Genomic DNA, 46297 nt, shown 5'->3' with positions numbered 1-46297 from the left:
CCATGCCCGTCAACGTCCTGATGCCCGCCCTCTCGCCGACCATGGAGAAGGGCAACCTCGCCAAGTGGCTCAAGAAGGAGGGCGACGCGATCAAGTCCGGCGACGTGCTCGCCGAGATCGAGACCGACAAGGCGACCATGGAGGTCGAGGCGATCGACGAGGGCGTGCTCGCCCGGATCGTCGTGCCCGAGGGCACCGCCGACGTGCCGGTCAACGACCTGATCGCGGTGATCGCCGTGGACGGCGAGGATCCGGCCGGGGTCCAGGCGGGCGGCGCGGCGCCGGCGCCGGCCCAGGCGCCGAAGGCCGACGCGTCGTCGGCGAACGAGAACACCACGCCCGGCGGCGGCCACATGTCCTACGAGCGGGTCAACGAGGCCCCCGACGGGGCGCGGCCCGCTTCCGAGCCCAGTAGCGCCAAGTCCGAGGGCGCCGCCCATCCGCCGAGCGGGGCGGGCGAGCGCGTCTTCGCCTCGCCGCTGGCCCGCCGCATCGCGAAGCAGGAGGGCATCGACCTCTCGGCCGTGCAGGGGTCGGGCCCGCGCGGCCGGGTGATCGAGCGCGACGTCCGCGCCGCCAAGGAGGCCGGCACCGGCAAGGCCGCGCCCGCCCCCAAGGCGGCCCCGAAGGCGCCCGAGGCGGCACCGCCGGCGCAAGCCGCCGCGCCCGCCCCCGCGGCCAGGGCCGCCGGCCTCACCACCGATCAGGTCCGCGGCTTCTACGCCAAGGACAGCTACGAGGAGGTGCCGCTCGACGGCATGCGCAAGACCATCGCCAAGCGCCTCACCGAGGCGATGCAGGTTGCGCCGCACTTCTACCTGACCGTGGATTGCGAGATCGACGCGCTGATGGCGCTTCGCGAGCAGCTCAACCGGAGCGCCGGCAAGGACAAGGACGGCAAGCCGCTGTTCAAGCTCTCGGTCAACGACTTCGTCATCAAGGCGATGGGCCTCGCCCTGACCCGGGTGCCGATGGCCAACGCCGTCTGGGCCGAGGACCGGGTGCTGCGCTTCAGGAACGCCGAGGTCGGCGTCGCCGTGGCGATCGACGGCGGCCTGTTCACCCCGGTCATCCGCCGGGCCGACGAGAAGACGCTGTCCACCATCTCCAACGAGATGAAGGACTTCGCGGCCCGTGCGCGCGCCAAGAAGCTGAAGCCGGAGGAGTACCAGGGCGGCGTCACCTCGGTGTCGAACCTCGGCATGTTCGGGATCAAGCACTTCACCGCGGTGATCAACCCGCCGCAATCCTCGATCCTGGCGGTCGGCGCCGGCGAGAAGCGGGTCGTGGTCAAGGACGGCGCGCCCGCCGTCGCCCAGGTGATGACCGCGACCCTCTCCTGCGACCACCGCGTGCTCGACGGCGCGCTCGGCGCCGAGCTGATCGCGGCCTTCAAGGGCCTGATCGAGAGCCCGATGGCGATGCTGGTCTGACGACGGGCCGGTCGCGCGGCGCGGCGAGACCGCGTCGTGCCGAGCCGAGCCGCCGGCCGCTTTCGCGATAAGTGCCGGAGCGGTCGGCGCGCAACACCTTCTGAATACATTATCTCTCGGCGTTGAGCCGGATTCGCCGCTCTGCTAGCACCGCCTCCAACGGCCCGCGGATCAACCCGGGCCATCGGAGGAATGCGCCCGTGGAACCCGTCCAAACCTGGAACCAGGTCTACGATCCGTTCGGCAACCCGTGGCTGTCGACGCTGGCCGCCTCCGTGCCGGTGATCGCGCTGCTCGCCATGATCGCCAGCGGCCGGGTCAAGGCCCACATCGCGGCCGTGCTCGCCCTGGTGCTGGCCTTCGCCCTCGCCGTCGGCGCCTTCGGCATGCCGCTCGGCCTCGCGACCCGCGCCTCGCTGCTCGGGATGGTGACCGGGTTCTTCCCGATCGGCTGGATCATCCTCAACGTCATCTTCCTCTACCGGCTGACGGTGGAGAAGGGGTGGTTCGCCATCCTCCAGCAATCGGTGGCCGGCATCACCACCGACCGGCGGCTGCAGCTGCTGCTCGTCGCCTTCGCCTTCGGCGCGTTCTTCGAGGGCGCGGGCGGGTTCGGCACGCCGGTGGCGGTCACCGGCGCGATCCTGATCGGGCTCGGCTTCTCGCCGCTGGCGGCCTCCGGCCTGTCGCTCATCGCCAACACCGCGCCGGTGGCCTTCGGCGCGCTCGGCGCGCCGATCCAGGGCCTCGCCTCGGTGACGGGCTACGACCCCTACGTGCTCGGCGCGATGATCGGCCGGCAGCTGCCGGTGTTCTCGCTGATCGTGCCGTTCTGGCTGATCTGGGTGTTCGCGGGCTTCCGCGGCATGGTCCAGGTCTGGCCGGCGATCCTGATCTGCGGCGGCGCCTTCGCCGCGGCCCAGTTCGGCATCTCGAACTACGTCAACCCGTGGATCGTCGACATCGGCGCCTCGATCGCGGCGATGGGCGCCCTGGTGCTGTTCCTGAAGGTCTGGAAGCCGGCCACGATCTGGACCTCGCCGGCGCTGCGCGGCAACGACCCGTCGATCGGCTACGGCGCGCCGCGGCCGGTGGCGCTCGGCGCGGGGGTTCCCTCCGACCTGCCCCGCGCCCCGGCCGCCACCGGCCGCACCGCCACCTCCTCCGAGATCGCGCTGGCCTGGCTGCCGTGGATCATCCTGTCGGTGATCGTGGCGATCTGGGGCACCGGCTGGTTCAAGGCCATCGTCAACCCGATCTTCACTTGGAAATACGAGGTGCCGGGCCTGCACAACGTGATCATGAAGGTGCCGCCGGTGGTGGCCAAGGCCCATCCCGAGGGCGCCGTCTTCCTGTTCACCTACATGTCCTACACCGGCACCGGCGTGCTGATCGCGGCACTGATCTCGGGCCTGATCATGCGGTTCTCGCCCGTCCGCCTCGTCACCGCCTACGTCGAGACGATCTGGGTGCTGCGCTACTCGCTGATCACCATCGCGGCGATGCTCGCGCTCGGCGTGCTCACCCGCTACGCCGGCGTCGACGCGACGCTGGGCCTGGCGTTCGCCGGAACCGGCATCCTTTACCCGTTCTTCGGCACGCTGCTCGGCTGGCTCGGCGTCGCGCTGACCGGCTCCGACACGGCCTCCAACGTGCTCTTCGGCGGCCTGCAGAAGATCACCTCGGAGCAGCTCGGCCTGTCGGGCGTGCTGATGGCCTCGGCCAACTCGTCGGGCGGCGTGATGGGCAAGATGATCGACGCCCAGTCGATCGTCGTCGCCTCCACCGCCACCGGCTATTTCGGCCAGGAGGGCAAGATCCTGCGCTTCGTGTTCTGGCACTCGATCGCGCTCGCCTGCCTGGTGGGCGGGCTGGTGATGCTCCAGGCCTACGTGCATCCCTTCACCGCGATGGTGATCCACGTTCCGTAGCCTCGCGCCCGAGATCGCCGGCGACACCAAAAAAGCCCGCCCCCTGCGGAGGGGGCGGGCTTTTCCTTTGGCGCAGTCTGGCGACGGGGGAGGGCGGCCTCAGGCCGCCCGCACGCCGGCCAGGAAGTGGTCGACCGCGCCGCGCAGGTCGCCGGCCTGGCTCGACAGCGCGCTCGCCGCGGCGAGCACCTGGGCCGAGCCGGAGCTCGCCGTCCCGGCCGCCTCGCTGACGCCCCCGATATGCTCCGACACCGCGCGGGTGCCCTGCGAGGTCTGGGCGGTGGTGCGGGCGATCTCGCCGGTCGCGGCCCCCTGCTCCTCGACCGCGGCGGCGATGTCGCCGCCGATCTGGGCCAAGCGCCGGATCACGTCGGTGATCCCGCTGATCGCCTGGACCGAGGCGTCGGTGGAGGCGCTGATCTCGACGACCTTGGCCGTGATCTCCTCGGTCGCCCGCGCGGTCTGGCCGGCCAGCGACTTCACCTCCTGCGCCACCACCGCGAAGCCGCGTCCCGCCTCGCCCGCGCGGGCTGCCTCGATGGTGGCGTTGAGGGCGAGCAGGTTGGTCTGGTCGGCGATCTGCGAGATCAGCCCGACGATCTGGGCGATGCTGCCGGCCGCCGTGGCGAGCCGCCGGACCTCGCCGGCCATGCCCTCGGCGTCTCGCTCGGCCGCCGCCGCGAGGTCGGCCGAGGCCGTGACCTGGGTGCCGATCTCGGCGACCGAGGCCGAGAGCTCCTCGGTCGCCGCCGCCACCGTGTCGGCCGAGAGCGCCGCCTCGTGCGACGCGCGGGCGACCTGAAGGCTCAGCGACGAGGCGTCCCCAGCCGCCCGCGTCATGCCGTGGGCCGCCGCCTCGAGCTGGATCGCCGCCGCCGAGACCGCCTCGACGATGCCGCCGACCCGGTCCTCGAACCCGTCGGCGAGCTCGAGCGCCGCCGCGCGCCGGGCCAGCTCGGCGTCGGCCGACATCCGCTCCTGCGCCGCGCGGCTGCGGCGGCGCTCGGCGACGTTGTCGCGGAACTCGATCGCCGCGGCGGCGATGGCGCGGACCTCGATCGGGCCGCCCTGGGGAATCGCCACGTCGTCGTCGCCGCGGCCGATGGCGGTGAGCGCCCGCGACATCCGGATCAGCGGCCGGGCCACCGCGGTGCCGAGGCCGAAGGCGAGGGCGCCCGACAGCAGGAAGATCGCGAGCGCCGCCCCCGACCAGATCACGAGCGCCCGTTCGGCCGTCGCGCGAACGCCGCCGGCCTCCGCGGCGAGGTCGGCGGTGAGGTGGTCCTCGACCGCCTTGAGGCCGTCGATGCGCTGGGTCGCGAGTCGAAACCAGAGCGGGGCGTCGCGGAAGGCCAGGGCTTCGCCGGGCATGGTCTCGAGGGCGACCTTGCGCAGGCGCGCCACCTCCCGCGCCGGGGCGGTGGCCTCCGCGGCATCGAGCAGGGCTCCTTGCGCCGGCTCCGCCCGGGACCGGAACAGGCCCTCGTAGGTGGCCTGGTCGGCTTGGAGGGTGGCGAGGCGGCGAATCCCGGCGAGGTCGAGGCTGCCGGTGGCGAAGGCGGCGGAGGCGGCGGCACGCTCCTGGCCGGCATATTCCTTCATCGTCAGGAAGGCGGCGTAGGAGGCGGCGTGGTTGGCGATCCCGACGGGGCCGATCACGCCCGACAGGGCGCGGACCAGCCCGAGGCCTTCGCCGATCAGACCGGTATAGACGGCGGCCGCCTGGGGCGCCGTCGGCTTCAGCGCGTCGACGGCGTTGCGCTGCGCGTCCAGGCCGTCGAGCGCCTGCGCGAAGGCGTTGGCCTTGCGGGTGAAGGCGGGGCCGTAGGCCGCCGCGCCGGCCGTGACGGCGGCGGCGAGGCCCTGGCGCGCGGCGTCGGTGCGGGCGCGCTGCGCGACCAGCTCCGCCTTGAACTGCGACCCCTTCGAGGCGAGGAACAGGCTGGAGGCGCCGCGCTCGCGCTGGCCCTCGTGCGCGAAGGCGCTGATCCGCGAGGCGAGGCCGACAAGGTCCTCGACCTGGACCATCTCGGCGCGCTGCGCCATCCGGTCGGAGATCGCGACACCGGCCACCGCGGCGAAGGCGAGGCAGGGCGCCAGCGCCACCGCCACGATGCGTCCCCGCAAGGACATCGGAACACCGGTCTTCATTCGCCCACGCATCCCAAGTCTTCGCACCGCGTCGATACGGACGACTGCGCTACAACCGGTAAAGACGCCGTTGCCATCACAGGTCGATGCGCTGTTCGATCGTCGCGGGCGCGATCTTCAACGGCGGGAGCCCGTCGGCAGCGTATTCGCGGACCCGGACACCAGGACATCGGCGGGCGATGCGGACGCGTCGTCGGGGCGACCCCCGGGCACGACTTCCGGACCTGCGCGAAGATCCGCGATCCCGCCGACGGATCGGGACGCGGCGGCATGCATTCCGGACGCCCGATCAAGACGCCGCGCCCGGCGCCGCCCTATCACGAGGCGCCGAGAGCGCGCGCGGCGGGTCGGCCGCGACGACGCCGGGCGTACCCTTGGGAGGCCATCATGATCCGTACCATCCTCGCCGCGAGCCTGCTGATCGCCGGCCTCGCCGCCGCCCGGGCCCAGACCGGCGACATGTCCTGCGCCGACTATCTCAAGGCCGACGCGCAGGCGCAGGCCTCGATGAGCGCCGCCGACAAGGCGATGATCGCCGCCGACCCGCAGGCGGCCGCGATGGACGCGAAGATGCGCGCCTACTGCAAGGCCAACCCGAAGGCCTCCTCGTCCGAGGCGGCGATGAAGGCGATGCAGTAATCCCGCCGGAGCCGCGCGCCCGGCACGGGCGCGCGGTGATCCTGGTCGTCGGCCGCCCCCCGAACGGGGCCGGCGCAGCGAAAAGATGCGGGCGGCCGCAGGGCCGGACGCGTCGCGGAACAAGGGCCGAGTTGCCCACGTACGCGTTTCGTTCTAGCAGACACGCGAGCATGCCGGGCCTGCGTCCCGCCCGCCGCACCTTGCCGAAGGCTTCGGACGGACGACATGACCCGGCGCGGCGGTCGCTTTCGCGATCGCCGGATCCCGCCCGTGTCGACGCCTCGAAAGACCGCCCCCGCCATGGCCAAAGCCGTCGCCGCCAAGACGCCTGCTGGCAACAAGACGCCTGCTGCCGATAAGACGCCTGCTGCCAAGACGCCCGCCGCGAAAGCGCCGCCCGCCAGGAAGCCCGCGAAGGCGAGCCCGGCCGCGCGGGCGGTCGAGGCCGAGGCCGGTGTCGACGCGAAGCTCGAGCGCCTGTTCGACCGGGAGACGCCGGCGGAGCGCGACCGGCGGGTGATCTCGGTGCGCGGCGCCCGCGAGCACAACCTGAAGAACGTCGACCTGACGATCCCGCGCGACAAGCTCGTGGTGTTCACCGGGCTCTCGGGCTCCGGCAAGTCGTCGCTCGCCTTCGACACGATCTACGCCGAGGGCCAGCGCCGCTACGTCGAGTCGCTCTCGGCCTATGCGCGCCAGTTCCTGGAGATGATGTCCAAGCCCGACGTCGACCAGATCGACGGGCTCTCGCCGGCGATCTCGATCGAGCAGAAGACCACCTCGAAGAACCCGCGCTCCACGGTGGGGACCGTCACTGAGATCTACGACTACATGCGCCTGCTCTGGGCCCGCGTCGGCATCCCGTACTCGCCGGCCACCGGCCTGCCGATCGAGAGCCAGACCGTGCAGCAGATGGTCGACCGCGTCCTGGCGCTGCCCGAGAAGAGCCGGCTCTACCTGCTCGCGCCCGTGGTCCGCGGCCGCAAGGGCGAGTACCGCAAGGAGATCGCCGAGTTCCAGAAGAAGGGCTTCCAGCGCCTGCGGATCGACGGCGAGTACTACCCGATCGACGACGTGCCGAAGCTCGACAAGAAGCTCAAGCACGACATCGACGTGGTGGTGGACCGGATCGTGGTGCGGGCTGACATCGCGAGCCGGCTCGCCGATTCCTTCGAGACGGCGCTCGAGCTCGCCGACGGCATCGCCGACATCGAGTTCGCCGACGTGCCGGAGGGCGAGACCCGGGAGAAGATCACCCTCTCGTCGCGCTTCGCCTGCCCGGTCTCGGGGTTCACCATCGCGGAGATCGAGCCCAGGCTGTTCTCGTTCAACAACCCGTTCGGCGCCTGCCCGACCTGCGGCGGCATTGGCCACGAGATGCGGATCGACGCCGAGCTGGTGATCTCCGACGAGGCCCTGAGCCTCAAGCGCGGCGCCATCGGCCCGTGGGCGAAGTCGACCTCGCCCTATTACGGGCAGACGCTCGACGCGCTCGCCCGGCATTACAGCTTCAAGACCGACCTGGCCTGGTCGCGGCTTCCCGAGGCGGCGCGCGCGATCATCCTCTACGGCTCCGGCAAGCAGTCGATCCGCTTCGACTACGATGACGGCATGCGCAAGTACGCCGTCAACAAGCCGTTCGAGGGCGTGATCCCCAACCTCGAGCGCCGCTACAAGGAGACCGAGAGCGACGCCGCGCGCGACGAGATCTCGCGCTTCATGAGCGAGACCCCGTGCGCCGCCTGCGGCGGCAAGCGGCTGAAGATCGAGGCGCTCGCCGTCAAGGTCGCGATGGAGGATATCGGCGCGGTCACCGCGCTCTCGGTCAGCGAGGCGCACCGCTGGTTCTCGGCGCTGCCGAAGAAGCTGACGCAGAAGCAGAACGAGATCGCGGTGCGGATCCTGAAGGAGATCCGCGACCGGCTGTCGTTCCTGGTCGACGTCGGCCTCGAATACCTGACGCTGGCCCGCGGCTCGGGGACCTTGTCCGGCGGCGAGAGCCAGCGCATCCGCCTCGCCTCGCAGATCGGCTCGGGGCTCACCGGCGTGCTCTACGTGCTGGACGAGCCGTCGATCGGCCTGCACCAGCGCGACAACGAGCGCCTGCTCGGCACGCTGAAGCGCCTGCGCGACCTCGGAAACTCGGTGATCGTGGTCGAGCACGACGAGGACGCGATCCTCCAGGCCGACTACGTGGTCGACGTCGGGCCGGGCGCCGGCATCCACGGCGGCCGGATCATCGCGCAGGGCACGCCCGAGGAGGTGCTGGCCCATCCCGACTCGCTGACCGCCAAGTACCTGACCGGCGAGAAGTCGGTGCGGACCCCGACCGCGCGGCGGAAGGGGCGCAAGGGCAAGCTCGGGGTGTTCGGCGCCCGCGGCAACAACCTCAAGAACGTCGACATCGAGATCCCGCTCGGCACCTTCACCTGCGTCACCGGCGTCTCGGGTGGCGGCAAGTCCACGCTGATCATCGACACGCTCTACAAGGCGGTGGCCAAGCGCCTGAACGGCGCGCTGGAGCATCCGGCGCCCTTCGACCGGCTCGAAGGGCTGGAGCACCTCGACAAGGTCATCGACATCGACCAGTCGCCGATCGGGCGGACCCCGCGCTCGAACCCGGCGACCTATACCGGCGCCTTCACCCCGATCCGCGACTGGTTCGCCGGCCTGCCCGAGGCCAAGGCCCGCGGCTACCAGCCGGGACGGTTCTCGTTCAACGTCCGGGGCGGCCGCTGCGAGGCGTGCTCGGGCGACGGCGTCATCAAGATCGAGATGCACTTCCTGCCCGACGTCTACGTCACCTGCGACGTGTGCAAGGGCAAGCGCTACGACCGCGAGACGCTGGAGGTGAAGTACCGCGCCAAGTCCATCGCCGACGTGCTCGACATGACCGTCGAGGAGGCCGCCGACCTGTTCAAGGCGGTGCCGACGATCCGCGAGAAGATGGAGACGCTCAAGCGCGTCGGGCTCGACTACGTCAGCGTCGGGCAGCAGGCGACGACGCTGTCGGGCGGCGAGGCGCAGCGGGTCAAGCTCTCGAAGGAGCTGTCGAAGCGCTCGACCGGCCGCACCCTCTACATCCTCGACGAGCCGACCACCGGCCTGCACTTCCACGACGTCGCCAAGCTGATGGAGGTGCTCCACGAGCTCGTCGACCAGGGCAACACGGTGGTGGTGATCGAGCACAACCTCGAGGTCATCAAGACCGCCGACTGGGTGATCGACATGGGCCCGGAGGGCGGCGACGGCGGCGGCGTGGTCGTCGCCCAGGGGACGCCTGAGCAGATCGCCGCGTCGACGGCGAGCCATACCGGGCGCTTCCTGCGCGACGTGCTCGCCCGCCGCCCCGCGGCGAAGCCGGCCGCTTCGCGGGCGGCGGTGGCGCGGCCGGCCGCGGAGTAGGCGCGCCGCGCCCTTCCGCCTCCCGGCGATGGGGACATCCGCTCGGCAAGATCTGCCGAGCGGTCGCGCCGCGTCGGCGTCCGATTCGGCCTGTCTCGCGGCCGATCCGCCCGTCCGGGCACGGCCCGACCGTCCGATCGGGACTTTCGGAGCCCGCCGGCGCGGGCCGGGACGTCCCCCCGGGATGGCGATCGGTCCCGCCGGGCTTGCCGAATCCTCCCGCTACGCTTCCCCCGACAAGAGCCTGAAACGGATGCGCTATTCTGCCGAATCCGGCTTCTTCGAATGCAATTTCTGCGACCGTCGCTCGGCCGCCGCACCGCAGCAAGGTTGAGGCATTTGGGCAACGGTTCGGCTCTCGCTGTCCAGATACGAGGCATTCCACTGTCTTTCCCAAGCGCTCTGTAGAATAGTTATCAGCGTTGAGACACGGGCCGGCTTCGTAGGGGGCGCTTGGCACATCTCGCACGGGAGCCGCGCAGACGGCAGACCGGCAAGGTAGTGCAGAGGCGGCGGGACGAAGTTCGGAAATCCTTGGGAAGGAACGAGAAAATGATGAAGACCTGGCTTGCCGCAGGTGCGGTCGCCCTCACCGTCGGCATGAACACCAGCGTTCAGGCGACGCCGTCCACGCAGCCCGGCGAGCAGGTCGGCCTCGCCTACGGCCCGCTGCCGGAAGGCGTCTACGCGATCAACACGTTCAGCACCGGCCGCGGCGACGCGCGCAACAGCCCGGACGTCGGCGTCAACGTGCCGATCCTGGTCTGGTCGACCGGCTTCAAGGTCCTCGGCGCGAGCATCATGCCGGTGATCGCGGTCCCGTCGGTGTTCGTGGGCACGAACAACGCGGCCGGCGTCCCGAACCAGGACCAGAGCTACTTCTACAACCCCTTCATCGGCAACATCTTCGCCTGGGATCTCGGCAACAAGATCAGCACCGCCTACCTCGTCGGCGCCTACATCGGCGTCGGCGACCGCGGCTCGCTCTGCAACGGCACGCTGACCGCCGGCTGCACCCCGGTGCTGCCGCAGAACGCCTCCACCTCGATCCGCAACACCGGCGCGATCTCGTACACCGGCGACGGCTACAACCTGACCGCGGCCCTGACGCACATCTTCTACGTCGACGACGCGGCCCGCTTCGGCGGTCAGTTTGCCGCGCTGGGCCCGATCGTGAACGCCGACGGCCTCTACCTCGACCTGACGGCGACCAAGACCTTCGGCAAGTTCGAGATCGGCGCCGTGGCCTACGGCTTCACCGACCTTCCGATCAACCGGAACCGAGGCGCAGCCTTTGCGGCCTATCAGCGTCAGGGCACGTTCGCGGCCGGTGGCCTCGTCGGTTACGACTTCGGCGCGTTCAAGGCTCAGGTGTTCGTGACGCGTACGGTCGCCGATCGCGGCGTCGGCGCCTTCGCCGACGAGACCCGCGGCTGGTTCCGCATCATTGCGCCGCTCTACACGGCGCAGGCCGCCGCCGCCGCGCCGGTGCCCCTGATGCGCAAGTACTGAGGCCGGGAGACGCGGCGGGTCCGGCAGGATCCGCCGCCGACCGAGGTCGAAGCAGAAACCGCCCGGTCCGCGAGGACCGGGCGGTTTTTCTACGTTTCGGACGGCGCCGCGCCCGATGCGCGACCGGAATCGATCCCGCCCGAAACCTTTCCGTGCGAGGCTCCGTAAGGCCGCCCGTAGCCCCGCGCACCGGGGCCCTACGAACGGTCAGGATACCCCATGACGCAGCATCACGCCTCCCGCTTCGCCACCTTCGCCCTCGCGCTCGCCCTCGGCGCCGCGCCGGTCGCGGCCTTCGCCAAGAACCCGATGGTCGGCGGCGCGCCGATGTATGCCAACAAGACGATCGTCGAGAACGCGGTCAACTCCAAGGATCACACCACGCTCGTGGCCGCGGTGAAGGCCGCCGGCCTCGTCGACACCCTGTCGGGCCCGGGCCCGTTCACCGTGTTCGCCCCGACCAACGCCGCCTTCGCCCGCCTCCCGGCCGGCACGGTGGAGACGCTGGTGAAGCCCGAGAACAAGGCCACGCTCACCAAGATCCTGACCTACCACGTCGTCCCGGGCGTCTACACCGCCAAGGAGCTGATGGCCGAGGTCAAGAAGGGCGGCGGCGAGGCCCAGCTCAAGACCGTCGAGGGCGATCCCCTGGTGGTCACGTCCAAGGGCAAGAAGGTCTACGTGACCGATGCCAAGGGCAACACCGCCACCGTCACCATCGCCAACGTGATGCAGTCGAACGGCGTCATCCACGTCATCAACGGCGTGCTGCAGCCCTGATCGCGACCGCCGCGCTCCGGCCGAGGCGCCGGAGCGCTGCACGACGAGGAACACCCCGGGCCACGCGGTCCGGGGTGTTCCTCGTTCCGGCATCGGTCATCGGGGTCGGGTCACGCGGATGCCCGCCTCACTCGCGGATCAGCGTGCCGGAATAGACCACCGGCCCCGTCGGGGCGCCGTTCGGCGATCCGCCCGGCGGCTCCACCGTCACGGCGATGAGCCCGCTCGCCGCGGTCTCCGCCGGCAGGGCGATCCGGGTCGCCGAGGCGCCGACGAGGCCGATCGCCTTGGGGGACGCCCCGGAGCCGATGTACCAGAGCTCGAGGCTCTTGCCGGACGGGGTCTCGGCGCCCACCGGGCGCACCTCGGCGGTGCCTGTGGCCGTGTCGATCCGCAGCACGAGGGCGGGCAGCGCGCCGCCGCTCTGCACCACGGCGAGGTAGCGCGTGCCCGGCGCCGGCTCGTCCCGCCGGCCGCCGACCGCGACGAACAGCGCGAGCCCCGCCGCGAGCAGCCCCGTCCCCGCCGCCACGAGGCGCCAGCGCCGCACCTGCCTGACGAGGCGGATCGCGCGGTCGTCGTTGGCGGCCGTCGGCGCGGGGGCAGGGGGCGCGGAAGCCAGGGGCGCGGGGGCCGGGATCGCGTCCGCCCCCGTCAGCGCGCCGGCGATCCTGGGCCAGACATGGTCGGGCGGCATCTCGGCCGGAACGGCGAGGGCCAGCGGCCCGAGCCGCCGCTCCCACGCCGCCACCGCGCGCGCGGTGGCGGGATCGACGACGCGCTCCAGCTCGAACGCCGCGCGCTCGTCGGGCGAGAGCGAGCCGAGCACGTACTCAGCGGCGCGCAGGTCGCGCTCGGTCTCGGGCCCGGCGCTCACGCCTGCTCCTCCAGGCAGCCCTTGAGGGCGCCGAGCGAGCGGTGCAGCCAGGTCTTGATGGTGTTGACGGGCCGGTCGTAGTGCTGGGCCAGCTCCTCGCGCGACCAGCCCTCGCAATAGGCGAGCACGACGCAGGCGCGCTGCGCCTCGTCGAGGCGCGCGAGGCAGGCCGCGAGCGCGCCGCGTCCGACGATCGCCGCCTCGGTGTCGTGCGGGTCGATGAGACGTTCCACCCAGTCCTCGCCGTCCTCGCGCACCGGTCCCTGGACCTCGCCCTTGCGGCGGATCCCGTCGATGGCCCGGTTGCGCGCGATGGCGCAGAGCCAGGTCATCGGCCGCCCGGATTCCGGAGCGTAGGAGCCTGCCGCCTGCCAGACGCGGAGATAGACGTCCTGAAGCACATCCTCGGCCACGCTCCGATCCCGCTGGATACGCAGGATCACCCCGTAAAGTTTCGGTGATGTCAGGTCGTAGAGCGAGCGCAGGGCGCCCTTGTCGCCACCGGCGATCGCGCGCAGGATCCGCTGCAGGGTCGCGTCGTCGCCCAAGGATCGGTCGCCCAAGGATCGTCCCCCGTCCCATCGGCAGGTCCTCGCGCCGGACAGGCGAACGATCGGGACCGTTGCGGCAAGGGTTAGCGCATTCTGCGGTGATGAGAAGACGCGGCGCCCCGATTGCCACGGTTCTCCCTAGGGATGCATCGCGGGGGCGATGCGGGGCGACGATGGCTCGGGCCGACCTTTCCCGCGGACGTTGCGGCTCGCCGGCACGGCCTCGCGCCGCGCCGCCCTCTCGGGCCGCGCCGCCGCGTCGCCCTGCCGGGGTGTCGCGACCGGTCGGCGCGTCCTATCTCCCGCATGGGGGCACGCGGCTCGCGCCCCTCGGACCACCGACCCTCCGGCACCTTACCGGAGCGCAGACATCTCGAAGGACCGACGCGGCATGGCCTCGCAGGGTGATTGGAAGATCCCGGCTTCGACGCAGCCGAAGCCCGGCGATTACGGCTACGACCTCGACCGCGCCCTCACGGCGATGGTCCAGCTCTCCGCCCGCGTGCCGGCCGAGGCCTTCACCGCCGAGACGCTCGGCACCGAGCGGGCGGGCAACGGCGTGGTCATCGGCGAGGACGGCCTCGTGCTCACCATCGGATACCTCGTCACCGAGGCGGAGAGCGTGTGGCTCACCACCAACGACGGCCGCTCCGTGCCCGGCCACGTCATGGGGTTCGATGCCGCTACCGGCTTCGGCCTCGTCCAGGCGCTCGGGCCGCTGGGCGTGCCGGCGCTCAAGCTCGGCACCTCCGGCAGCCTGAAGATCGGCGACCGGGCGGTGGTGGCCGGCGCCGGCGGGCGCCAGCGCTGCGTCGCCGCGCAGATCGTCGCCCGGCAGGAATTCGCCGGCTACTGGGAATACGTCCTCGACGAGGCGCTGTTCACCGCGCCCTCGCATCCGAACTGGGGCGGGACCGCGCTGATCGGCCCGGAGGGCGACCTCCTCGGGATCGGCTCGCTCCAGCTCCAGCAGGGCGGCACGTCGGGCCCGCGGGCGATCAACATGGTGGTGCCGATCGACCTGCTGCCGCCGATCCTCGACGACCTGACCTCGCGCGGGCGCGCCAACCGTCCGGCCCGCCCCTGGCTCGGCCTCTACGCCACCGAGAGCGAGGATGGCGTCGTGGTGATGGGGCTCGCCGACAACGGCCCGGCCGAGGCGGCGGACCTGCGCGCGGGCGACGTGATCGAGGCGGTGGCGGGCGAGCCGGTGGCGGATCTCGCCGACTTCTTCCGCAGCGTCTGGGCGCTGGGCGAAGCGGGCGTGCGGGTGCCGCTGACGATCCGCCGCGACGGCCGCGCCCTGAAGCCGACCCTGGTCTCGGGCGACCGCGAGCGCTTCCTCATGAGCCCGCCCCTGCACTGACCGTCCCTGTACCGCCCCTCTGCACTGACCGCCCCGCCCGGGCCGAAGCCTGGCTGTACGCAGCACAACACGGCCGTCAGTGGAAATTCATCCGGTACGCCGTAGTTTTCTCGCTGCCCGGCCATTCCCTCCCTGGCCGGACATCGAAGGAGATCGCGTCATGACGCACGTGAAGACTTTTGGTGGGGCCGGCCTGGCGACGGCAGCCGGCCTGGCGGGAGCCCTGCTCCTCGCATCCGCCGCCCAGGCCATGCCGCTGGCGCCGCTGCCCGGCGGCGCCCTGATCGAGACCGTCGCCGGCGGCTGCGGCCCCGGCTTCCATCCCAATCCGTGGGGCGTGTGCCGGCCGAACTGGGGCCCGCGCCCGTACTGGCGGCGGCCGGTCTACGGCCCCTACGCCTACGGCCCGCCGCGCCCGTTCTACGGCCGCCCGGCCTATTACGGGCCGCGCCCGTTCTACTGAGACCGGGCCCGGCCGTCGGGCCGGGCCCCGCGCATGGACAGCGCCGCATCGCGCCTTTCGGCCGATGCGGCGCTGTCGTATTCACGATGCCGCACGCGGATCCACAGTGTTCGGCGATCGGATCGATGCGCGACCGTGCCGGCGCGCAGACGACGCAAGGTCATCGCTTGCACGTTGCCCAAGCCGATCGGACGCCGTTGGCCTCCTGAACTGCGAACGCGATCCGGCGCGCGCAAAGGCCTCGAAAACAGGCTTTCCAAAACCTTGCCAAATCGTTGTGCGCCGCATGCCGGGCTCGCATGGCTGGCTAACGAATGTCGGCCTGCCGCTGCGGCGCAGCAAGCTTATATGTGCATTGCACCAACAAGAGGCAGACGGTGCCCAAGCGGTCGTCACCGCCTGCCTGAACAAAGGTCAATGTCATGTCCGCCGCCCGTAGCGTCCTCAACCGTTTCCGCGCCTATCTCCGTTACCGTGAGACCATCACCGAGCTGTCGCGCCTGTCCGACCGCGACCTCGCCGACCTCGGCATCAACCGCTTCGAGATCCAGGGCATCGCCCGCGGCTGAACCGCCATCGCCCGCGGCTGAAGCTCCCGGACGTGCGCCGGCCCGTTGCCTCGGGCCGGCTCGTTCCGGTATCTGCAGGGGCATGTCCCAAGCAAGCGCGCCCATCCACATCGTCGGCGGCGGCCTCGCAGGCTCGGAAGCCGCTTGGCAGATCGCCGAAGCCGGCCACCACGCGGTGCTGCACGAGATGCGGCCGGTGCGCGGCACCGAGGCCCATCACGGCGAGGGCCTCGCCGAGCTCGTCTGCTCCAACTCCTTCCGCTCCGACGACCCGAACGGCAACGCCGTCGGCCTCCTGCACCAGGAGATGCGGACGCTCGGATCGCTGATCCTGCGGGCGGCCGACCGGCATCAGGTCCCGGCCGGCGGCGCGCTCGCGGTCGACCGCGAGGGGTTCTCCGCCGCCGTCACCGCCGCGCTCGAAGCGCACCCCAACGTCACCATCGTGCGGGAGGAGGTCGCCGGGCTGCCGCCGGAGAGCTGGGGGCCGTGCATCGTCGCCACCGGCCCGCTCACCGCCCCCGCCCTCGCCGAGGCGATCCGCACCATCACCGGCGCCGACGCGCTCGCCTTCTTCGACGCCATCGCCCCGATCGTCCACCGCGACTCGATCGACATGAGCAAGGCGTGGTTCCAGTCGCGCTACGACAAGGTCGGGCCCGGCGGCACGGGGGCCGACTACATCAACTGCCCGATGGACCGAACGCAGTACGACGCCTTCATCGCGGCGCTCGTCGGCGGCGAGAAGATCGGCTTCAAGGAGTGGGAGGCCTCGACGCCGTACTTCGACGGCTGCCTGCCGATCGAGGTGATGGCCGAGCGCGGCCCCGAGACCCTGCGCCACGGCCCGATGAAGCCCGTAGGCCTCACCAACCCGCACGATCCCCAGGTGAAGGCCTGCGCGATCGTGCAGCTGCGCCAGGACAACGCGCTCGGCACGCTCTACAACATGGTCGGCTTCCAGACGAAGCTGACCTATTCCGAGCAGGTCCGCGTCTTCCGCACCATCCCCGGCCTCGAGAACGCGGAGTTCGCCCGCCTCGGCGGCCTCCACCGCAACACCTACCTCGACAGCCCGCGCCTGCTCGACGCGACCCTGCGCCTGAAGGTGCGCCCGTCGCTGCGCTTCGCCGGCCAGATCACCGGCTGCGAAGGCTATGTCGAGAGCGCGGCGATCGGCCTGATGGCCGGGCGCTTCGCGGTGGCGGAGAGCCGGGGCGGGGCGCTCGAGCCCCTGCCGCAGACGACCGCGCTCGGCGCGCTGATCGCCCACATCACCGGCGGCCACATCCTCGACGACGCGCCCGAGGAGACGGCCAAGGAGCCGGGCAAGCCGCGCTCGTTCCAGCCGATGAACGTCAATTTCGGCCTGTTCCCGCCGCTCGCCGCGATGCCGCGCAACGAGACCGGCAAGCGCCTGCGCGGGCCGGAGAAGGCGATGCTCAAGCGCCAAGCCCTGACCGACCGGGCGCGCGCCGACCTGTCGGCCTGGATCGCCGGCACGACGCCCCAGGCCGCGGCGGCCGAGTAGCGCCCCCACGTTCAAGCGCGCGAAAAAGTCCCTCGATCGGCGACATCGCGACTTGAGCCCGCGCCCGTCCCGGCGAACAGTGGCGCGGACGGCGCAGGCCGGATCGCGGGACGAGGCGCAGCCGTGGCGGGACCTTACGAAAAATCCTCCGGGTCGACGGTCGGGGCGGTGCTCCGCGTCACCAGCGGCAACTTCTTGGAAATGTTCGACTTCTTCCTGTTCGGCTTCTACGCGACCCACATCGCGAAGGCGTTCTTCCCGTCCGGCGACGAGTTCGCCTCCCTGATGCTGACCTTCATGACGTTCGGTGCCGGCTTCCTGATGCGGCCGCTCGGCGCCGTGCTGCTCGGCGCCTACGTCGACCGGGTCGGGCGCCGCAAGGGGCTGATCACCACCCTGGCGATCATGGCCGCCGGCACGGTGCTGATCGCCTTCGTGCCGGCCTACGCCACCATCGGCCTGCTCGCCCCGGCCCTCGTCCTGATCGGCCGGCTGCTCCAGGGCTTCTCGGCGGGCGTCGAGCTCGGCGGCGTCTCGGTCTACCTGTCGGAGATGGCGACGCCCGGCCGCAAGGGCTTCTACGTGTCCTGGCAATCGGGGAGCCAGCAGGTGGCGATCATGGCCGCCGCCGCGATCGGCTACGGGCTGAGCCACGCGCTGGTGCCGGAGCAGATGTCGGAATGGGGCTGGCGGGTGCCGTTCCTCATCGGCTGCGCGCTGGTGCCGTTCCTATTCTACATCCGCAACTCGCTGGAGGAGACCAAGGCCTTCGCCGAGCGCAAGCACCGGCCGGAGGCGGCCGAGATCTTCCGGACGCTCGCGACGAACTGGCGGATCGTGCTGCTCGGCATGCTGATGGTCGCGATGACCACGATCGCGTTCTACACGATCACCGTCTACACGCCGACCTTCGGCAAGAGCGTCCTCAAGCTCACCGACACCGACAGCCTGCTCGTGACCTTCTGCGTCGCGGTCTCGAACCTGTTCTGGCTCCCGGTGATGGGGGCGCTGTCCGACCGGATCGGCCGCAAGCCGCTCCTGATCGCGTTCTCGGCGCTGACCCTGCTCACCGCCTACCCGGCGCTGACCTGGCTCGTGGGTCACATCAGCTTCGGGGCGATGCTCGCCGTGCTGCTGTGGTTCTCGTTCCTCTACGGCAGCTACAACGGCGCGATGGTGGTGGCGCTGACCGAGGTCGTTCCGGTCGAGGTCCGGACCGCCGGCTTCTCGCTCGCCTACTCGCTGGCGACCGCCCTGTTCGGCGGCATGACGCCGCTCGTCGCCACCTGGCTGATCGCGGCGACCGGCGACAAGGCCGCGCCCGGCCTGTGGATGTCGCTCGGCGGCGGCCTGGGACTGGTCGCGACGCTGGTGATTTATCGCGGGCGCGGGGCGATGCCAGCCGGGATGCCCGCGGCGGCCCGGTGAGCCGCGCGGCGATCCGCCGGTCGGAAGCTATTGCGGGGATGCCGTCCGGTACAGGACGGGCGTGGCCGGATGGTGCGGCGCGAGCCGGATCCAGGGAACCCGGTCCGGCTCGAAGCGGACGCGGGCCGCCCGGCGCCAGAGCGGCGGGGCATGATCGCCGACCAGGAGGATCTCCGTACCCGGATTGCGGATCGCGAGACGCGAGACCGCCGCGAACAGGTCCTCCCAGATCTCGGCCATCGCGCAGACCTCCGGATCGCCGAAGGGCCCACCGGTCTTGCAGTCGTGGCGCGGCGTCGCCTCCCCGGGCCTGACCGGGACATGGGAATTGAGCGTGACCCAGTACACGAACAGCGGCTGCGTCGCCTTCGACAGCCGGTCGTCGATGGTTTCGGCGATGTCGACGTCGCAGGGGCCGACGAACGCGCCGCCGCAGTGCCGCGTGTAGGCCGTGGTCGCGGTGTCCTGGAACACGCTTCGGACGAAGCCCGCCTTCGGGTACCAGGAGGACCGATCGTAGAAGGCGCTCGTGAACCCGTGGACCGAGACGGTGCGGTAGCCTCGCGCGGCGAGCTGGACCGGAAGGCAGGTCGGTCCGTGCCCGTCGAGGAGAACGGTGTAGGCCGAGCGCGAATGGCAGAGCTCGCGCATCTCCCCGTACGAGGTCGCCCCGAAGAAGCTCGTCGTGCCGGTCGTGATGCTGAAGGCCTCCCTCAAGGCCGCGTCGTCGAAGGCGGAGAACAGCACCTCCCTCTGGCGCGGGTCGCGCAGGACGCCCAGGCTCCCGACGAGTACGAGAAGGACGTTCGGCTTCCGCGGCGACGGCTCCGTCAGGGCGGCGAAGCCCGACGCCTGGACCGCGGATTGGAAGGGCTGACCGATGGCGGCGGCCGGGCCGAGAGAAAGGCTGGCCGAGCTGTTGATCGCGATGTCGGCGAACAGGAATCCCGACACCGCCAGGGCGAGGACGATCCTGTTGCCTCGGACCATGGGTGCCCTGTAGCGCACGAGGAACCACAGGCCGGCCGCGACGAATGCCGTCAGGGCCGCCGTGAGCCCCGCATAGAGCGGCGAGCTCAGCAACCGGACATGCGTCAAGGCATCGAGGTTGTGATGGATGGATCCGATGTCGAGGAAAAAGATCTCCGAGACGATCATCAGCAGGTCGAAGGCCACGACCGTGAGGTAGAGCGGCACCACGGCAAGGGGCGGCAGCCGGATGCCGACCAGGATCACGACGACGTAGGCCGCGATCGGCGCGGATCGTGCCGGAATGCCGATCCAGAGGCTTGCCAGGATGGCCAGCGCGTTCGGCAGGAGCAGGGCGCCGACGACGAGAAGCAGGGTCGGCCCGGCCTGCGCGATGCGGCGGCGGACCGCCCAGCCGCCGACGCGTTCGCGCACGGTTTCGCGCGCGTCGACGAAGCCGTTTTCCGCGCTGTCCATGCCCGCGCCCCACCTCAAGTCCGTGGAGCATGTTCCTATGGATCGGTTATCACGGTCCTAATTTGCAAGTTAACTCGGTAAATTTGCCCAGACGATCGAAATCGTTCCCGCCTTGCCGAGGTCTGGCGGGCGGGCGTCGGAACGCGCGAGCCCTCCTCAGATCGCCCGCCGCGCCATCAGCCGCCGGCCCGGGCGGTGCCCCTCCTCGCCGGTGTCGCGGAACCCGAGCTTGGTCAGGAGCCCCCAGGAGGCGACGTTGCCGGGACGGCACTCGGCAACGATCGTGCGGGCCGGAAAGCGCAGCGACAGCGATCCCAGGATGCCCGACACCGCTTCCGTGGCGAGGCCGCGCCCCCGGGCGGCGCCGCCGACCCAGTAGCCGATCTCGACCGCCTCGGTTCCGCGCAGGTGCGTCCCGACCACCCCGACCAGGGTTCGGCCCTCGCGCGTCCGGGCGCCGAAGAACCGGTCCTCGCGGCGGCGTCCCGAGGCGATGAGCCTGCGGGCATCCTCGAGCGTGAAGGGCGCGGGCAGGAAATCGACGGCGCCGGTGATCGCCGGGTCGTCGGTGAGGCTCCGCAGCGCCTCCGCATCGCCCGGAATCAGCACGTCGATCGACAGTCGCGCGGTCTCCAGACCGGGCAGGTCGCACAAGCTGTCGCTTCGGGCGCGGCGGAAGAACATCTCGGAGGATGTGGGATCGGACGACGGATACCGTAAGAGACGCTTTGGCGGGGCGGTCTCATCCCGCGCCGACCCGGGCGCGGCCTACTCCACGGCCTGGAAGCCCGACAGCGGCGCCTCGACGCGGCAGACGACCCCGTCGGGCTCGTAGGCGAGGCCGACCGCGCCCCCGACCGCGCCCGCGAGCCCGCGCTCGATCAGCCGCGACCCGAAGCCCTTCCGCGTCGGCGGCGCGACCTTGGGACCGCCGCGCTCGGTCCACAGCATCCGCACCATGGCGTCGGCATCGAGCGACCACGTCACGGCCACGCGGCCGCCGGGCACCGAGAGCGCGCCGTACTTGGCCGCGTTGGTGGCGAGCTCGTGCATCATCAGCGCCAGCGACAGCGCCGCCTTCGGGCCGACCTCGATCTCCGGCCCGTCGAGGGCGAGGCGCCCGGCCTGGCCGTCGTCGTGGATCGCCAGCGCCCCGGCGATCACCGCGGCGATGCCGGCGCTCTCGCGCGCGCCCGTCAGGAGGATGTCGTGCGCCTTGCCCAGGGCGATCAGCCGGGCGGCGAGCGCCTCCTTGGCGCTCTCGAAATCGGGGGCGTTGCGCAGGGTCTGCGACGCGATGGCCTGGACCATCGCGAGGGTGTTCTTGAGGCGGTGGCTGAGCTCGCGGTTGCGGAGCGCCTGCTGGTCCTCGGCCTGGATGCGCCCGAGCGTGCCCCAGAGCCGCTCGGCGACCTCGCGCACGAAGGCGATCTCGCCGGCGGCCCAGGCGCGCGGCGCGCGGTCGTGGACGAACAGTACCCCGGCGAGCCGGCCGAGCCGCGTCAGCGGGACATTGATCGCGGCCCGTGCGCCCATGCCGGCATAGGCCGCGGCATCGCCGGCCAGCGCCGGATCGGCGATATCGGGGATCGCCTGCGGCAGGCCCGAGGCCAGGCGCGCCAGGGTCTCGGGGAAGGCGGTGAGCGGGCAGGGCGGCGGCGGGCCGGCCGGATCGGCGTCCGCCGCGGTCCAGGCGGCCTCGACCTGGAACACGCCGCCCGCGACATCGACGGCGCCGTAGCCCGCCCGCGTCGCCGGAAGCGTCGCGCCGAGGATCGCGGCGGCGGCACCGATCGCCTCGGTCCGGCCCGAGGCGTCGCGCAGCGCGTCGCCCAGCGCGATGAGCGCACGGTGGCGCGCCTCGGTGGTGCGCTCCAGCGTGATGTCCTCGATCATCGCGGTGGTCTGGAGCCGGTCGCCCAGCGCCTGCGACACGAGGTTGACCCGGGCCCAGATGATGCGGCCGTCGGCACGGCGGTAGCGCTTCTCCAGGGTCTCGCGCAGGACCTCGCCGGCGGCGAGGCGCCGGTGCAGGGTGTCGCGCTCGGCCGCATCCTCCTGCGGGGTCCACAGCGCCACCGACCGGCCGACGATGGCGGCGGCCGGCGCGCCCCAGATGGCGCAGAGCTTGGCGTTGACGCTCAGCACCTCCAGGCTGTGCGGATCGAGCTGGACGATGCCGACGTTGGCGCCCTCGAAGATCGCGCGGACATCGGCCTCGGCGCGGTTGCGCTCGCTCAGGTCGAGCATCGCGCCGACCATGCGCACCGGCGTGCCGTCCGCGTCGCGGATCACGTAGCCGCGGTCGAGCACGTCGGCGTGGCGTCCGTCGGCGCGCAGGAAGCGGTATTCGAGGCTCCAGGCGTCGCTCCCGCCCCGGATCGCGGTACCGAGCGCCGCCTCGACCCGGTCGCGGTCGACCGGGTGGACCTGCGCCAGCCACCATGCCCCGGTGGCGGCCTCGCCGTCCGGGGCCCAGCCGTAGGCGGTCTGGAGCGCCTCGTTCCACGTGACCGTGTCGGCGACGAGGTCCCAGTCGCGGATCGCGTCGCTGGTCGCCCGCGCGATCAGGCGGTAGCGCTCGCGGACGGCCTCCGAGGCGAGGTCTGCGACCTTGCGCGCGGTGACGTCCCGGACGCTCCCGACGATCCGGTTGGCCCGGCCGCCGGCGAGCACCGGACGGCCGCAGATCGCGACCCAGAAGGGCGCATCGTCGGGCCGCGCCAGCCGGTAGTCGCCGCCGAACCGCCCGTCGCCCTCCGGGTCGAGGGCGGTGCGCAGGTCGGCGGCGGCCCGCATCCGGTCGTCCGGGTGGATCGCCCGCAGGAAGTTCCGCGCCAGGTTCGCCGGCTGCGCCGCGTCGAGCCCGAGCAGCCGGAGGGCGTGAGCATCGCAATCGAGGCGGTCGGCGAGCGGGTCGTAGTCCCAGATCCCAATCTCGGTCGCCTCGATCGCCAGCCGCATCAGCAGCGCGCTCTCGCCGAGGCGGACGGTGGTGGCGGCGCGCGCCGCGAGGGCTTGGCGCTGCCGGGCGAGGCGCGCCTCCCGACGGTCGAGGGCGGCGCGGCTCTCCAGCAGGCCGACCGTGCGGCGCCCGAGCGCCCGGAAGGCCGCCTCCTGGCCGGGCGCGAGGCCGGCGCGCGGCAGGGTGTCGAGGACGCAGAGCGTCCCGAGCGAGACGCCGTCGCGCGAGACGAGGCGGAGCGCCGCGAGGAAGCCGAACGGGAGCGCGCCTCCACCGGGCCCCGCGCCCCGGTCGGCGAGGACGCGGAGGTCGGGCAGGACGCAGAGGTCGTCTCGGAAGATGTCGCCGTGGGGGAGGACTTGTCCCTGGCGGACGCCTCCGCCCCGATCGAGCCCCCCTCGCGAGAGCAGCCGTGCCAGCGCCCGCCCGTCGGGCGCGGCGATCCCGAGGCGTGCCGCCACCGCCAAGCCGTCGCCGTCAACGAGGCCGAGGAAGGAGGCCGGCGCACAGAGGAGCGCACGCGCGAGCAGCACGGTGTCGTCGAAGCCGGTCTTGGCCGGATGCGCTCCGGAATCCGCGCGGGGCGCGGCCCGTACCGGTCGGTCGGGAAGGGCGGACGGGGCGCTCACCGCGGCGTCCGCGGCGATCCGCACGCCGCGGCGGCCTCGGGCCGTGGGATGGGGAAGCGGGGTTCAGCGCGCCGCATCCCGCCTCCTTTCGCCCTCGTCGCGGTCGGTCGCCGCCGCGCGCTCCGACGCGCCGCCGACGGCGTGGATGCTGCCGAGCACGGTGTCGTAGTGGCGGCGGACGACGCCGTGGCACTCGCAGGCGGCGTCCACCATCGCGGTGCGGTCGAGGATCGTGATGCGGCCGCGCCCGACGCGCAGCAAGCCCTGCGCCTGCAGCGTGCTGAGGATGCGGGTGAGATAGGTGCGCTGGACCCCGAGCATCGCGGCAAGCTGCTCGTGGGTCACGGGCAGCACGTCGCCGTCGATCCGGTCCTGGAGGGTCAGCAGCCAGCGCAGGCAGCGCGCCTCGATCGGGTGCAGGGCGTTGCAGGCCACCGATTGCAGCACCTGCGCCAGCAGGCAGTCGGCGTAGCGGGTGAACAGGGCGCGCAGGCTCGCCGAGCGGCGCTTGGCCTCCTGCAGGCGCGCCGCATCCAGGCGCAGGGCCGGTCCGCCGACCTGCACGACCGCGCTGGTGGAGGCGGGAACCCGGCCGTCGCTGACCGCGCCGCCGACGGCGCCCTCGCAGCCGATCGTGGCGGTCTCGGCGCTGCGGCCGTCCTGCATCGCGATCAGCAGGGTCACGACCGTCTGCCGGCAGGGAAACGTGATCGCGCCGACCTCGGCGCCGGCGGCGAAGAGCACGTCGCCCTTCTCGTAGGCGGCCGGCTCGAGATGCGGCGCCAGCAGGGCGCGGTCGGCGCCGCGCAGGCTCTCGAGCAGGCGGTTGCCGTCGAACGGGGAGGAAGACGCGACCGACATGCGATTCGACGGTGGAGGGCGGATCGTCACAACCTACAGGAGCGACCCGGCCGCAGTCCGTCCATTAGTGGACAGAAGACGCACGAATTCGATGATTTTTCGACATTTGCGCGCGGCTGCGCCGGCGCGATCGCGCGTCGGCGGGAAGCGCTTTCAGAGGGGTGCCGGCCGGCTTTCTACTTGCCGGTGCAGAGGCCCTGCTCGGAGAGGCGGCGGTGCTCGCGTGGGTCGCAATCGGTCGAGAGGAACGAGGCCCACTCGGCCGGCGTCCCGTAGAAGGCGTTGCGGTCGACGTCGCCGCGCACCCCCGGCACGCGGCCGGTCGAGGTGAACTGCCACAGCATCCACTTCCGGTTGGCGAAGCGCTGCTCGGGCTCGGCTGCGGTCGAGCGCAGCCAATGCGGGTAATCCGGCAGCTCGCCCTCGAGCACGTCCTTGTGGAAGGTGATGTCGGTGTAGATGATCGGCCGCTTGCCGGTGTACCGCTCCATCTCCTCGAGCATGTAGGTCGTCATCGCCAGGGCCTGCGCCTTCGGCAGCTTCTTCGGGCAGGTCTGCGAATGGCCGTTCCACTCCACGTCCAGCACCGGGGGCAGGGCGGTCGGGTCGTTGGGGACGTTCTTCTTGAACCAGTCCATCTGCTCCTTGGCCGAGCGGCACCAGAACACGAAGTGGTAGGCGCCGCGCGGCACGCCCGCCTGGCCGGCGGCGTCCCAGTTGGCGCGGAAGCGGTCGTCGACGTGGTCGCCGCCCTCTGTCGCCTTGATGAAGGCGAACTGGGTGCCGGCGGCGCGCACCGAGGCCCAGTCGACCGGTCCCTGCCACTTCGAGATGTCGATGCCCTGGATCGGATGGCTCTTGGCCCGCGCGACGCCCGGATGGGGCTTCGCGTCGCCGTTCGTCGGGTAGAAGTCGTTGTTGGAGGCGCAAGCCGCGAGGCTCGCCAGAAGCGTCGCCGCCAGGATGCGCTTGGCGACCGCGCGCAGGCCGGCCGAGGTCGAGGCGAGATCCACGGGACGAGCATTCCTCAGCGACATCGATGCCCGGCCCGCCATCTGGTGAAGCGCCACAACAGAGCTATTCGATGGCCCCGAGGCGGTTAACAGACTTTTGCCGTCAATGCGGCGGAATTCCGGAACCCGTGTCGGACGAGACACATGACCGCGTGGAGCGCGTCCGCGCCGGCCCGCGCGCCGCGGGTTAAGTCACGCTGCCGCCTCGCTTCTTCGGAGGGCTCGGGTTGGGTAAGGTTCTGTTCACCATAGGTTACGAAGGGCTCGATCCGGAGCGCCTGACCGCCGCCCTCCGCGAGGCCGGATGCGGCCTGCTCGCGGACGTGCGGGCGGTCGCCAACTCGCGCAAGCGCGGGTTCTCGAAGGGGGCGCTCAAGGCCGGGATCGAGGAGGCGGGCCTCGCCTACGCCCACCTGCGCAGCCTCGGCACGCCGAAGGCCGGGCGCGAGGCGGCCCGCGGCCACGACGCGGCGCTGATGCGCAGAAGCTACTGCGAGGCCGTGCTCGACACCGCCGACGGCGGCCTCGCCCTCGATGCGCTCGCCGGGATGGCCGAGGCCGCGCCGACCTGCCTGCTCTGCTTCGAGCGCGACCCCGAGCGCTGCCACCGGCGCGTGCTCGCCGAGCGCCTGGAAGCCCGCGGCTTCACCACCGTCGACCTGTTCGGGTGAGATCCGCCTTCGGAGGCGACGAGGCTCGACCGCAGGCGCGAACGTGGGCCGCCGCTGCGGCGGATGCCTCCGACCCGGGTCGAAGGCGCCGAGCGTCACGCGTCGGGCCGGCCTTCGCAGAAGCGCCGGAACGCCTCCAGGGTCTCGCCGCTGACATGGTGCTCGATGCCCTCGGCGTCGCGCCGCGCGGTCTCGGGGCTGACCCCGAGGGCGCACAGGAAGCGCTCGACGATGCGGTGGCGCTCGCGCGCCTGGCTCGCGAGCGCCCGTCCGGCCTCGGTGAGGAACACGCCGCGATAGGGGCGCTGCTGCACGAGGCCGTCCTCGGCCAGCCGCTTCAGCATCTTGGCGACGGTCGGCTGCGCCACGCCGAGGCGGGCGGCGATGTCGACCTGGCGCGCCTCGCCGCCGTCGCCGATCAGGTCGGCGATCAGCTCGACGTAGTCCTCGACGAGCTCGGAGCGCCGGGCCTCGCGGGCCTGCCGGAAGCTCTCGACATGGACCTCCGGGTCGATGAGCGCGGGCTCGGATCGTGGCGGATCCTGCATGGTGCCGGCTCTCTCCCCCCTTGGGCAGGTCGCGCGGAAACGCTTTGCGGTTTCGCGCCCGAAGCCTGCGATCACACCCATAGGCCGGGCGGCTGCGGCGCAGGCAGCCTGTTTAGCAAAAGCGGCGCGGAAGGGGAGCCCCGGGCGCGCGCAAGGTTCGATCTTGACCTTGAGCCCGAGCACATCTTTATAGCTCATGCTATAAAGCACGCGGCACGGGGCCGGGCAGGATCGCGGCGACGTTCATGGACCAACCCATCGCGGACACGCCGGCCGGCGGCCGGACCGCACCGCAGCGCGACAGCCTGAGCCTCCGCACGGAGCGGCGCATCCGCGACGTGCTCGACGGGCGGGCCGTCGGGCGCGGCCGCTTCCTGCTGTTCACCGGGCCGGCCGTGATGGCGTCGATCGCCTACATGGACCCCGGCAACTTCGCGACGAACATCCAGGCCGGCGCCAAGTACGGCTACGGCCTGCTCTGGGTGGTGCTCGCCGCCAACCTCGTGGCGATGCTGTTCCAAGCGCTCTCGGCCAAGCTCGGCATCGTCACCGGCCGCAACCTCGCCGAGCTCTGCCGCGACGAGTTCCCGAGGCCCGTGCGGCTCGCGATGTGGGCGGTGAGCGAGCTCGCCGCGATGGCCACCGACCTCGCGGAATTCCTCGGCGGCGCGATCGGCCTGGCCCTGCTCACCGGGATGCCGCTGTTCGCCGGCATGGTGGTCACGGCCGTCGTCACCTACGCGATCCTGCTGCTCGAGCGCGGCGGATTCCGCTGGATGGAGATCGTCATCGGCGCGATGGTGGCGACCATCGGCCTCTGCTACGCGATCGAGCTGTTCATCGCGCCGATCGCCTGGGCCGACGCGGCCAGGGGGCTGACGACGCCGCGCATCCCGGACGCCGAGGCGCTGACCATCGCCGTCGGCATCATCGGCGCGACGGTGATGCCGCACGCGCTGTTCCTGCATTCGGGGCTGACGCAGGGACGCGGCGGGGTCCGCAACGACGCCGACCGGCGCCTGCTCCTGCGCTACTCGAACCGCGAGGTGGTGGTGGCGCTGGCGCTCGCCGGCCTGGTCAACATCGCCATGGTGATCATGGCGGCGGCCGCCTTCCACCTCGGCCACAGCGAGGTCGCCGAGATCGACCAGGCCTACAGGACGCTGACGCCGCTGCTCGGCCCGGCGGCCGCGGGCGCGTTCCTGGTCTCGCTGATCGCGTCCGGCGTCTCGTCCTCGGTGGTCGGCACGATGGCCGGGCAGATGGTGATGCAGGGCTTCCTGGGCTGGCGCGTGCCGCTGATCGTGCGGCGGCTGGCGACGATGGTGCCGGCCTTCGTGGTGATCGGGATCGGCGTCGACCCGACCCGCGCGCTGGTGCTCTCGCAGGTGGTGCTGTCGCTGGCGCTGCCGGTGCCGATGATCGCGCTGGTGCTGTTCACCCGCCGCCCGGACCTGATGGGCGCCTTCGCCAACCGGCGGGCGACGCGGGTCGCGGCGGTGGCGGGCGCGGCCCTCGTGCTCTGCCTCAACGCGGTCCTGCTGGCGCAGGCGTTCGGCGTGCCGGTCCCGGGGCTGGCGGCCGGCTGAGGCCTCCGGCCCGCGCGCACCCCGGTTACACACGGCCCGATCCGGCACGACGGACGGCTGACAGGCGGCCGCCTTTCGCGCTCAATGGCGTCCGGACGCGAAGGCCGAGCGGCGATGAACGCTGCCGGCGGCGTCCCTCGGGAGAGACGCCATGATCCGCCACCTCGTCACCGCGGCCGCCTGCCTCGTCGGCGCGCACGCGGCGCTCGCACAGGAGAAGACCGCCCCGACGGACCTCGCGCCCGTCAAGATCGGCGTGCTCAACGACCGCTCGGGGGTCTATTCCGACTCCACCGGCGAGGGCGCGGTGATCGCCGCGCGCCTGGCGCTCGAGGATTTCAGGCCGGCCGAGCACGGGCTGTCCGTCGAGATCGTCTCCGCCGACCACCAGAACAAGCCCGACATCGGCGCCGCGCTGACCCGGCAATGGTACGACCGCGACGGGGTCGACGCGGTGTTCGACGTGCCGACCTCCTCGGTGGCGCTGGCCGTCAACGCGATCACCCGCGAGAAGAACAAGGTCTTCGTGAATTCCGGCGGCGGCACGCCGGACCTAACCGGCGCGCAATGCACCCCCAACACCGTGCACTGGACCTACGACACGATGGCGCTCGCGACCAGCAACGGCAAGGCGATGCTGAAGCGCGGCGGCGACACCTGGTTCTTCCTCGCCGCCGACTACGCCTTCGGCCTCGCGCTGGAGCGCGACACCCGCGCGGTGGTGCTCAAGAACGGCGGCACGGTGCTCGGCACCGTCAAGACGCCGTTCCCGACCGCCGACTTCTCGTCGTTCCTGATCCAGGCGCAGGGGTCGGGGGCCAAGGTGATCGGGCTCGCCAATGCCGGGGGCGATGCCGCCAACGCGATCAAGCAGGCGCACGAGTTCGGCATCCGCGAGAGCGGGCAGGCGCTGGCCGCGCTGCTGATCTCCTCGACCGACATCCACGCCCTCGGGACCACGATCGCCCAGGGGCTGACGCTCACCGAGGCGTTCTACTGGGACCTCAACGACCGGACCCGCGCCTTCTCCGAGCGCTTCGCGAAGCGCGACGGCGGCCGCAAGCCCACCGCCTACCAGGCCGGCGTCTACGGCGGCTTCCTGCACTACTTGAAGGCGGTGGCGGCGCTGCATTCGGCGAAGGACGGCGCCGCCGTCGTCGCCAAGATGAAGGAGATGCCGACCGACGACCCGCTCTTCGGCAAGGGCACGATCCGCGCCGACGGGCGCAAGATCCACGACATGTACCTGTTCGAGGTCAAGAAGCCCGCCGACTCCAAGGGCGAGTGGGACCTCTACAACGTCCTGGCGGTCAACCCCGGCAACGAGGTGTTCCGCCCGCTGGCCGAGGGGGGCTGCCCGCTGGTGAAGGGGTGAGCCCGGGGCAGCGCTCCGTGGCGCCTTCTCCCAGGGGGAGAAGGGTGGGATGAGGGGCGTGACCTCTCCGTAGGGGTCCCATGCCTCGACCCGCAAGCGCTCGGGGTGGGAAGCTTTGCCCCGTCCGCTCATCGGTGCGGAAGGGGCGAATCCGACAGACTGGAACGCGAGAACCGGCGTGAGAGGTGCAGCCTCTCCGGACGACGCACGCCCCTCATCCTGTCCTTCTCCCCCTGGGAGAAGGGACCCGCGGGCGATCCGGCGACGAACGCGACCGTCACCCGATCACCCGCACCGGCGCGCCGTCGAGAAACCCTTGGATGTCGACCACCGCCTCGGTGAAGTAGGTGTGGTAGTTGGCCTCGCTGACGTAGCCGAGATGGGGCAGGGCCAGCAGGTTCGGCAGGCTGCGCCAGGGCGAGTCCGCCGGCAGCGGCTCGGTCTCGAACACGTCGAGGCCGGCCCCGCCGATCCGCCCGTCCCGGAGCGCGGCCTGCAGCGCCGGCCCGTCGACGAGGCCCGCCCGCGCGGTGTTGATCAGCAGGGCGTGGGGTTGCATCAGCGCCAGCGCCGCGGCGTCGACGAGCCCGCGGGTGCGCTCGCCCAGCACCAGGTGGATCGAGACCACGTCGCTCCCGGCCAGCAGGTCCGCCTTGGACGGCGCAAGCGCGACGCCGGCCTCCGCCGCCCGCTCCACCGTGAGGTTCGGGCTCCAGGCCGAGACCGCCATGCCGAAGGCCTGGCCGATGCGGGCGACGCGGGTCCCGATCTTGCCGAGCCCCAGGATGCCAAGGCGGCGGCCGGCGAGATCCGCGCCCACGCTCGTCTGCCAGCCGCCGGCCCGGAGCGCGTTCGCCTCCGGCACGACGCGGCGGGCGAGGCCCAGGATCAGCGCCCAGGTCAGCTCCACCGGCGGCTCGGAACCGCTCGCCGTGCCGCAGACGGTGATGCCGCGTGCCTTGGCCGCCGCGAGGTCGATGCTCGCGTTGCGCATGCCGGACGTGACCAGGAGCTTCAGCTTCGGCAGGCGCGCGAGCAGGGCGGCCGGGAACGGTGTGCGCTCGCGCATCATCACCACGATCTCGCACTCGGCGATGGCCTCGACCAGCGCGTCCTGCGTCGCGAAGCCCGCGCGGAAGGTCCGCAGCGCGACCCGGTCCCGGACGGGAGACCAGTCCGCCAGCGTGGTGGCGACGCCCTGGTAGTCGTCGAGGATCGCGCAGTTGAGCATGGTTGGCATCCGATCTCAGGCCTGGGCGGGCGCCGGCGGGGGGCCCGTCACGGGGTCGGCGAGCCGCGTCGGCAGGGTGTTGATGCGCAACGCCGTCCGCAGCGCCCGCGACGCGGCGTCGACCGCGACCGTCATCGCGGCGGTGGCGGCGATCAGCACCACGGCGACGTCGAGGCGCAATTCCGAGATCGCGGCGTCGACGTAGTAGCCGAGCGTCGCGACGCCGAGGATGCCGAAGATCGCGCTCTCGCGCAGGATCAGCTCCCAGCGGTAGAGCAGGTAGGCGAGGAACTGCCCGTAGAGCCGCGGCACGGTCTCGTAGGCGTAGAGGTTCAGGCCGCGCGGCGCGTCCGCCCGGTAGGGCAGCGCGTCGGCGTGGCGGCCCATCAGATAGCCGATGATGCCGGCGTTGTGGATCGACAGCGCGAGGATCGCCGGCAGCATCGAGGGGCCGAGCATCTGCAGCAGCACGTAGGCGAGCATGTATTCCGGCGTCGAGCGCAGCACCACGAGGAGCACGCGCCCCGCGGGCGACCCGAACCGGCCGGAGAACCGGCGCGACACCAGCGGGAACAGCACGAGCGCGCCGAGGGCGGTGGCGACGAGGGCGATCTGCGCCAGCACCAGCGTCTGCACCGCGCCGGGGAGGATCTGCCCGGTGAGGATCGGCACGAACCAGGCCCAGAGGCGGGGCAGGGTTTCGGGATCGAGAAGGCTGGCGCCGCGCAGGGGCGCGGGGACGACGTCGTGGGTGAGGAAGCGGAGGAGGCTGGCGCCGACGTTCGTGGTGCCGATCGTGGCCGGCAGCGCCAGCGCGCTCGCCGCGATCAGCACCGGCACGGACCCCACCCGCACCCAGAGCCGGCGCGAGCCGATCAGCGCGTAGAACACCAGGAGCAGCGCGCCGGCCTCGGCGTAGCGCCCCTGCCGGAAGGCGGATTCGAGATAGAACCCCATGGTCGGCAGGCCGATGAAGCCGAGCACCAGGGTCGAGCGCATGGCGCATTCGAAGCGGTAGAGCGTGTAGTGCCGGAAGGACCCGGCGACCTCCGGCAGGCGGGCGTAGAGGAAGGCGGAGACGCTGCCCGTGCCCTCGGGCAGCACCCGCAGGGCCGAGAGGTCGGCCTCCTCGATGATCTCCGAATAGACCTTCGCGCAGATGCCCGCGTAGGGCAGGGCGATGGCGAGGATCCCGGTGGTGGCCGAGAGCCCGAACACCTGCATCAGCAGCAGCGCCCAGAACAGCTCGTGCACGGCGCGGAGCCCGGCGCAGAGGAGGCGGATGCTGCGAAACCGCGCGAAGGGAATCGCCAGCAGGAACCCGGTGCCGGCCCCACACGTCACGCCGAGCACCGCGAAGGCGACGGTGTAGACGACGCTCCAGCCCTCCACCGAGAGCAGGTCCGGCCGGATCAGCCCGGCCAGCAGGCGCTGGAGATCGGCCCAGGGGTTCAGGCTGGTGACGTGCAGGTCGGCGAGAAACAGCGCGGCGAGCGCCGCCGCCGCGAACCAGCGGCTGACGGCGGCGTAGCCCGGGGCGGAGCGCTGCCGCCCGATCACGCCGCCGCCTGGTAGAAGGGGCTCAGCGCGGCGGCGTCGAGGGTGCGGGCCGGCGCGTCCAGGACGATGCGGCCGGCATCCAGCACCACGATCCGGTCGGTGTGGGCGAGCGCCAGCGCGACGTCGTGGAGGGCCACCACCAGGGTCTCGTGGCTGCGGGCCATCTCGGCGAGCACCGCGGCGCCCTGCATCCGGTCCAGCGCCGAGACCGGCTCGTCGCCGACCAGGATCGGCCGGCCGTTGTAGAGCGCGCGGGCGACCGAGACCCGCTGCTGCTGCCCGCCCGACAGCGCGCCGGCCTTGTCGCGGATCTTCTCCGCCAGCCCGACGCGGGCCAGCACCGCGCGGATCTCGGCGAGGTCGGCGGCGGCGGGGAAGGCCAGGGTGCGCAGGTTGTGCAGGGTCGAGCGGCGGTCGAGCCGGCCCATGTAGACGTTGTGGAACACCGACAGCGTCCGCACGAGCGCGGCCGCCTGCGGCACCAGGGCGACCCGCTCCGGGGCCTGCGCCTGGATCAGGCCGATCAGCGTCGACTTGCCGGCGCCGGAACGCCCCATCAGCGCGACCCGCTCGCCCGTGCGGACCGTCAGGTCGATGCCGGAGAGCACCGCGCGCCCGTCGTAGGAGGCGCTCGCGTTCGTCAGCCGGATCGCAGGTTCGGCCATCGTCGGGTCAGTCGAGCAGGCCGGTCGACCGGCCCACCGCGATCAGCGGCGCATAGGCCGCGTTGTCGACGGGGATGAACTTCGAGCGGCCGAACGGCGCGAGGATCGCCGGATCGGTGATGCCGACGAGCGCCGCCTTCAGCCGCGCGGTGAAGCCTTCGCCGTAGATCGCGTCGACGTCGCCGCGGACCGTCCACTGGTAGTCGGGGAAGGTCGGGCTCTCCCAGATCACCGAGACCGCCTTGGGGTCGACCTTGCCGGCCTTGGTGTCGAGATCCCAGACCGAGTAGTCGACCGCGCCGACGGCGAAGGCCCCCGACTGGACGAGCTGGATCGTCCGGCTGTGATCGCCCGAGAAGCCCACCGTCGGGAAGACCTGCTCGGGGGTCTTGCCGGGAAAGGCCTGCCGGATGAAGTATTCCGGCATCAGCCGCCCCGAAGTCGAGGCGCGCGAGCCGAAGGTGAAGCTCTTGCCGGCGATGTCCTTCGGGAAGTCGGCCGCCTTCGCAAGGCCGGTCTTCGCGTTGGCGATGAGGTAGGTCTTGAAGGCGGCATCCTCGGCCCCTTGCGCGATCGCCTGCGAGCCCGGCACGGCCTTGCGGGCCTGCACGCCGGTGAAGCCGCCGAACCAGGCGAGCTGCACCTGCCCGTTGGTGAAGGCGGTGACGGCCGCCGGATAGTTCTTCACCGGGATGTAGGTCACCGGCATGCCGAGCTTGCCTTCGAGGTAGGCCGCGACCTTGCCGAAGCGCTCGACCAGGCGGCTCTCGTCCTGGTCGGGGATGCCGGTGAACACGAAGGCGGGCTTGGCGCCCTGCGCCGTGGCCGGCCCCGCGACGGCGACGCCGGCGAGCGCCGCCAGGACCAGAATCCGCACCCCGTCGATCATAGCGTCCCTCTCGGCCGTCCCGAAGACGCCTGACCTAGCAGAGCACCGCCCCCCGACGCCATGGCTGCAGGTGCATCGCCGCCGCGGGACTTCGTGGGCGAGGCGCCCGCCTCGGACCTCCCCCGGTGCCGTCGGTCACGATGCCTTGAGCGGATGGATACCCGCCTGCCCGAAGCCCGTTCGGGCACGACGATCGCATCCTCAAGAAAGCCATCCCGACATGAAAACCCTCCTCCTCGGCGCGACGCTGGCCCTCGGCCTCCTGGCAGGATCGAGCCTGCCGGGCCACGCCGCCGCCGGCGACGGCCTCGACCGCAACGCGGCGGCGACCGGCAACAGCACCTTCGCCGGCCAGCATCGGACCGCGCGCATGGGCAGCATGACGGCACGCAGGCCGATGATGCGTCGTCACCGCCGCCATCGCTGAGCCGATCCCCGCGGGCCGCCGGTCAGGGGCCGGCTGCGGCCCGCGGGGGCGATCCCGTCACGCGGCCGCGGCCGCATCGAGCAGCCAGGCGATCCGGCCCTGGCTCGTCACCCGCCCGGCCGGGAGATCCTCGCCCGCGGCGAGCCGCCGGAGCGCCGCGCGCTTGCTCTCGCCGCTCACCAGGAACAGGACCAGGGCGGAGGACGCGAGCGCCGGATAGGTCAGCGTCACGCGGGGCACGAAGGGCGCGAGCCCGGCCTCGGGCACGGGGGCGACGAGCCTGGCCGTCTCGGACAGGGCCGGCTTGCCCGGGAACAGCGAGGCGGTGTGTCCGTCCTCGCCGAGCCCGAGCAGGACGCAGTCGAACAGCGGGCGGGCCGGATCGAGCCGGTCGGCGCCGTAGAATTCCAGGAGCGTGCGCGCGTAGGTCTCGGCCGCGGCCTCGGGCCCCGCGTCGGTCGGGATGAAGTGCAGGTGCGCCGCCGGCACCGCCGTGCCGTGGTGGAAGGCCTCGCGGACCATGCGGACGTTGCTGTCGGCGTGGTCCCACGGCACCGCCCGGTCGTCGCCGAAGAACCAGTGGACCCGGTCCCACGGCACGCGGCCGACATGGTCCGGGCCGGCCAGCAGCGCATAGAGCCGCTTCGGCGTCGAGCCGCCGGACAGGGCGATCGCGATCCGCTCGGATCGGGAGGCCTCGCAGGCGGCGATCAGGCGCTCCGCCGCCTCGTGGGCCACGGCGTCGGCATCGGGCAGGACCACGGCATCGGGCGGCAGCGCGGCCGTCATGACTTCTTGGGCTCCTGGTGCCCGCCGAAGCCCTTGCGCATCGCCGACAGCATCTTGTCGGCGTAGGAGGCGTCCTCGCGCGAGCGGAAGCGGCGGTAGAGGGCGTTCGAGAGCACGGTGGCCGGGACGGATTCCTCGATCGCCGCATTGATCGTCCAGCGCCCCTCGCCGGAATCCTCGACGTAGCCGGAATAGTCGTCGAGCTTCTCGTCGGTCGCCAGCGCGTTCGCCGTCAGGTCGAGGAGCCAGGACGAAACCACGCTGCCGCGGCGCCAGACCTCGGCGATGTCGCCGAGGTTGAGGTCGAACCGGCGCTCGGGCGGCAGGTTCTCGCTGTCGGCGTGCTTGAGGATGTCGAAGCCCTCGGCATAGGCCTGCATCAGCCCGTACTCGATGCCGTTGTGGATCATCTTGACGAAGTGGCCCGCCCCGCTCGGGCCGGCATGGATGTAGCCCTGCTCGGCGCGGGGGTCGCGCCCCTCGCGGCCCGGCGTCCGCGGGATGTCGCCGATGCCGGGCGCCAGCGTCGCGAAGATCGGATCGAGCCTGCCGACGGCGGCGGTGTCGCCGCCGATCATCATGCAGTAGCCGCGCTCCAGCCCCCAGACGCCGCCCGAGGTGCCGACGTCGACGTAGTGGATGCCCTTGCCCTTGAACTCGCCGGCGCGGCGCACGTCGTCGCCGTAGAACGAGTTGCCGCCGTCGATGATCACGTCGTCGGCCTGCATCAGGCCGGACAGGGTCTTGACGGTTCCCTCCGTGATGGCGCCGGCCGGCAGCATCACCCAGGCGGCGCGCGGAACGTCGAGCTTGCCGACGAAGTCCTCCAGGCTGTCGGCGCCGACCGCGCCGGCCTCGACCAAAGCCTTCACCGCCTCCGGGTTCTGGTCGAAGACCACCGCGGTGTGCCCGTCGCGGAGGAGGCGCCGGACGATGTTGCCACCCATCCGGCCGAGGCCGATCATGCCGAGCTGCATTGGTTTGGCACTCCGTTTTGAGACTCTATCGGGGTCGGGCCCCTCATGCCCGGCGGCGCCCGCGTGGCGGAGCCGGGCGCGATCGTGCGTCGGGTCGCTCAGACCGCGGCGGCGGTCAGGGCCGCGGCGATCCGCTTGAGGCCCGCCGGGACATCGCCGCCCTTGATGTGGATCCGCAAGGCGCGGCGCCTGCGCTCGGACAGCACCGACAGGTCGCCGCGCGCCTGCGCCGCGACCACCGTGCCGAAGCCGAGCTTGCGCCCCGGAATCGCGAGATCCTCGGTCGGATCGGCGGTGATCTGCACGAACACGCCGCTGTCGGGGCCGCCCTTGAAGGCCTGCCCCGTCGAGTGCAGGAAGCGCGGCCCGAACTCGAGGCAGGTCGCCACGTGCTTCGCGTCGCGGATCGCGAGGCGGGCCTGCTGCAGCGTGGCGTGGTTCGCCGCGTTGCGGGGCACGTAGGCGAGCAGCGCCAGGTAGTCGCCGGCCTTGAGCCGGGCGACCTGCGCCTTGAGCCCGGCCTCGAGGCCGTCCCTCGCCGCCGGCAGCGCGCCGGCATTGGCCGGGTCGGCGTAGAGGGCGATGGTCTCGTCCTCGAACACCGGCGTCTCGGGCGGCAGCGCGCCGCTCGCCTCGGCGGCCTCGAACAGCTTCTTCGTCTCGATCTTGCTCGCCTCGACGTCGGGCTGGTCGAACGGGTTGATGCCGAGCAGGGCACCGGCCACCGCGGTCGCCATCTCGAAGCGGAAGAACTCCTGCGGCAGCTGCTCCACCGTGTCGAGGGTGATGCGCACCACCGGATGACCGTCGCGCTCCAGGCCGCGCAGGGTCTCGTCCTGGCGCTCGTCGGCATGGCCGTCGAGGCGCAGGTAGACGAAGACGCGGTCGTGGCCGTAGGCGGCCGGCACGTCGACGGGCTCGCCGTCGATCGGGATCAGGCCCTTGCCCTGCTTGCCCGTCGATTCCGCGATGAGCTGCTCGGCCCAGCCGCCGAAGCTCGCGATCGCCGGCGAGGCGACGATCGTCACCTTGTCGCGGCCGGCCAGCCCCGCGGTGCCCATCGCGGCGCCGAGGAGCACCCCGGGATTCTCGGTCGGCGGCACGGCCGGGCCGCAGGAGCGCACCATGATCCGCGCCCGCTCCAGGAAATCCTTCACGTCGATGCCGATGCAGGCCGCCGGCACCAGCCCGAAGGCCGAGAGCACGGAGTAGCGCCCGCCGATCTGAGGCACGCCGTGGAAGATCTGCCGGAAGCCGTCGGCCTCGGCCGCCTTCTCCATGGCCGAGCCGGGATCGGTGACCGCGAGGAAATGCTCGCCGGCCCGGTCGCCGACGACCGCCTTCATCCGCGCCAGGAAGTAGTCGCGGAAGACGTTCGGCTCCAGCGTCGAGCCGGATTTGGAGGCGACGATGAACAGCGTGCGCGGCAGGTCGAGGGTGGCCTCGAGCGCACGGACCTCGTCGGGATGGGTCGAGTCGAGGATCGAGAGCTTGGGGAAGCCGTCGCGGTTGCCGTAGGTCAGGCCGAGCACTTCCGGGCCGAGGCTCGACCCGCCCATGCCGAGCACCACGACGTCGCTGAACGCCCGGCTCCGCACCCAGGCCAAGAGCGCGGCGTAGGCGTCGGCGCGCTCCAGCTCGTCCTCGACGATGCGGAGCCAGCCGAGCCACTTGTCCTCGTCGGCGCCCGACCAGACCGTGGTGTCGTGCGCCCAGAGCCGGCGGATCGCGCCGCTCGCGCGCCAGGCCTCGACCGCCTTGCCGGTCTCGGTCGCGAGCGCGTCGCCGAGCTTGAGGCTCTGGCCGTCGAGCCGGTGGCCGAGCAGCGCCACGCGCTTGCCGGCGACCGCGCCGAGCAGCTTGTCGGCGGCGTCGATGAACAGCTGCACCCCCTCCTCGACCAGCTGCCGGGCCACCGCGTCGATGTCGATGCCGGCCTCGGAAAGGCGCGCCATCACGGCCTCCGCCCCGGCCACGTCCTCCTCGATCGCGTTGCGGACCTCGCCGTGGTCGCGGAACGCGTCCATGGTCGCCGGCGGCATGGTGTTGACGGTGTTCGGGCCGATCAGCTCCTCGACGTAGAGCACGTCGCGGTAGGCCTTGTTCTTGGTGCCGGTCGAGGCCCAGAGCAGCCGCTGCGCCTTGGCGCCCTTCTCGGCGAGCCCCGTCCACGCGGCCTCCCCGAACACCGCCTTGTAGCGCTGGTAGGCGAGCTTGGCGTTGGCGATCGCGACCTTGCCCTTGAGGTGCTCCAGGGCGGCCTTCTGGTCGGGGTCGTTGGCCGCCGCGATCTTCTCGTCCAGCAGCTTGTCGACGAGCACGTCGATGCGGCTGATGAAGAAGCTCGCGACGCTGGCGATCCGCGAGACGTCGCCGCCGTTGCGGGCACGCTCCGCGAGCCCTTCGACGAAGGCGCGGGCGACCTTCTCGTACTCGCCCTGCGAGAACAGCAGGGTGACGTTGATCGAGATGCCCTCCGCCGTGAGCTGGCGGATCGCCGGGATGCCCTCCGGCGTCGCCGGCACCTTCACCATCAGGTTGTCGCGGCCGACCGCCTTGTGGAGCCTGCGGGCCTCCTCCAGCGTCTCCTCGGTCTGCAGGGCGAGGTAGGGCGACACCTCGAGGCTGACGTAGCCGTCGGCGCCGTTGGACGCCTCGTAGACCGGGCGCAGCACGTCGGCCGCCGCCTGGATGTCGGCGATGGCCAGGCCCTCGTAGAGGTCGATGACGCGGCTGTCGCCCTGCTCCATCACGCCCTTGAGGCTGGCATCGTACTCGTCGGAATGGCCGATGGCCTTCTCGAAGATCGACGGGTTGGAGGTGACGCCGCGCAGGCCGTCGTTCTCGACCAGCGCCTTGAGCTCGCCCTTGGCGATGAAGCCGCGGGCGACGAAGTCGAGCCAGACCGCCTGATCCTGTTCGGTGTGCAGGGCCTTGAGCGCGTTCATGTCGATGCCTCGCAGATCGTCGGTCTTCACGTCGTCGATGCCGGCCGGGCCTGGTCGGCCGGCCTCGGCGGGTCTGTCTTGGTCGGTATGTCTTGGTCGATGTGTTCTGGGGATCAAACACACGACCCGGGTCTTGGCTCCGGCACGGAACGCAGACCCGGGTCGCGGCCGCTAGGGCTTGCGCGCGCCCCGGTGCTTGGCGATCTGGTCGCGGGCGGCCAGCAGCACCTTCTCCGGGGTGAAGCCGAACTTGGCCTGCAGGTCCTTGATCGGCGCCGAGGAGCCGAAGGTGTGCATGCCGATGATCGTGCCGGCCGAGCCCGCGTAGCGGTCCCAGCCGATCGCCGAGCCCTGCTCCACGGCGACGCGGGCCAGCACGGCCGGCGGCAGCACGCTCTCGCGATAGGCCTCGTCCTGGCGCTCGAACAGGTCCCAGGACGGCATCGAGACGACGCGCGCCGTCACGCCCTCCGCGACCAGGCTCTCGTAGGCCTGCATGCAGAGCTGCACCTCGGAGCCCGAGCCGATCAGGATCACCTCCGGCGTGGCGTCGCCGCCCGCGAGCACGTAGCCGCCCTTGGCGACGCCCGACGCGCTGGCGAACTTGGTGCGGTCGATCGTCGGCAGCGGCTGGCGCGAGAGGGCCAGCACCGCCGGCTGGTCCTTCAGCGAGAAGATCACGCGGTAGGCTTCGGCCACCTCGTTGGCGTCGGCCGGGCGCAGCGTCACGAGCCCGGGGATGCAGCGCAGGCTCAGGAGCTGCTCCACCGGCTGGTGGGTCGGCCCGTCCTCGCCCACGCCGATCGAGTCGTGGGTGAAGATGTGGAAGACCGGCAGCTCCATCAGCGAGGCGAGCCGCACCGCCGGGCGCATGTAGTCGACGAAGACCAGGAAGGTCGCGCCGTAGGCCCGGAGGCCGGAGAGCCCGAGCCCGTTCACGATCGAGCCCATGGCGTGCTCGCGCACGCCGAAGTGGATGTTGCGGCCGCCCGGCTCGAACGGGGTGAGCGAGCCCGCCCCCTCGAAGGTGAGGTTCGACTTGTTCGACGGCGCGAGGTCGGCCGAGCCGCCGAGCATGAACGGCACGTGCTGGGCGATGGCGTTCAGCACCTTGCCGGAGGATTCGCGGGTCGCGAGCCCCTTGGCATCGGGCTCGAAGACCGGGATGTCCCGGTCCCAGCCCTCGGGCAGGCGGCCCTCGAAGAAGGCGTCGAGCGATTCCGCGTGCTCGGCGTCGGCGTCCTTGGCCGCCGTCAGGAAGCCCTGCCACTGGTCGTAGAGCTCGGCCCCGCGCTTGCCGATGTTGTCGGCGAAGTTCTGCTGCACCCCGTCCGGCACCAGGAACTGCGCGTCCTCCGGCCAGCCGTAGGCGCGCTTGGCGCCCTTGACCTCGTCCTCGCCGAGCGCGTCCGAGTGGGCCTTCGCGGTGTTCTGCTTCTTGGGCGCGCCGAAGCCGATGATCGAGTTGACGACGATGATGGTCGGCCGGTCGCTCGACTGCAGGAAGGTCTCGATCGCGGCCGAGATCGCGTGCACGTCGTTGGCGTCGGCGACCCGCAGCACCTGCCAGCCGTAGGCGAGGAACCGGGTGGCGACCTCCTCGCCGAAGGCCAGCTCGGTGTGGCCCTCGATGGTGATGGTGTTGTTGTCGTAGATCCAGCACAGGTTCGACAGGCGCAGGTGCCCGGCGATCGAGGCGGCCTCGGAGGCGACGCCCTCCATCAGGTCGCCGTCCGAGCAGATCGCGTAGACGTTGTAGTCGAACAGCGGCAGGTCGGGCTTGTTCAGGTGCTCGCCGAGGTAGCGGCCGCCCATCGCCATGCCGACGGAGTTCGCCACGCCCTGGCCGAGCGGCCCGGTGGTGGTCTCGACGCCGGTGGTGAAGTGGTATTCCGGGTGGCCGGGGGTGCGGCTGTCGAGCTGGCGGAAGGACTTGATGTCGTCGAGCGTCACGGCCGGCGCGTTGCCGCCGTCGGTCTCGGCCACGTTGGCGAGGTGCAGCAGCGAATAGAGCAGCATCGAGGCGTGTCCGCAGGACAGCACGAAGCGGTCGCGGTTCGGCCAGTGCGGATGCGCCGGATCGTAGCGCAGGTAGCGGTTCCACAGGGTGTAGGCGACCGGCGCCAGCGCCATCGGTGCGCCGGCGTGTCCCGAATTCGCTTTCTGCACCGCATCGATCGCCAGCGTGCGGATCGTGTCGATCGAGAGCTTGTCGATCTCGGAAAGCGCCGTCTTGGGCGCGGTGTCTGCTCCGCTCATGGTGTCGTCTTTCCCGTTGTCGTCACTGCGGCGCGAGACTGCTCGCGACCGCGCGTGGATCGTGCTCACGCGAAACTTGTGCGCCCGGCCCGCGGCCGGCGGGCGCATCCGAATCGTCGGCGCCGCCCCGCTCCTTCGCAGGCCCTTCGGCCCGGCTGTAATTGAGGATGGTGTTCACGAGCGCAACATGCGTGAACGCCTGGGGGAAGTTGCCCACCAGCCGCTGGGCCTTCCCGTCGTACTCCTCGGACACGAGCCCGAGGTCGTTGCAGATGCCGATCAGACGCTCGATCAGCGCGCGAGCTTCCGCGCGGCGGCCGAGGCCGATCAGGTTGTCGGCGTACCAGAACGTGCAGGGCAGGAACGCGCCCTCGTTGCCGGGCAGCCCGTCCGTGGTCTGCCCTTGCGTGTCGTAGCGCAGGATGAAGCCGTCGCGCATCAGGTCCCGGCCGATCGCCTCGACGGTGCCGACCACGCGCGGGTCGTCCTGGGGCAGGAAGCCCATATGGGCGATCAGCAGCAGGCTCGCATCGAGCTGCTTCGAGCCGTAATATTGCACGAAGCTGTTGAGCTCCGGGTCGAACCCCTTCTCGCACACTTCCGCGTGGATCCGGTCGCGGATCGCTTTCCAGCGCGCGACCGGTGCGTCGGGGGCGCCGGGCTGGCCGGCGTGGCTGCGGATCGCGCGGTCGAAGGCGACCCAGGCCATGACCTTCGAATGGACGAAGTGCTTGCGGCCGCCGCGCACCTCCCAGATGCCCTCGTCCGGCTCGCTCCAGACCTTCTCCAGATGCGCGATGATCGCCAGGCCCACGCGCCAGCCGTCCTTGTCGGTCGGCATGCCGCGCATCCGCGCCTGGTAGAGCGCGTCGAACAGCTCGCCGTAGACGTCGAGCTGGAACTGCGACACCGCGGCGTTGCCGACCCGGACAGGCTTCGAGCCCTCGTAGCCGGGCAGCCAGTCGAGCTCGATCTCGGGCAGCAGCCGCTCGCCGGCGATGCCGTAGAGGATGTGCGCTTGCTCCGGATTCCCGGCCACCGCGCGCTGCAGCCAGTCGCGCCACGCCCGCGCCTCCTCGAGGAAGCCGCCATCCATCAGCGCCATCAGGGTGAAGGTCGAGTCGCGCAGCCAGCAGAACCGGTAGTCCCAGTTGCGGACGCCGCCGAGCGACTCCGGCAGAGAGGTCGTGGGCGCGGCCACGATGCCGCCGGTCGGCATGTAGATCAGCGCCTTCAGCGTCAGGAGCGAGCGCTTCAGCATCGCGTCCCAGGGCGTGCCCTTCGCGCAGCGGTCGGACCAGTCCCGCCAGAACTGGTCGGTGGCGGCCAGCACCTTGCGCGGCTCGATCGGGGGCGGGTCGTCCTCGTGGCTGGCGCCGTAGCTCAGGGTGAAGGCGACCGACTCGCCGGCATGGACCGTGAACTCCGAGACCGTGGTCTGCCCATGGCCCCTGAGATGCGCCTTGGTGCGCAGGACCGCCTTGTGCGGGCCCGAGATCGCCCGGAGGTCGCCGAGCTCGTTGTGCGACACCCACGGCACGGCCGAGCCGTAATCGAAGCGCATCGCGAGATCCATGCGCATCGCGACGCGTCCGTGCAGCCCCTCGACGAGGCGGATCAGGTGCGATCCGTCGCCGGCGGGCATGTAGTCGATGACCCGGACCTCGCCCTCGCGGGTCTTGTGGTGGGTCTCCAGCACGAGGCTGCCTTCGCGGTAGGCCCAGGTGGTCTCGACATGCCCGGCCTGCGGCGCGAGGCGCCAGAATCCGTGCTCCTCGGTGCCGAGGAGGGAGGCGAACAGGGCGGAGGCATCGAAGCGCGGCCAGCACAGCCAGTCGACGCTGCCCTGCCGGCTGATCAGCGCGGCGGTGCGGCCGTCGCCGATGAGCGCGTAATCCTCGATGCGTGCGGCCATGAAGCGGATCCGTCGCGGCCGGCGACAGCAGCCGTCCGATGCACTGCACCTAGGTCGGCGACGCGATGCGGTCCAGGGCGCGCCCGGGAAATCCGATGGTGGGGGCGGTGCGGGTCGGATCGCGGCCCCGGTCGGGCGGCCGCACTGCAGCATCGCGCGGGATTCCGGGCCGCCTCAGTTCAGGCGGTCGACCAGGAGCGCGACCGAGCTGCCGAGCGACGAGGCCCCGCTGCGCAGGTAGGCGGCGGCATCCCCGACGACGCGCGCGGCCGGGGCGAAGGGGAGGGCGAGGTCCGGCAGCAGGCCGTCGCGGGCCTGCGCCTGCGCCTCGACGGGCGCGGGCCGGACGATCTCGGAGAACGGGTCGGGCCGGCGCGGCGGCCCCTCCGCGCAGCGCGGGGCGGTGCAGGCGCGCCGGAGCGGCGCGGCGGTCGCCACCCGGGCGACCGGATGCGGCGCGGCCGCGGTGCGGATCTCCGGCAGGACGAAGCTCGGCGGCACCTGCGCGAAGGCGATGGCGGCCGGCAACCGGGGCAGGGCGGCCTCGACCGGAGCCGCCGCATGGAAGGCGTGGGGCGCGACCGAGGCCGCCGGAACCGGAGCGGGCGGCGTCGGAGCCGGCTCGCGGCAGATCAGCGAGCCCGCGCCGAGGACGAGCGCCGTCACCAGGGTCGGGAGGAAGGGGAGGGAGAGGCGGCCGGAACCGCCACCGTCGAGGGCCGCGAAGGGGTCTGGCTTCGACATCCGATCCTTCGAACCTCCGCACCGTCGCGACGGCCACAGAGGTGCCCTGCATTTGCGGCGGAAGCTGGACCGTTTCCTTTCCGCTCGGTTGCGCGGCGCGATCAGGGCCGCGGGGCGAGCGCCTCGGCGCGGCGCTTCCGCCGGAACGGGGCACGCCGCTTGCCTTGCGACACGGCCGGCGGCATGCGTCGCGGCCACGCTCCGACTTGCTGCCCCGACTTGCTGCCCCGTTTGCCGCCCAACGCCGGGCCCCGATGACCGAAACCAGCCTCACCGTCGCCGTGATCGATCCGAGCCGGGCGCGTGCCGCGATCCTGGAGGAGGGCCTGCGCGCCGCCGGGATCGGCCGCGTCGTGGTGATGGCCGACACCGCCGACCTGATGGAGCGCGTCGCCGCGCTCGCCCCCGACGTGGTGGTGATCCACCTGGAGAGCCCGAGCCGCGACATCCTGGAGCAGATGTCGGGGGTCGCGCGCCACGTCGAGCGGCCGGTGGCGATGTTCGTCGACCGCTCGGACGCCACGATGATGCAGGCGGCGGTCGATGCCGGGATCTCGGCCTACGTCGTCGACGGCCTGCGGCCCGAGCGGATCAAGCCGATCCTCGACATCGCGATCCTGCGCTTCAACGCGTTCTCGCGGCTGCAGCGGGAGCTGTCGGAGGCGCGGGGCGAGCTCGCCGACCGCAAGCTGATCGAGCGCGCCAAGGGCATCCTCATGAGCATGAAGGGCCTGTCCGAGGACGAGGCCTACAAGCAGCTGCGCAAGAAGGCGATGAACGAGAAGCGGAAGATCGCCGACATCGCGCGGGCGATCGTCACCGCGGCCGACCTGCTCGGATGAGGGCGCGATGAGACTTCGCAGATGAGACTTCACCTGGGCTACGTGCCCCTCTGCGACGCGGCCCCCGTGATCGCCGCCCACGAGATGGGCTTCGCCCGCGCCGAAGGGCTCGATCTCGACCTCACCGCCGAGCCGTCCTGGGCGACGCTGCGCGACCGGCTGGCGCTCGGCTACCTCGACGCCGCGCACATCCTGGCGCCTCTGGCGCTGGCGAGCGCGCTCGGGCTGTCGGGGCCGCCCTCCGACCTGATCGTGCCGCTGTCGCTCAGCCTGAACGGCAACGCGATCACCCTGTCCGGCAGCCTCTGGGCGGCGATGGCGCCCGAGAGCGAGCGCCTCGCCGACGTCGCCCGCGCCTTCGCCCGGGTCGCGCGCGCGCGGAGGCAGGCTGGCAAGCCGCTGACGCTCGGCACCGTCCACCCGTTCTCCTCGCACACCTATCAGCTCCGGCTGTTCGCCGAGGCCGGCGGCCTCGACCCGGCCGCCGTCCGGCTGGTGGCGGTGCCGCCCCAGCACAGCGTCGAGGCGCTGGCGCGCGGGATCGTCGACGGCTTCTGCGCTGGCGCGCCCTGGAACGCGGTCGCGGTCGCGGCCGGCCTCGGGCGCATCGCCGCGCTCGGCTGCGAGGTGGCGCCGGACGCGCCCGAGAAGGTCCTCGCGGTCGCGCCGCGGCTCGACGGCGCGATCCCCGCCCTGGTGCGGGCCGTCGCCAGGGCAGGGCGCTGGTGCGCGGACCCGGCGAACCGCTCCGAGCTCGCCCACCGGCTCGCGCGGCGAGCCTATCTCAACCTCGATCCCGCCCTGATCGCCCGCACCCTCGAGGGCACGATCGTCCTCGACGGGACGGGTCTGCAGCGCGAGGCCCCCGACTACCTGCGCCTCGACGCGGCGGCGCAGGAGCCGCGCGCCGCGCATGCCGGCTGGGTGCTGGCGCAGATGAAGGCGGCCGGGCAGGGGCCGCTCGACGACCTCCTGCCCGCCGCGGAGGCGGTCTACCGCCCGGATCTCTACGCGGCGGCCGGACTATCCCCCGCCTGAGACCTGCGGGACGCCCGCATCCGACGGAATCGCCTGCGAGGAAACGGAACGCGGAGGCCGCGACGTCGTTATCGTCATGCCATGCCAGGTTGCCGCAAGCTCGACACCGCCTCGTCCATTCCCGCCTCGCGCGGACGCGTGGACCTCTCGGCCTATGTCCGGCACCGGGGCCGCGCGCCCCGGGCGATGAACGACAACCGGAGGGCGCGGGCAGCGCCCCCCTGGCGGTGGGCCCTCCTCATCGGCGCCGTCCCCGTCGTCGGTCTGATGGCAGCCCTCT

The 46297-nt window shown here is 71.8% G+C and carries 37 protein-coding genes; 18 read left to right on the top strand and 19 right to left on the bottom strand.

Features of this window, described 5'->3' with window-relative positions; translation table 11 throughout:
- Positions 1-2 precede the first annotated feature (2 nt).
- Positions 3-1433, top strand: a complete 1431-nt coding sequence (locus MKK68_RS21130) for a pyruvate dehydrogenase complex dihydrolipoamide acetyltransferase (protein WP_244032847.1) — start codon at positions 3-5, stop codon at positions 1431-1433.
- 200 nt (positions 1434-1633) lie between these two features.
- Positions 1634-3364, top strand: coding sequence for an L-lactate permease (locus tag MKK68_RS21125; RefSeq protein ID WP_147729239.1), 1731 nt, complete (start codon positions 1634-1636; stop codon positions 3362-3364).
- 99 nt (positions 3365-3463) lie between these two features.
- Here the strand turns inward: MKK68_RS21125 and MKK68_RS21120 are convergent, their stop codons facing one another.
- Positions 3464-5497 (bottom strand): methyl-accepting chemotaxis protein, encoded by a 2034-nt coding sequence (locus MKK68_RS21120; RefSeq protein ID WP_409567287.1) that lies wholly within the window; start codon positions 5495-5497, stop codon positions 3464-3466.
- Positions 5498-5902: 405 nt separating this feature from the next.
- Here MKK68_RS21120 and MKK68_RS21115 point away from each other — a divergent pair, with 405 nt between their 5' ends.
- From MKK68_RS21115 to MKK68_RS21095, 5 genes are all read left to right on the top strand, one after another.
- Positions 5903-6154: a hypothetical protein gene (locus MKK68_RS21115; RefSeq protein WP_147728850.1), complete on the top strand. Its 252-nt coding sequence runs from the start codon at positions 5903-5905 to the stop codon at positions 6152-6154.
- A 300-nt stretch (positions 6155-6454) separates the two neighbouring features.
- The gene (uvrA, locus tag MKK68_RS21110; protein WP_244032849.1) at positions 6455-9559 is read left to right on the top strand and encodes an excinuclease ABC subunit UvrA; all 3105 of its coding nucleotides are present in this window, start codon (positions 6455-6457) and stop codon (positions 9557-9559) included.
- A gap of 184 nt (positions 9560-9743) precedes the next feature.
- Positions 9744-9893 carry a hypothetical protein gene (locus tag MKK68_RS21105; RefSeq protein WP_187275572.1) on the top strand — a complete coding sequence of 50 codons (150 nt, stop codon included), beginning with the start codon at positions 9744-9746 and terminating at the stop codon, positions 9891-9893.
- A 218-nt stretch (positions 9894-10111) separates the two neighbouring features.
- Positions 10112-11071 carry a transporter gene (locus tag MKK68_RS21100; protein WP_147729404.1) on the top strand — a complete coding sequence of 320 codons (960 nt, stop codon included), beginning with the start codon at positions 10112-10114 and terminating at the stop codon, positions 11069-11071.
- A 219-nt stretch (positions 11072-11290) separates the two neighbouring features.
- Positions 11291-11851 (top strand): fasciclin domain-containing protein, encoded by a 561-nt coding sequence (locus MKK68_RS21095; RefSeq protein ID WP_147729405.1) that lies wholly within the window; start codon positions 11291-11293, stop codon positions 11849-11851.
- Between the two features lie 127 nt (positions 11852-11978).
- Here MKK68_RS21095 and MKK68_RS21090 read toward each other — a convergent pair whose 3' ends face one another.
- Together MKK68_RS21090 and MKK68_RS21085 are read right to left on the bottom strand one after the other, a co-directional pair.
- Positions 11979-12728: an anti-sigma factor domain-containing protein gene (locus MKK68_RS21090; protein ID WP_405043022.1), complete on the bottom strand. Its 750-nt coding sequence runs from the start codon at positions 12726-12728 to the stop codon at positions 11979-11981.
- Complete coding sequence (locus MKK68_RS21085) at positions 12725-13276, bottom strand: sigma-70 family RNA polymerase sigma factor (RefSeq protein ID WP_147729996.1); 552 nt, start codon at positions 13274-13276, stop codon at positions 12725-12727. The genes MKK68_RS21090 and MKK68_RS21085 overlap by 4 nt, the downstream gene beginning before the upstream one ends.
- A gap of 394 nt (positions 13277-13670) precedes the next feature.
- Here MKK68_RS21085 and MKK68_RS21080 point away from each other — a divergent pair, with 394 nt between their 5' ends.
- The 5 genes from MKK68_RS21080 to MKK68_RS21060 all read left to right on the top strand — a co-directional run bounded on the left by MKK68_RS21080 (position 13671) and on the right by MKK68_RS21060 (position 18636).
- On the top strand, positions 13671-14645 hold the full coding sequence (locus MKK68_RS21080) for a S1C family serine protease (protein ID WP_147727653.1): 975 nt from the start codon (positions 13671-13673) through the stop codon (positions 14643-14645).
- A 160-nt stretch (positions 14646-14805) separates the two neighbouring features.
- Complete coding sequence (locus MKK68_RS21075; RefSeq protein ID WP_244032843.1) at positions 14806-15108, top strand: GCG_CRPN prefix-to-repeats domain-containing protein; 303 nt, start codon at positions 14806-14808, stop codon at positions 15106-15108.
- A gap of 422 nt (positions 15109-15530) precedes the next feature.
- Positions 15531-15677: a DUF1127 domain-containing protein gene (locus MKK68_RS21070; RefSeq protein ID WP_147727651.1), complete on the top strand. Its 147-nt coding sequence runs from the start codon at positions 15531-15533 to the stop codon at positions 15675-15677.
- Between the two features lie 82 nt (positions 15678-15759).
- Positions 15760-17208, top strand: a complete 1449-nt coding sequence (trmFO, locus tag MKK68_RS21065) for a methylenetetrahydrofolate--tRNA-(uracil(54)-C(5))-methyltransferase (FADH(2)-oxidizing) TrmFO (RefSeq protein WP_147860005.1) — start codon at positions 15760-15762, stop codon at positions 17206-17208.
- 123 nt (positions 17209-17331) lie between these two features.
- Complete coding sequence (locus tag MKK68_RS21060; protein ID WP_244032842.1) at positions 17332-18636, top strand: MFS transporter; 1305 nt, start codon at positions 17332-17334, stop codon at positions 18634-18636.
- Between the two features lie 27 nt (positions 18637-18663).
- Here the strand turns inward: MKK68_RS21060 and MKK68_RS21055 are convergent, their stop codons facing one another.
- The 5 genes from MKK68_RS21055 to MKK68_RS21035 all read right to left on the bottom strand — a co-directional run bounded on the left by MKK68_RS21055 (position 18664) and on the right by MKK68_RS21035 (position 25574).
- Positions 18664-20082 (bottom strand): sulfatase-like hydrolase/transferase, encoded by a 1419-nt coding sequence (locus MKK68_RS21055; protein WP_244032841.1) that lies wholly within the window; start codon positions 20080-20082, stop codon positions 18664-18666.
- A gap of 156 nt (positions 20083-20238) precedes the next feature.
- Positions 20239-20766, bottom strand: coding sequence for a GNAT family N-acetyltransferase (locus MKK68_RS21050; protein ID WP_147727647.1), 528 nt, complete (start codon positions 20764-20766; stop codon positions 20239-20241).
- Between the two features lie 84 nt (positions 20767-20850).
- Complete coding sequence (locus tag MKK68_RS21045; protein ID WP_244032840.1) at positions 20851-23676, bottom strand: PAS domain-containing protein; 2826 nt, start codon at positions 23674-23676, stop codon at positions 20851-20853.
- Between the two features lie 63 nt (positions 23677-23739).
- Positions 23740-24537, bottom strand: coding sequence for a Crp/Fnr family transcriptional regulator (locus MKK68_RS21040; protein WP_244032839.1), 798 nt, complete (start codon positions 24535-24537; stop codon positions 23740-23742).
- A 176-nt stretch (positions 24538-24713) separates the two neighbouring features.
- A complete protein-coding gene (locus tag MKK68_RS21035; RefSeq protein ID WP_243933174.1) occupies positions 24714-25574 on the bottom strand; it encodes a glycoside hydrolase family 25 protein in 861 nt (286 codons plus the stop codon).
- 203 nt (positions 25575-25777) lie between these two features.
- On the opposite strand from MKK68_RS21035, the gene MKK68_RS21030 reads away from it, so the two are divergent.
- Complete coding sequence (locus MKK68_RS21030) at positions 25778-26221, top strand: DUF488 family protein (RefSeq protein WP_244032838.1); 444 nt, start codon at positions 25778-25780, stop codon at positions 26219-26221.
- Positions 26222-26316: 95 nt separating this feature from the next.
- On the opposite strand, the gene mntR is transcribed toward MKK68_RS21030, so the two are convergent.
- On the bottom strand, positions 26317-26769 hold the full coding sequence (gene mntR, locus MKK68_RS21025; RefSeq protein WP_147727183.1) for a manganese-binding transcriptional regulator MntR: 453 nt from the start codon (positions 26767-26769) through the stop codon (positions 26317-26319).
- Between the two features lie 245 nt (positions 26770-27014).
- Here mntR and MKK68_RS21020 point away from each other — a divergent pair, with 245 nt between their 5' ends.
- Both MKK68_RS21020 and MKK68_RS21015 read left to right on the top strand, forming a co-directional pair.
- Entirely contained in the window at positions 27015-28358 is a 1344-nt protein-coding gene (locus MKK68_RS21020; protein WP_243933173.1) for an Nramp family divalent metal transporter, read from the top strand.
- A 151-nt stretch (positions 28359-28509) separates the two neighbouring features.
- Complete coding sequence (locus tag MKK68_RS21015) at positions 28510-29733, top strand: ABC transporter substrate-binding protein (protein WP_244032826.1); 1224 nt, start codon at positions 28510-28512, stop codon at positions 29731-29733.
- A gap of 277 nt (positions 29734-30010) precedes the next feature.
- Here the strand turns inward: MKK68_RS21015 and MKK68_RS21010 are convergent, their stop codons facing one another.
- The 4 genes from MKK68_RS21010 to MKK68_RS20995 are packed head-to-tail and all read right to left on the bottom strand — an operon-like array spanning position 30011 to position 34066.
- Entirely contained in the window at positions 30011-30964 is a 954-nt protein-coding gene (locus MKK68_RS21010) for a D-2-hydroxyacid dehydrogenase family protein (protein ID WP_409567289.1), read from the bottom strand.
- 15 nt (positions 30965-30979) lie between these two features.
- On the bottom strand, positions 30980-32524 hold the full coding sequence (locus tag MKK68_RS21005) for a PhnE/PtxC family ABC transporter permease (protein WP_243935962.1): 1545 nt from the start codon (positions 32522-32524) through the stop codon (positions 30980-30982).
- Positions 32521-33189 (bottom strand): ATP-binding cassette domain-containing protein, encoded by a 669-nt coding sequence (locus tag MKK68_RS21000; protein WP_244032823.1) that lies wholly within the window; start codon positions 33187-33189, stop codon positions 32521-32523. The genes MKK68_RS21005 and MKK68_RS21000 overlap by 4 nt, the downstream gene beginning before the upstream one ends.
- Before the next feature lie 7 nt (positions 33190-33196).
- Positions 33197-34066 carry a putative selenate ABC transporter substrate-binding protein gene (locus tag MKK68_RS20995; RefSeq protein ID WP_244032822.1) on the bottom strand — a complete coding sequence of 290 codons (870 nt, stop codon included), beginning with the start codon at positions 34064-34066 and terminating at the stop codon, positions 33197-33199.
- A 232-nt stretch (positions 34067-34298) separates the two neighbouring features.
- Here MKK68_RS20995 and MKK68_RS20990 point away from each other — a divergent pair, with 232 nt between their 5' ends.
- A complete protein-coding gene (locus MKK68_RS20990; protein WP_147841738.1) occupies positions 34299-34505 on the top strand; it encodes a hypothetical protein in 207 nt (68 codons plus the stop codon).
- A 57-nt stretch (positions 34506-34562) separates the two neighbouring features.
- On the opposite strand, the gene pgl is transcribed toward MKK68_RS20990, so the two are convergent.
- From pgl to MKK68_RS20960, 6 genes are all read right to left on the bottom strand, one after another.
- Positions 34563-35294, bottom strand: a complete 732-nt coding sequence (gene pgl / locus MKK68_RS20985) for a 6-phosphogluconolactonase (RefSeq protein WP_244032821.1) — start codon at positions 35292-35294, stop codon at positions 34563-34565.
- Positions 35291-36271 carry a phosphogluconate dehydrogenase (NAD(+)-dependent, decarboxylating) gene (gene gnd, locus MKK68_RS20980; RefSeq protein WP_244032816.1) on the bottom strand — a complete coding sequence of 327 codons (981 nt, stop codon included), beginning with the start codon at positions 36269-36271 and terminating at the stop codon, positions 35291-35293. Before gnd ends, pgl begins: the two co-directional genes overlap by 4 nt.
- A 98-nt stretch (positions 36272-36369) precedes the next feature.
- Positions 36370-39219 carry a bifunctional transaldolase/phosoglucose isomerase gene (locus MKK68_RS20975; RefSeq protein WP_244032813.1) on the bottom strand — a complete coding sequence of 950 codons (2850 nt, stop codon included), beginning with the start codon at positions 39217-39219 and terminating at the stop codon, positions 36370-36372.
- Positions 39220-39390: 171 nt separating this feature from the next.
- Entirely contained in the window at positions 39391-41478 is a 2088-nt protein-coding gene (gene tkt, locus MKK68_RS20970; protein WP_243948840.1) for a transketolase, read from the bottom strand.
- A 22-nt stretch (positions 41479-41500) separates the two neighbouring features.
- Positions 41501-43393, bottom strand: coding sequence for a glycoside hydrolase family 15 protein (locus MKK68_RS20965; RefSeq protein WP_147841742.1), 1893 nt, complete (start codon positions 43391-43393; stop codon positions 41501-41503).
- Between the two features lie 174 nt (positions 43394-43567).
- Positions 43568-44137 (bottom strand): hypothetical protein, encoded by a 570-nt coding sequence (locus MKK68_RS20960; protein WP_243948842.1) that lies wholly within the window; start codon positions 44135-44137, stop codon positions 43568-43570.
- A 254-nt stretch (positions 44138-44391) separates the two neighbouring features.
- On the opposite strand from MKK68_RS20960, the gene MKK68_RS20955 reads away from it, so the two are divergent.
- Complete coding sequence (locus MKK68_RS20955) at positions 44392-44979, top strand: ANTAR domain-containing response regulator (protein ID WP_147729847.1); 588 nt, start codon at positions 44392-44394, stop codon at positions 44977-44979.
- 21 nt (positions 44980-45000) lie between these two features.
- Complete coding sequence (locus tag MKK68_RS20950) at positions 45001-46017, top strand: CmpA/NrtA family ABC transporter substrate-binding protein (RefSeq protein WP_243933161.1); 1017 nt, start codon at positions 45001-45003, stop codon at positions 46015-46017.
- Positions 46018-46297: the final 280 nt, after the last annotated feature.

The organism is Methylobacterium sp. E-016 (assembly GCF_022829745.1).
In the GTDB taxonomy this organism is placed as follows: Bacteria; Pseudomonadota; Alphaproteobacteria; order Rhizobiales; family Beijerinckiaceae; genus Methylobacterium.
This window is presented reverse-complemented; position numbering and strand designations above follow the sequence as displayed.

Coding starts and splice junctions, on each gene's coding strand:
- MKK68_RS20965 (WP_147841742.1), bottom strand. CDS start 43,393: ATGGCCGCACGCATCGAGGATTACGCGCTCATCGGCGACGGCCGCACC.
- MKK68_RS20960 (WP_243948842.1), bottom strand. CDS start 44,137: ATGTCGAAGCCAGACCCCTTCGCGGCCCTCGACGGTGGCGGTTCCGGC.
- MKK68_RS21120 (WP_409567287.1), bottom strand. CDS start 5,497: ATGTCCTTGCGGGGACGCATCGTGGCGGTGGCGCTGGCGCCCTGCCTC.
- MKK68_RS20975 (WP_244032813.1), bottom strand. CDS start 39,219: ATGAACGCGCTCAAGGCCCTGCACACCGAACAGGATCAGGCGGTCTGG.
- uvrA (WP_244032849.1), top strand. CDS start 6,455: ATGGCCAAAGCCGTCGCCGCCAAGACGCCTGCTGGCAACAAGACGCCT.
- tkt (WP_243948840.1), bottom strand. CDS start 41,478: ATGAGCGGAGCAGACACCGCGCCCAAGACGGCGCTTTCCGAGATCGAC.
- MKK68_RS21080 (WP_147727653.1), top strand. CDS start 13,671: ATGGCCTCGCAGGGTGATTGGAAGATCCCGGCTTCGACGCAGCCGAAG.
- MKK68_RS21070 (WP_147727651.1), top strand. CDS start 15,531: ATGTCCGCCGCCCGTAGCGTCCTCAACCGTTTCCGCGCCTATCTCCGT.
- MKK68_RS21095 (WP_147729405.1), top strand. CDS start 11,291: ATGACGCAGCATCACGCCTCCCGCTTCGCCACCTTCGCCCTCGCGCTC.
- MKK68_RS21015 (WP_244032826.1), top strand. CDS start 28,510: ATGATCCGCCACCTCGTCACCGCGGCCGCCTGCCTCGTCGGCGCGCAC.
- MKK68_RS21100 (WP_147729404.1), top strand. CDS start 10,112: ATGATGAAGACCTGGCTTGCCGCAGGTGCGGTCGCCCTCACCGTCGGC.
- MKK68_RS20990 (WP_147841738.1), top strand. CDS start 34,299: ATGAAAACCCTCCTCCTCGGCGCGACGCTGGCCCTCGGCCTCCTGGCA.
- mntR (WP_147727183.1), bottom strand. CDS start 26,769: ATGCAGGATCCGCCACGATCCGAGCCCGCGCTCATCGACCCGGAGGTC.
- MKK68_RS21000 (WP_244032823.1), bottom strand. CDS start 33,189: ATGGCCGAACCTGCGATCCGGCTGACGAACGCGAGCGCCTCCTACGAC.
- MKK68_RS21055 (WP_244032841.1), bottom strand. CDS start 20,082: ATGGACAGCGCGGAAAACGGCTTCGTCGACGCGCGCGAAACCGTGCGC.
- MKK68_RS21040 (WP_244032839.1), bottom strand. CDS start 24,537: ATGTCGGTCGCGTCTTCCTCCCCGTTCGACGGCAACCGCCTGCTCGAG.
- pgl (WP_244032821.1), bottom strand. CDS start 35,294: ATGACGGCCGCGCTGCCGCCCGATGCCGTGGTCCTGCCCGATGCCGAC.
- MKK68_RS21130 (WP_244032847.1), top strand. CDS start 3: ATGCCCGTCAACGTCCTGATGCCCGCCCTCTCGCCGACCATGGAGAAG.
- MKK68_RS21035 (WP_243933174.1), bottom strand. CDS start 25,574: ATGTCGCTGAGGAATGCTCGTCCCGTGGATCTCGCCTCGACCTCGGCC.
- MKK68_RS21075 (WP_244032843.1), top strand. CDS start 14,806: ATGACGCACGTGAAGACTTTTGGTGGGGCCGGCCTGGCGACGGCAGCC.
- trmFO (WP_147860005.1), top strand. CDS start 15,760: ATGTCCCAAGCAAGCGCGCCCATCCACATCGTCGGCGGCGGCCTCGCA.
- MKK68_RS20950 (WP_243933161.1), top strand. CDS start 45,001: ATGAGACTTCACCTGGGCTACGTGCCCCTCTGCGACGCGGCCCCCGTG.
- gnd (WP_244032816.1), bottom strand. CDS start 36,271: ATGCAGCTCGGCATGATCGGCCTCGGCCGGATGGGTGGCAACATCGTC.
- MKK68_RS21020 (WP_243933173.1), top strand. CDS start 27,015: ATGGACCAACCCATCGCGGACACGCCGGCCGGCGGCCGGACCGCACCG.
- MKK68_RS21105 (WP_187275572.1), top strand. CDS start 9,744: ATGGCGATCGGTCCCGCCGGGCTTGCCGAATCCTCCCGCTACGCTTCC.
- MKK68_RS21115 (WP_147728850.1), top strand. CDS start 5,903: ATGATCCGTACCATCCTCGCCGCGAGCCTGCTGATCGCCGGCCTCGCC.
- MKK68_RS20955 (WP_147729847.1), top strand. CDS start 44,392: ATGACCGAAACCAGCCTCACCGTCGCCGTGATCGATCCGAGCCGGGCG.
- MKK68_RS21050 (WP_147727647.1), bottom strand. CDS start 20,766: ATGTTCTTCCGCCGCGCCCGAAGCGACAGCTTGTGCGACCTGCCCGGT.
- MKK68_RS21010 (WP_409567289.1), bottom strand. CDS start 30,964: ATGCTCAACTGCGCGATCCTCGACGACTACCAGGGCGTCGCCACCACG.